Source organism: Flavisolibacter ginsengiterrae DSM 18136 (assembly GCF_059568575.1).
The window spans coordinates 57672-115342 of sequence record NZ_JCANTR010000010.1; the positions used below are offsets into that span (position 1 = coordinate 57672).

Annotated in this window: 46 protein-coding genes (2 of these 46 cut by a window edge); 18 read left to right on the forward strand and 28 right to left on the reverse strand. The window is 43.8% G+C overall.

Annotated elements, in window-relative coordinates; translation table 11 throughout:
* Positions 1–1552 carry the 3' portion of a PAS domain-containing sensor histidine kinase gene (locus tag BP74_RS11815; RefSeq protein ID WP_496374332.1) on the forward strand. The gene continues 833 nt to the left of window position 1, outside the view, so only the last 1552 of its 2385 coding nucleotides appear in the window; the start codon falls outside the window, past its left edge; the stop codon is at positions 1550–1552.
* On the opposite strand, the gene BP74_RS11820 is transcribed toward BP74_RS11815, so the two are convergent.
* Positions 1539–2126 carry a GNAT family N-acetyltransferase gene (locus BP74_RS11820; RefSeq protein WP_496374334.1) on the reverse strand — a complete coding sequence of 196 codons (588 nt, stop codon included), beginning with the start codon at positions 2124–2126 and terminating at the stop codon, positions 1539–1541. The genes BP74_RS11815 and BP74_RS11820 overlap by 14 nt on opposite strands.
* Before the next feature lie 248 nt (positions 2127–2374).
* Here BP74_RS11820 and BP74_RS11825 point away from each other — a divergent pair, with 248 nt between their 5' ends.
* On the forward strand, positions 2375–3298 hold the full coding sequence (locus BP74_RS11825) for a DUF4339 domain-containing protein (protein WP_496374336.1): 924 nt from the start codon (positions 2375–2377) through the stop codon (positions 3296–3298).
* Between the two features lie 84 nt (positions 3299–3382).
* Here the strand turns inward: BP74_RS11825 and BP74_RS11830 are convergent, their stop codons facing one another.
* The 4 genes from BP74_RS11830 to BP74_RS11845 all read right to left on the reverse strand — a co-directional run bounded on the left by BP74_RS11830 (position 3383) and on the right by BP74_RS11845 (position 6400).
* Complete coding sequence (locus BP74_RS11830; RefSeq protein WP_496374338.1) at positions 3383–4102, reverse strand: hypothetical protein; 720 nt, start codon at positions 4100–4102, stop codon at positions 3383–3385.
* A gap of 328 nt (positions 4103–4430) precedes the next feature.
* Entirely contained in the window at positions 4431–4937 is a 507-nt protein-coding gene (locus BP74_RS11835; RefSeq protein WP_496374340.1) for a glycine zipper domain-containing protein, read from the reverse strand.
* A gap of 172 nt (positions 4938–5109) precedes the next feature.
* Complete coding sequence (locus tag BP74_RS11840) at positions 5110–5793, reverse strand: DUF4197 domain-containing protein (RefSeq protein ID WP_496374342.1); 684 nt, start codon at positions 5791–5793, stop codon at positions 5110–5112.
* Between the two features lie 121 nt (positions 5794–5914).
* Complete coding sequence (locus BP74_RS11845; protein WP_496374344.1) at positions 5915–6400, reverse strand: ankyrin repeat domain-containing protein; 486 nt, start codon at positions 6398–6400, stop codon at positions 5915–5917.
* Positions 6401–6538: 138 nt separating this feature from the next.
* Between BP74_RS11845 and BP74_RS11850 the strand changes: the two genes are divergently transcribed.
* Positions 6539–7129, forward strand: a complete 591-nt coding sequence (locus BP74_RS11850; RefSeq protein ID WP_496374346.1) for a hypothetical protein — start codon at positions 6539–6541, stop codon at positions 7127–7129.
* 218 nt (positions 7130–7347) lie between these two features.
* On the opposite strand, the gene BP74_RS11855 is transcribed toward BP74_RS11850, so the two are convergent.
* The gene (locus tag BP74_RS11855) at positions 7348–8592 is read right to left on the reverse strand and encodes a zinc dependent phospholipase C family protein (RefSeq protein ID WP_496374348.1); all 1245 of its coding nucleotides are present in this window, start codon (positions 8590–8592) and stop codon (positions 7348–7350) included.
* 83 nt (positions 8593–8675) lie between these two features.
* Positions 8676–9086, reverse strand: coding sequence for a DsrE family protein (locus BP74_RS11860; protein WP_496374350.1), 411 nt, complete (start codon positions 9084–9086; stop codon positions 8676–8678).
* 300 nt (positions 9087–9386) lie between these two features.
* Between BP74_RS11860 and rplM the strand changes: the two genes are divergently transcribed.
* The 4 genes from rplM to tsf all read left to right on the forward strand — a co-directional run bounded on the left by rplM (position 9387) and on the right by tsf (position 12209).
* Positions 9387–9830 carry a 50S ribosomal protein L13 gene (rplM, locus tag BP74_RS11865; RefSeq protein WP_072835310.1) on the forward strand — a complete coding sequence of 148 codons (444 nt, stop codon included), beginning with the start codon at positions 9387–9389 and terminating at the stop codon, positions 9828–9830.
* A gap of 31 nt (positions 9831–9861) precedes the next feature.
* Entirely contained in the window at positions 9862–10251 is a 390-nt protein-coding gene (rpsI, locus tag BP74_RS11870) for a 30S ribosomal protein S9 (RefSeq protein WP_496374352.1), read from the forward strand.
* 30 nt (positions 10252–10281) lie between these two features.
* On the forward strand, positions 10282–11238 hold the full coding sequence (gene rpsB / locus BP74_RS11875; RefSeq protein WP_496374354.1) for a 30S ribosomal protein S2: 957 nt from the start codon (positions 10282–10284) through the stop codon (positions 11236–11238).
* A 131-nt stretch (positions 11239–11369) separates the two neighbouring features.
* The gene (tsf, locus tag BP74_RS11880; RefSeq protein ID WP_496374356.1) at positions 11370–12209 is read left to right on the forward strand and encodes a translation elongation factor Ts; all 840 of its coding nucleotides are present in this window, start codon (positions 11370–11372) and stop codon (positions 12207–12209) included.
* A gap of 313 nt (positions 12210–12522) precedes the next feature.
* Here the strand turns inward: tsf and BP74_RS11885 are convergent, their stop codons facing one another.
* A complete protein-coding gene (locus BP74_RS11885) occupies positions 12523–13425 on the reverse strand; it encodes a prohibitin family protein (RefSeq protein WP_496374358.1) in 903 nt (300 codons plus the stop codon).
* A gap of 121 nt (positions 13426–13546) precedes the next feature.
* Complete coding sequence (locus BP74_RS11890) at positions 13547–14503, reverse strand: 1-acyl-sn-glycerol-3-phosphate acyltransferase (RefSeq protein WP_496374360.1); 957 nt, start codon at positions 14501–14503, stop codon at positions 13547–13549.
* A gap of 205 nt (positions 14504–14708) precedes the next feature.
* On the opposite strand from BP74_RS11890, the gene BP74_RS11895 reads away from it, so the two are divergent.
* Positions 14709–15965 carry a pyridoxal phosphate-dependent aminotransferase gene (locus BP74_RS11895; protein WP_496374362.1) on the forward strand — a complete coding sequence of 419 codons (1257 nt, stop codon included), beginning with the start codon at positions 14709–14711 and terminating at the stop codon, positions 15963–15965.
* An 80-nt stretch (positions 15966–16045) separates the two neighbouring features.
* Here the strand turns inward: BP74_RS11895 and BP74_RS11900 are convergent, their stop codons facing one another.
* Positions 16046–16288 (reverse strand): hypothetical protein, encoded by a 243-nt coding sequence (locus tag BP74_RS11900; RefSeq protein ID WP_496374364.1) that lies wholly within the window; start codon positions 16286–16288, stop codon positions 16046–16048.
* Between the two features lie 221 nt (positions 16289–16509).
* On the opposite strand from BP74_RS11900, the gene BP74_RS11905 reads away from it, so the two are divergent.
* The 3 genes from BP74_RS11905 to BP74_RS11915 all read left to right on the forward strand — a co-directional run bounded on the left by BP74_RS11905 (position 16510) and on the right by BP74_RS11915 (position 22848).
* A complete protein-coding gene (locus BP74_RS11905) occupies positions 16510–17658 on the forward strand; it encodes a glycosyltransferase (RefSeq protein WP_496374366.1) in 1149 nt (382 codons plus the stop codon).
* Positions 17655–18584, forward strand: a complete 930-nt coding sequence (locus tag BP74_RS11910) for a DMT family transporter (RefSeq protein ID WP_496374368.1) — start codon at positions 17655–17657, stop codon at positions 18582–18584. The genes BP74_RS11905 and BP74_RS11910 overlap by 4 nt, the downstream gene beginning before the upstream one ends.
* A 235-nt stretch (positions 18585–18819) precedes the next feature.
* Positions 18820–22848, forward strand: a complete 4029-nt coding sequence (locus tag BP74_RS11915; protein WP_496374370.1) for a T9SS type B sorting domain-containing protein — start codon at positions 18820–18822, stop codon at positions 22846–22848.
* A gap of 72 nt (positions 22849–22920) precedes the next feature.
* Here the strand turns inward: BP74_RS11915 and BP74_RS11920 are convergent, their stop codons facing one another.
* The 12 genes from BP74_RS11920 to BP74_RS11975 all read right to left on the reverse strand — a co-directional run bounded on the left by BP74_RS11920 (position 22921) and on the right by BP74_RS11975 (position 39482).
* Positions 22921–23418: a SixA phosphatase family protein gene (locus BP74_RS11920; protein WP_496374372.1), complete on the reverse strand. Its 498-nt coding sequence runs from the start codon at positions 23416–23418 to the stop codon at positions 22921–22923.
* Between the two features lie 292 nt (positions 23419–23710).
* Complete coding sequence (locus tag BP74_RS11925) at positions 23711–25558, reverse strand: amidophosphoribosyltransferase (protein ID WP_496374374.1); 1848 nt, start codon at positions 25556–25558, stop codon at positions 23711–23713.
* 111 nt (positions 25559–25669) lie between these two features.
* Positions 25670–29074 (reverse strand): PAS domain-containing sensor histidine kinase, encoded by a 3405-nt coding sequence (locus BP74_RS11930; RefSeq protein WP_496374376.1) that lies wholly within the window; start codon positions 29072–29074, stop codon positions 25670–25672.
* Positions 29075–29270: 196 nt separating this feature from the next.
* Positions 29271–30641 carry a peptidylprolyl isomerase gene (locus tag BP74_RS11935; protein WP_496374378.1) on the reverse strand — a complete coding sequence of 457 codons (1371 nt, stop codon included), beginning with the start codon at positions 30639–30641 and terminating at the stop codon, positions 29271–29273.
* A gap of 297 nt (positions 30642–30938) precedes the next feature.
* Complete coding sequence (locus BP74_RS11940; protein ID WP_496374380.1) at positions 30939–31157, reverse strand: hypothetical protein; 219 nt, start codon at positions 31155–31157, stop codon at positions 30939–30941.
* Between the two features lie 418 nt (positions 31158–31575).
* A complete protein-coding gene (locus BP74_RS11945; RefSeq protein WP_496374382.1) occupies positions 31576–32247 on the reverse strand; it encodes an AcvB/VirJ family lysyl-phosphatidylglycerol hydrolase in 672 nt (223 codons plus the stop codon).
* A complete protein-coding gene (locus BP74_RS11950) occupies positions 32244–34829 on the reverse strand; it encodes a phosphatidylglycerol lysyltransferase domain-containing protein (protein ID WP_496374384.1) in 2586 nt (861 codons plus the stop codon). The genes BP74_RS11945 and BP74_RS11950 overlap by 4 nt, the downstream gene beginning before the upstream one ends.
* A gap of 85 nt (positions 34830–34914) precedes the next feature.
* Positions 34915–35316 carry a hypothetical protein gene (locus BP74_RS11955; protein ID WP_496374386.1) on the reverse strand — a complete coding sequence of 134 codons (402 nt, stop codon included), beginning with the start codon at positions 35314–35316 and terminating at the stop codon, positions 34915–34917.
* Between the two features lie 28 nt (positions 35317–35344).
* The gene (locus BP74_RS11960) at positions 35345–35848 is read right to left on the reverse strand and encodes a hypothetical protein (RefSeq protein WP_496374388.1); all 504 of its coding nucleotides are present in this window, start codon (positions 35846–35848) and stop codon (positions 35345–35347) included.
* 281 nt (positions 35849–36129) lie between these two features.
* Positions 36130–38325: an ATP-binding protein gene (locus BP74_RS11965; protein ID WP_496374390.1), complete on the reverse strand. Its 2196-nt coding sequence runs from the start codon at positions 38323–38325 to the stop codon at positions 36130–36132.
* A 32-nt stretch (positions 38326–38357) separates the two neighbouring features.
* Positions 38358–38558, reverse strand: coding sequence for a hypothetical protein (locus tag BP74_RS11970; protein WP_496374392.1), 201 nt, complete (start codon positions 38556–38558; stop codon positions 38358–38360).
* Between the two features lie 228 nt (positions 38559–38786).
* Positions 38787–39482, reverse strand: coding sequence for a LytR/AlgR family response regulator transcription factor (locus BP74_RS11975; protein ID WP_496374394.1), 696 nt, complete (start codon positions 39480–39482; stop codon positions 38787–38789).
* 222 nt (positions 39483–39704) lie between these two features.
* Here BP74_RS11975 and BP74_RS11980 point away from each other — a divergent pair, with 222 nt between their 5' ends.
* From BP74_RS11980 to BP74_RS12010, 7 genes are all read left to right on the forward strand, one after another.
* The gene (locus tag BP74_RS11980; protein WP_496374396.1) at positions 39705–40124 is read left to right on the forward strand and encodes a hypothetical protein; all 420 of its coding nucleotides are present in this window, start codon (positions 39705–39707) and stop codon (positions 40122–40124) included.
* Between the two features lie 365 nt (positions 40125–40489).
* Positions 40490–41023, forward strand: a complete 534-nt coding sequence (locus BP74_RS11985) for a dioxygenase family protein (RefSeq protein WP_496374398.1) — start codon at positions 40490–40492, stop codon at positions 41021–41023.
* Positions 41024–41228: 205 nt separating this feature from the next.
* Positions 41229–41942 (forward strand): hypothetical protein, encoded by a 714-nt coding sequence (locus tag BP74_RS11990; protein WP_496374400.1) that lies wholly within the window; start codon positions 41229–41231, stop codon positions 41940–41942.
* Positions 41943–42035: 93 nt separating this feature from the next.
* Positions 42036–43706 (forward strand): amidase, encoded by a 1671-nt coding sequence (locus tag BP74_RS11995; protein ID WP_496374402.1) that lies wholly within the window; start codon positions 42036–42038, stop codon positions 43704–43706.
* Positions 43707–43797: 91 nt separating this feature from the next.
* The gene (locus tag BP74_RS12000; RefSeq protein WP_496374404.1) at positions 43798–44019 is read left to right on the forward strand and encodes a nuclear transport factor 2 family protein; all 222 of its coding nucleotides are present in this window, start codon (positions 43798–43800) and stop codon (positions 44017–44019) included.
* A 229-nt stretch (positions 44020–44248) separates the two neighbouring features.
* Entirely contained in the window at positions 44249–44851 is a 603-nt protein-coding gene (locus BP74_RS12005; RefSeq protein ID WP_496374406.1) for an HD domain-containing protein, read from the forward strand.
* A gap of 213 nt (positions 44852–45064) precedes the next feature.
* Positions 45065–46768 carry a PKD domain-containing protein gene (locus BP74_RS12010; protein ID WP_496374408.1) on the forward strand — a complete coding sequence of 568 codons (1704 nt, stop codon included), beginning with the start codon at positions 45065–45067 and terminating at the stop codon, positions 46766–46768.
* A 278-nt stretch (positions 46769–47046) separates the two neighbouring features.
* Here the strand turns inward: BP74_RS12010 and galA are convergent, their stop codons facing one another.
* The 6 genes from galA to BP74_RS12040 all read right to left on the reverse strand — a co-directional run.
* Positions 47047–50430, reverse strand: coding sequence for a beta-galactosidase GalA (gene galA, locus BP74_RS12015; protein ID WP_496374410.1), 3384 nt, complete (start codon positions 50428–50430; stop codon positions 47047–47049).
* A 22-nt stretch (positions 50431–50452) separates the two neighbouring features.
* Complete coding sequence (locus BP74_RS12020) at positions 50453–52987, reverse strand: glycoside hydrolase 5 family protein (protein WP_496374412.1); 2535 nt, start codon at positions 52985–52987, stop codon at positions 50453–50455.
* Between the two features lie 122 nt (positions 52988–53109).
* Entirely contained in the window at positions 53110–54477 is a 1368-nt protein-coding gene (locus tag BP74_RS12025; RefSeq protein WP_496374414.1) for a SusE domain-containing protein, read from the reverse strand.
* A 20-nt stretch (positions 54478–54497) separates the two neighbouring features.
* The gene (locus BP74_RS12030) at positions 54498–55328 is read right to left on the reverse strand and encodes a SusE domain-containing protein (protein WP_496374416.1); all 831 of its coding nucleotides are present in this window, start codon (positions 55326–55328) and stop codon (positions 54498–54500) included.
* Between the two features lie 20 nt (positions 55329–55348).
* Complete coding sequence (locus BP74_RS12035; protein ID WP_496374418.1) at positions 55349–56977, reverse strand: RagB/SusD family nutrient uptake outer membrane protein; 1629 nt, start codon at positions 56975–56977, stop codon at positions 55349–55351.
* A gap of 19 nt (positions 56978–56996) precedes the next feature.
* A protein-coding gene (locus BP74_RS12040; RefSeq protein ID WP_496374420.1) for a SusC/RagA family TonB-linked outer membrane protein crosses the window boundary here: on the reverse strand, positions 56997–57671 show its 3' end. Its footprint extends 2331 nt past the window's final position; the window shows 675 of its 3006 coding nt (coding positions 2332–3006); its start codon lies beyond the right edge, outside the window; the stop codon is at positions 56997–56999.

The following is a 57671-nucleotide window of genomic DNA, read 5'->3' on the forward strand; positions in this document are numbered from 1 at the left end:
CACTCTTACACAGAATATTGCAGATGCCGTTATAGGCACTGACCTGCACCACATGATCACTAACTGGAATAAAGGTGCTGAAGAACTCTATGGCTGGAAAAGGGAAGAGATCATTGGGAAAAATGCAGAAGAAATCCTTCAGACTGAATTTATAATTGAAACTGACAGGATTGCCTGGGAGTATGAATTCAATACGGCAGGACATTGGGATGGTGAGGTGCATCAGAAACACAAGGATGGTCATGTATTGACCATCATGGTTTCAGTGGCACGCATGATGGATGCCAGGGGTGTACATATTGGTGCAGTAGCTGTGAACAAGGATGTAACAGCCCAACGCAAGGCAGCGCAATTATTGAAAGAAAGCGAAACCCGATTCAGGGTATTGACCAACACCATTCCGCAGATCGTTTGGGTGAGTTCGGCTGAGGGTCACATGGAGTATCTAAATGAACAATGGTATAAGATCACAGGGCAATCCGTTAGCGAAGCTTTAGAGAACCGCATAGAAATGATGCACCCGGGGGATGTGCAGGTGATGTCGGAAAAATGGCAAAAAGCATTAAGGGATGGAAAGTCCTTTTATGCCGAATACAGGCTAAAAAATAAGATCACCGGGAACTACCGTTGGTTTTTCTGCAATATCCAACCCCTGAAGAATGATGAGGGCAAGGTCCTGAAATGGATCGGGGCATCTACGGATATCCAGCATTTTAAAGATATTTCAGTGGTACTGGAGCAGCAGGTACAGGAACGAACCATTGAACTGGAAAAACTAAACAAGACCTTGCAGGACAAGGCAGAAGAATTAAGGCGATCCAATGAAGACCTGCAGCAGTTTGCCCACGTGGCCAGCCATGATCTTAAAGAACCCCTGCGCAAGATCAAAACTTACGGCAGCCGTCTTGTTGATGAATACGGCGACATTTTACCAGCTAAAGCAAAGTCTTACCTGGACAAAATGGAATCAGCCGCTACCCGTATGAACAGCATGATAGATGGTGTTTTGGGTTATTCCATGTTAAACGCTACAGAGCAGGTAATCGAAAAAGTTGACTTAAATGAACTGTTGGAAAATATCCAAAGTGACCTGGAAATACTGATTCAACAAAAGCAGGCTATCATTGAATATGCGGCACTTCCCGAAATAGAAGGTTCACCCATATTGTTATACCAGCTGTTCTATAATCTCATCAATAACTCATTGAAGTTTTCCCTTGCCGGTGTGCAGCCGCGGATACGCATTTCGTGCAATGATTATGAGCTGGCACAAGGGATGGCCAACTCTCTTCTAAAACCAGGAATTCCATATAAACGTATTACTGTTGCAGACAATGGTATTGGGTTTGAACCTGAGTATTCAGAAAAGATCTTCAAAACCTTTACGCGTTTAAATGCCCGGGATAAGTATGAAGGAACAGGCTTGGGCCTTTCTCTTTGTAAAAAAATAGTGCAGCGTCACAGTGGCACTATTGAAGCAGATGGCCAACTCAATGAAGGGTCAGTTTTTACCATTATTTTGCCCCAACAGCAATCGGTTAAAAACGCTTAGGGGCGCTGATGCCGGCAAATCCCTGGTTCGATTCAGAGAGGTGTTTTTTCGCCATTTGCCTGAAATCTGAATGCAACTGCCACTTCATGAAACCATTCTCAGTGCCCTTGAAGACGAAGCCATTCTTTTGCAGCACACGCTGGGAAGCTATATTTTCAACAGCCGTTTCTGCTCTCACTGACCGGACATATTTCTGATTCAAGGCCCATAGGCAAAGCACTTCCACAGCCTCGGTGATGTAACCTTTTCTTTCGAATACCGGGTAGATCCCATAGCCTATTTCAACACTGCCATTTTCACATGGCTCTCCTTTAAAGCAAAGATCTCCAATCATGCAGTTGTACTCTTTGCTGATCATGGTCCAGAGCGTGAAAAAATGGTAATTTTCATTCCCTTCCATGCTTGGTAAAAGAGTATTCTGCAAGGCATCCCTTAACTCAGGGTGAATTTCTCTTTGATGCCATTCAATCTCTAATTCCTTCTCCAGGGATCCATCATTTTTCAAATACGATTTCAATTGTTCATACGTTAATGGATGGAGGTACAACCTGTTCGTTTCAATGCTATACTTCATCTTAAGCCTGTGTTATAATCTAAAAATGGTATAAATATTCGGAAGATGCGGGCAGTAATGAAACGATTTGAGAATTAATGTGGATGAACTGAAGAATAATGTCATAATTTATTTCAAAACTTTTACAGTAAAATCTATATCAGGCATGCTATTAGCTTTGTTTTTTATGTATAAACCTCCGGTTTTCTCCTTTTCCACTACCTATGATCTATTCTGAGATCTTCCTGTGAACGACAAATAGGTGAGTTATGAAAAAAGTATACCTGTTGCTTCGCAATAACCACGAAAGAGGTCCCTTCACAGTTGAAGAATTATTGCAACAACATTTACGGCCAACAGACCTCATTTGGGTGGAAGGATGGAGCCAGGCATGGTCCTATCCATCTGAGATCCCTGAACTAAGACCTTTTTTTGGTGGCGCTCCGTATACCCTGCCATCCGTGCATTACCAGATAACCGGAAGCTCAAATAATGATGATATAGAATTAAGGGCTGAGGAGATCAGGCAAAAGATATTATCGTTCACACCAAAATATTACAGCAGTCAAACCCGCCAGCAAAAACCTTCAGGAAATTACAGCATACCAGCACTTAAGGAAGATGAGATCGAATTCATAGATCACAGGAAGAAAGAAACACATGCCTTTGAATGGCTTTCAGCAGCTATGGTCACCCTGGTAGTGGCAGCAGGTTTTTTTGGCGGACAGCGATTTATTTTAGGTAAAAAACATACAGGTAATTCCATTGTTACAAGGTCGGTCAATGCGGATACGCATGCAGCCAAGTCATTCCCGGTAAAACCTGTTATGAAACCACAGGTAACAGCGCTGCCTCCAATTGATTCAACCACTATGGCTCAGGATAGCCTGTTAGCTACAGCCAAACACGCTGTAGCTATTACGACGAAACCACTTAAGCCTAAAGACACTGCTAAGAAAATGCCTGTAAAAGATACTGTAACCAATACGGTGGCAATTACAGAAGTGTCGCCACCAGTGCTGGCAGAACCCGAACCCAATCCTGCGGAACAGGCAAAAAAAGATACAGTGGTGCAGGCTCCTGAAGAAAAAAAGAAAACATTTGGACAAGTGCTAAAGGGTCTTTTCAAAAAAAAGAAAAAGAACCAGGAACAACCTGCCAATCCAACTCCTGATTCTTCATCCAATCAATAAATCGAATTAAATATTCGCAATAAAAAAAGTGATTGACACTTTTGATGTCAATCACCTTAAAAATATATGCAAGCCGAAGTGGCATTATTTAGAACTCAGGGCTGGTTTTAGGAACAATAATTCTGACCAGGAATGATCGATTGAATTACGTAAAAACTGGGTGTAGGTTTCCCATGACCCGGCACCATTGCTGGTCTCGTAGCGGTCTTTCATTGGAGCCCTGAAATTGCGCTCTCTTTCTTTCAAACCCTGCTTATACCTTGTCACCAATGCCATTTGTGGTTCACCCGAAGAACTGCTCTCGTACACTGCAATAGTTTGTCCACTGGCATCCCATACTTTTTTAAGTTTCTTAATGGTTTCTTCCAGGTCCCCGGAGTAGCCTGGTTTTGGATATACATGCGTAATAGCAATCTTATCACTGTATGCTGTCAGTTCCACAGAGCTGAGCTCAGGACGGTAAACAGAATAACTGATAGAACCCCGCTCTGTTAACAGGGGCGCAATATTCCTATCCCAGTCGGCAGTGTGTTCTGCACCCAGGTCCCCTCTTTTGTCAATAGCATCCCAGGAACTGGGTCCTTCGGTGATATGATAGCCTCCCGCATCGGGGCCTGATTCAATGGAATAGACACGCCAGGCAAAATCACCCTTATGGTATTTTTGGGCATGTGCTCCTAATGCTTTTTCGAACAATTGAACTTTATCCTGTTTTGGAAATACCCGGTTGACAGAAACGACTGATTTTTCCTGGGCGAATGCAATGAATGGAAGGGCTAATAAGCCTGTTAGAAACTTTCTCATGAGCGTAGCTTTTATGGTTAAATGTTAATGAAATGACCCGGAAAAGAGACGGACTGAGAAGTTTAGAAGGGATGCGTTTAAAACTTAGTGCATTCTAAGTTAGTTTGATTTTATGTTCCCGCAAAAATAGTTTACAAAAAAAAGCATGAAGAATAATGATAACCCTATAGCACATATCGTATGGAAAAACTATACCCAAATTGTATTGCTTTTCCACATCTTCATGCAATTATTATTTGTTCTGATCATGTCAGCAATATATTTCAATCACTAAAAGCCATAAAAAAAGCGGCTTGTGCAAGCCGCTTTTTACGATTATATGTTTTGCCTAATAACGACCGTCTTTTTTATCCATACCACGACCGATACCATAACCAACACCTGCACCTAAAATACCGCCAACTACACCACCTACTACACGGTTACGCTTGTTGATAATTGCACCAGCAGCACCCCCGGCAACGCCACCAATAACGGCACCTTTAGCAGCCTTACTCCATCCTTTTTTAGCCCTTGCGGTATTGGATGAAGAAGAACTCATAGAACCACCACTATAGGAACGACTCCTTGAAGTTGATCTTGATGTTCTTGTTGATGCAGCGGCAGGTACAGCAGCATATTGTTGGGCCTGTCCTTCCTGTTGCACATTAGGTAACTCATTTTGAGCTTTCCATGCCTGGAACTGTGACAAACCTGCTGTATCAGCAGCAAATCTTAAAGAGTCCGCCACTTTACGAGCTACATCTTCATTGTTCACCTTTGGGTTGCTGTTACAAGCTACCAAAAGGGTGGACGTTATGGATAAGGCTAAGATTGCAAATAATATTTTTTTCATAATTGTCATTTTTGATGGTAAATGTTTATTCATATGCTACTCTTTTTGCCAACACCGTGCCATTCATGATGAGCAAATGTTAATAGGATAATTGTCCTTTTAAACATTGGCAAAGTTTTGTTTTGATAAAAGAGATAATATATTAACTTGTTAATAATCAATGTATTTCATCTTATTGCCAGTTCCTGGAAAAGACCTTTTGCAATAAAGTGGTTGTCCTGGCAGAAGCTGTACTTCTCACTTCTTTTTCTTTTAATTCCAGTTGCTGGAACATTTTTTCACTTACCATTCCAGCCATAAGGTTGGCCAGGTCAAGATTTAGCTTGTTGCCTACCAGTACCTGGGCAGGTTTAATGATCTTTTCCCACTGTTCATTGAGCTTATATTCATTCAATGCAGTTTTCATAGCTGGCGTTATGGCTCTTCTTAAGCTATCACCTACCGAAGACCGTAAGTAATCTGTTGCTGATGTTCCACCATTTTTAATGATCCTCATGGCGTCTGTGAACTTCATGTTATTGATTCCACCAATAAAAATAGGGACAGAAGCTGTGGCTGTTTTTTCAGCGGCTGTACCGAGGGTGGTAGTGAACCGGTCAATTTCACCCGTTAAACCTAATTGATTTAATGTATTCAGGGTTTTGCGCATGGACTCTGGAAATAAAGTAGCCATAACTGCTTCTTTACTAAAGGCCCCTGAAAGATTACTTTGATTGGCACCTAAAGAAAGCATTTGACGAATAGCGGCTGCAGCATCTGCTTCCGTAAGGTTATAACCTCCAAAGCGCGTGCTGCTGCACGAAAAAGAAACGGGTAGCAGAAAAGCGAACAAAAACGGAATAAATAACTTTTTCATAGTTAAGTTTTAAATGTCCTGTAAAATTTGGCTTTATCAGAGACTACCAAACCATGCATAAGTTTTGCCGCAATTTGTTAAAATAGTGCAGGAGGACTAAAAAGACAGTGAAGGGAGGCAATTAATGCCTGTTGGCATATTGATCTATGAGTTCCATCATTTCTTCATTTTCCTGTATACGGGCATGATCATACGGTGTTTTACCCCGGCTATCCGGCAGGTTGATATCAGCACCATTTGCCAGTAATAAAGATGCAATACCAGTATGACCAAAGGTGGCAGCAAAGGTCAAAGCCGGAGCTCCATTACCGTTACGAATGTTCACGTCAGCTCCGGATTGTATCAGTATTTCCGCAAGTTCTGTATAGCCCTTGAAAGCCACCCCCATGAGGGCAGTGTTTCCCGCAGCATCCATGGCATTTGGATCAGCACCATTTTCCAAAAGAAATTCCACAACATCCTTGTTTTGATTATAAACCGCCAGGATCAGCGGGGTGTAACCTTTAAAATCCTGGGCATGCACTACATTTTTATCTGCATCATATAATCTCTGAACTTCTTGCAGGTCTCCTTTCCGGCAGGCTTCGAAAATGGCTGAATCATTCATGGTAATAAATGTACTGAATGTTTGTACAGGGTAGTCCGCAGCTTATTTGGGGCATGATCAAAAGCATGGTTTTTTATACCAGGATCATAACTTTTTGTGTTGAGTAGTACTACCTTAAACTGTCTATACCATATAATAATGCTTGTGTATTTTTTTGTTTTTCTCTTTTCCCTGCTGGTAGACCTGATACCTTTCATAGGCCCCCCGGCGTGGACAGTAATGGTCTTTTTTTATTTAAAGTATGATCTGAATATATGGCTGGTGTTGGTTTTGGGAGTTATTGGATCTGCCATTGGCCGGTACCTGTTTGCGCTATATATTCCTTACCTGAGTTCGAAGGTTTTAAATGCCCAGAAAGAAATGGATCTTCAATATCTAGGAGGTAAGCTATCTGGAAATAAATGGAGAACACAGGCCTTTGTTCTTTTTTATACTTTAATTCCTGTGCCTTCTTCACCCTTGTTTACGGTGGCAGGCCTGGCAAAAATCCATCCCATCCGGATCATCCCCGCATTCCTGGCCGGTAAATTTATCAGCGATTCCATTATGGTCTTTGCGGGCAAGTATGCAGCAGTAAATATTGATAACATTCTAAAAGGTTTTTATTCCACAAAGGCTTTAATCGGTAGTATCGGGGGAATTGCCTTCCTGTTTGTTATATTATTTATTGACTGGAGAATATTGATTCAGAAGAAAAAATTCAAGCTCAGTTTTAGTATCTGGAAGTAAGGAATGGCAGGGTGTAAAAAAAAGAAAAGCACCAAGTTGGCATATTATATATACCGAAGTATATACTACTTACTAACCCGATGCTTTCGAACTGATCATGACAGGAATCTTTTTGAAGGAAATCTGCCGTTCTCGATTCTGTATCTAAATTACTATTTGAACACAGCTGTTTCCAAATTTGGTTTCGCACTCTTTGGACACATAATTATGCACAATGATTAACGGTAAGCTGTAAGGTTTTTGAGTGCTTTCAGAGCATTTAACAGGTCATCTCTTTTGGCAGGGTCCATTTTATTGATTTCGCTGTCATTTTCATAGAATTGAAGAATATTCTTTCTGAGAGAAGAAGAGATATTCCTGAAATCATGATCCTTTAATTTCATTACCAGTTCCATGTAGGCTTGATCACATAATGGATATTCACCGGCAACTGTTTTTTTACCGGTATCAAAATCCTTATTGGCCCAATGAATATGATCCGGATCACCAGAGGCCACATTTTGCTGGTAGTGATAAACCACGGAATCAAAGCTTAGGATAAATAGCTTTTCAGCTTCAGGTCCCGGGGTTTTAAATTTCAGGGCTTTTAATGGGCCAACCTTGGGAAGAATCTTCATAACAAATGACAGTACAGAGGAGAAGAAACCGGGTTTTTGCCTTTTCTCTCCGAACTCCTTGTTAAAATCCCTGCTCTTCATTTTGTAAATAAAATCCCGGCTACGGGCCTTGGGCTGGGTTTTACGGATCTCATTCTTTTTCATATTCCAGGCAGCTTTGGTAATACCGGGAAAGAGATTTTTCACTGCCCACCTGAATGTATTGGATGCAAGACTGAAGCTCGTAAACAGGTTCTTCATATCCAATCCATAGGTCTTAAAAAAAGCATTCTCCATCAAAGTATCAGCGAGCGCAAAGCCAATAAAATCATGGTATTGCTTGGTGGCATAACTTCCACGGGCTGTTTGCAATACATCAAAGCCAAACTCCATCCTTAAATGAGAAGTTTTATCTTCTGCATAGGTCACAACATTGCCGAATTTTTGACCCACCTTAGGATACACGATAGGTACGGTGCGGTTGGTACCCAGCGGATGTCCATAGGTATCCGCCGTATAATGGCAAAGCACGCCCAGGGCAAAGGCATAGTCATTCAGGCTTTTTTGTTCATCAAGCAATGCCTGGACAAAATCTCCGCTTCTTACATAATGCACCAGGTTGGTAAACAAACTGCTGCCAAAAGGATAGTAACCCATATCTGGTGCTACAGCTCCTCCATAGGCATAGGCTTTTGCGTCTAAAAGTTGTTTTGGGGTAGCATGTGGATATTTTTCTTTTAAAAGTGGAGTAATGGTCTTATCCCATAATGCATCAACAATGGCCTCATGGGTAAGCACAGAGTAAGCATTTCCATGAAAGGGCAGGATCAGGAAAGCTAAAAAAAAGTATCTCTTGAACAACTTCATTCCATTTATTAGTTGCAAAGGAGATACCAGACCCTTCGATGTTTTATCAGGAGGGTTTTTGTACCATTAAAGATCCTGGCATTTTAATGACTGGCCTTTATATAACCCCAACCCTGCTTCTGTTTACCAATGATCTCGTAGATGCCATCAGGCACCACCTGTACGCCCTGTATCAACTGGCTTTTATCTACATTATTGTTCTTCATGGCGATGGCACAAACCTTAAAAGCCACATTAGGCTTAGCGGCTAATTGCTGTACAGCATTGGAAACCACGGACTTATCCTTGGTGACCATGTCCAGTGACTTTCCATACAGCACCACTTCCAGGTTGGCATTGGGTTCAGAAGTGGTGATTTCGTTAAGCCACCTGATGATATTTTTATGATCTACAGAATCGCGGCTGGTGAGATCAAATACCACATTATAGTCTTTCTGAGCCTGTAAAAGAGCAGAAAAGCATAACAGGCTGATAAGAAGCATGATCCTTTTCATAACCTGTGAGATTTAATAGAAAAGTTACGATTTCTGCCCCGAAACATTCCCGCTCAGCTACCTGAAGCTGGAAAAAGCAGGGCCGGTATTAAGATTTTATAGGGCTAAATGATGGATTTTAAGGTGCAAATTGTTAATGACTTTCAAAACGAGTCAAAATATTTATTGTTTATCAATGAGTTACAAAGGTGTCTTTAAAAATACACGCTGAATTCCTTGGATGGTATCAGCTTTCAGTGCTACTTTTGCGCCTCAATTTTTAAAAGCGCCCGGGGGATGGCCCGGCACAAAAAACAAATCATGAGCAAATTACATTTTACAACCAAACATGCGAATGCGGCTACCGTACAACGTAACTGGTATGTTGTGGACGGTACCAATCAAACCGTGGGGCGTATGTGCTCTCGTATTGCTGCAATATTACGTGGCAAGAACAAGGCATATTACACCCCTCACGTTGACTGTGGCGATTTTATTATCGTTACCAATGTTGACAAAGTGAAACTTACAGGAAACAAGATGGACGAAAAGGTGTATGACCGCTATACAGGTTACCCAGGTGGCCGTAGAGAAGAGATCGCCAAGGATCTTTTAAAGCGCAGGCCTGAAGTGATCATCGAAAGAGCTGTAAAAGGCATGTTACCTAAGAACCGCTTAGGTCGCCAGATGTATAAGAAATTATTTGTGTATGCCGGAGATCAACATCCTCACACTGCACAACAACCTAAAGAACTGAAGTTCTAACTCCCAATTACTAATTCCTAATTACTAATAAATGGAAAAGCAAAAAAATAGTGTTGGTCGCCGTAAAGAAGCTGTTACCAGAGTATTCGTCTCTCGTGGCACGGGTACTATCACTGTAAACGATAAGGATTTTAAACAATATTTTAAACTGGTATACCTGCAAAACCAGGTTATCAGGCCTCTTCAGACTGTTGAAGCTGCAGACAAATTTGATATTAAGATCAATGCTGCAGGTGGTGGTGTGAAAGGACAGGCGGAAGCTGCCATGCTGGGTATCGCCCGTGTGCTGGTAGAATTGAACCCTGAGTTTCGCCCTGCATTAAAGGCAGCCGGCTTGCTGAAACGTGACCCACGTTCTGTTGAACGTAAGAAGTTCGGTAAGAAGAAAGCCCGTAGAAGCTACCAGTTCTCTAAACGTTAATCTTATTATTCAAATTCTTATTCAAATAAAATGGAACAAAACACTTCGTTACAGCAACAACTCCTTGAAGCAGGTGTACATTTCGGTCACCTGAAGAAGAAGTGGAATCCTAAGATGTTGCCTTACATCTTCGCTGAGAAGAAAGGTATTCATATCATTGATCTTAATAAAACAGTGGAAGGCCTGCAGGAAACTGCTGCTGCCCTGAAGCAAATTGCCCGCAGCGGAAAGAAGGTTCTTTTCGTTGGTACCAAAAAGCAGGCAAAGGATATCGTTACAGAATGCGCTCAGCGTGTGAACATGCCATATGTTACCGAGCGTTGGCTGGGTGGTATGCTTACCAACTTCAACACCGTTCGTAAGAGCGTGAAGAAGATGCAAAGCATCGAAAAAATGCTGGGTGATGGTTCATTTGACTCTATCACTAAGAAAGAGCGTTTAACATTAAGCCGCGATAAGGACAAAATGGAGAAAGTTTTAGGTGGTATCGCCCAATTGGGTCGCGTACCAGCAGCTCTATTCATTGTTGATATTGGCCATGAGCACATCGCCCTGGCTGAAGCAAAACGCCTTGGCATCACTACATTTGGTGTGGTGGATACCAACTGCGATCCGAACAAGGTAGATTTCTCTATCCCTGCCAATGATGATGCAACAAAATCTATAGCTATCATTACCAACTACATCACTGCAGCTATTGCAGAAGGTCTTGCCGAGCGCCAGGCCGCTAAAGATGATGAAGGTGATGATTCAGCAACAGATGCTGAAAATGAAAAAAGAGCAGCACGTTTAGAAGCTGAAGCGCAAGCTGAAGGCGGTCGTGGACGTGGCAGCCGTGGCGGACAAGGTGCTGGTGCCGGACGTGGTCCTGGTGCTGGTGGCCGTGGTCCTGGCGGTGGAGCCGGAGGAGCTGGTGGTGGTCAACGCCGTCGTACTCCAGGTGGCCCTGGTGGCGGTAGCCGCGGACCAGGTGGTGGAAGAAGATAATAGTTCTTTAAAGTAGTTGATGATGGGTAAACCTACCCCCTTTAACTCAAGGATATAAATGAACAAAGGCAAAGTGCCGGTATAACGAATATTGGCACTTTGCTCATTTCCCAATTTCAAATTGATTTTCTATGTCTACTGTAACAATTACAGCCCAGGATATAAACAAGCTTCGCCAGGCTACTGGTGCAGGCATGATGGATTGCCGCAAAGCATTAACAGAAACTAATGGTGACTTCGAAGCAGCTATCGACTGGTTGCGTAAGCAAGGTCAGAAGGTTGCCGCCAAACGCAGTGACCGTGAAGCAAAAGAAGGTGTTGTTATTGCCAGGACTACTGCTGATAACAAAACTGGTTTCATTGTTACCATCTCCTGCGAAACGGATTTCGTTTCCAAGAACGCTGATTTCGTTGCATTTGCTCAGAGCATTGCTGATGCTGCTGTTGCCAACAATGTAAAAAGCGCTGAAGAATTGAATGAAGTGACCGTTAATGGTTCAAAGGTTTCAGACCTTATCAACGATAAACTGGCTTCTATTGGTGAAAAGATCGGCATCGCCCGATTTGAAAGAGTAGAAGCTCCTTATGTAGCATCTTATATCCACGGCGCTTACCGCATGGGTGTATTGGTTGGCTTCAATAAGGAAGTAGGTGAAGCCGGAAAGGATATAGCTATGCAGATCGCTGCTATGAACCCTGTTGCTGTTGATGCTGATTCAGTTCCTGCCGATGTGGTTGAGCGTGAAAGAAGCATTGTTGTTGAACAAATGAAACAGGATCCTAAAATGGCCGGAAAGCCTGATGAAATGATCTCTAAGATCGCTGAAGGCAAGCTCAATGCATTCTTTAAAGAAAGTACATTGACCGCCCAGGCATTTGTAAAAGATAATTCTAAATCAGTAGGTGATTATTTGAAGAGTGTTGGACCAGATGTAAAAGTTACTGAGTTCAAACGTGTTGCTGTTGGGTAATTACTGAACAAGATCATATCAATATAAAAAAGAGCCTTAACGGCTCTTTTTTTGTTCTGCTTATGTGAGAGTATTCCCGGCTACCGGGCAATATGGTAAGTTTTAATGCTGCACCTGTGGGTAACCACAACGGGAGTTAAAATAAACGGACAGGAAAAATGTAGTAATTACAGGTGTACAGCAATAAACGAATAGGTCTTGTCGAATAAGTATTATCAGATTTTTCGAATGTTCACGGGGAAACAGATGCAAGTGTAGATTTATTCAGAGGAATAATAAATCTACCAAATAAAATGTAATAATTAAAATGAATTTATTGTTTTGCATCCAGTATTACAGGTGCGGTTTTCCCACCCATCATGATGATCTTGGCGTTTTGTGATTTGGCCAGTTCCATAGTCGCTTTTATTTGTTCGTATTGCAACTGCTTATCAGTAAGGCTTTCACTGATGATGCGCTGGTAATCAGCTATACCCTGTGCCTCCACCCTTTTCCTGTCAGCCTCCTGCCTTTCCTTTTGTAATACAAACTGCATTTTCTGGGCCTCCTGTTCTGCCTGTATCTTTTGTTCTATGGTGCCTTTCACGGCTGTAGGTAGTGTAATGTTCCGAACAAGTAAATTTTCCAGTAACAAGCCCCTCAACTTGAAATCATTTTCTATCTGCTTGAAGATGCGATTTTGAAATTCATCCCTTTTGGTAGAGAATAAGGCTATGGCTTCATAATAAACAGCGTTATCCCTGATGCGGGTACGTGCAATGGGGCGTACAATTTTATCTTCATAATCCACCCCGGTTTCACGTACCAGTTTAGGTGCATCCGTAGGAACAACCCTGTACAAAACAGTAAGGTCAATGGTTACCTCCAATCCATCTGCTGTCAACACCTTAATAGCATCGTCACCTGATTTATGTCCTTCATCATTGATACCGCTCATGGTATAATTCTGCGTACGGATATCCATTTTTTCAATTTCATATAATGGATTGACCATGTTTAATCCACTATTCAATACGGTTGGCTGCACTTTCCCAAATAATTTTTTCACACCAACCTGGCCTGCATCGATCTGCACAAAACTGCTAAACACCACTCCCAGGCCAATCAATAGCAGGGCGATGAGAATACCAGTCCTTGAATAAGCTGAAACATTAGGTACGGTACGGATGGAAAAAGCAAGAATCAAAACAATGACTCCAAGTACGATCAATATCATGGCAGGTTAGTTTGCATAAATGTAACAAACTCTGACTCTTTATTAGCTGATTATACTTTTTGGATATGATTTATTACATACCGGATGTATTTATTTTTGAAGGAGATCTTCAAACGAACCGTCACTCCATGTAATCTTTAAGCTGCACCAGAGCCCAAGCCGTAACAGGGAGAAGCAAAATAGCCAACCATCCATAGACAGGTTGCCATATGAAAAACAGACACGCTACAATCAAAAAATAAATAGGATAAAAAAGCAGTAATAAAGAAGTAAGAACTGAATCATAATGCCCGCTTTTTTTAAAATACAATTGCGTGTAGCCTTTGCATAAGTAAAACAAAGGGGCATGCAGTATCCAACCTGCTATGGCAGGTAACACCAATAAGTATTTGAAAACACCTACCCTGCCCGGGAAAACATCATATAGTTTTTCTTTATCGTTTTCATTTAGTTCATAAACCAGTTGTTGCAACTGGTTTTGAAGCAGCGCATTGAAGTCTACCAACTTTTTACCAATGGCAGCAGCAGGATCAATATCCTCCCGGGTAATGGGCTCACCAAAATATATATGCACCTCTTTGCCAAATCTTTTAAAGGAGCTATAGTTCAGGCCAACTGGCAGCACCTGCAATGGAATGCTATTTTCCCAGGCAGTTGTAGCCAGCCTTGCTGTCCCTTTTTTCAAAGGCCTCAAATGCCATTCATTTTCACACCTGCCTTCACTAAAAATAAGTACGATACCTTTTTCCTTGAACGTTTCCTGGCAGGCAGCAAAGGTGGTATAATTATGAGACAGGTTCTCCGTTCCTTCACTGGTACGGTATACAGGCAATAATTGTATGCTACGTAAAAAACGGTTGATCCATTTATTTTTAAAGGCATCCCCCCGCGCCAGCGAATGCACTGGTTGATCAAATAATGTTGTAAGGATGATTCCGTCAAGGAAAGAATTGGGATGGTTCGCTGCCAATAATATAGGACCCCTGCTTTTCAGGAGTTCCGGTTTGTTGATGATCACCTTCCTGCAGTAAACCTTTAAAGCCAGTCTTGCATATATTTTAGTCAGCTGGTAAAACACGGATGGAAAATAGGTTAAAAAATGAAACGGTCAGGTATTACTGTATGGGTTAGCGACAAAGCTTACAAGTAATTATAATTTGAAGACAGCAAAGAACCTGTTTGTACAAATGGAACTTTGATAATTCCTATAGGAATGCTATCCCTTTTTATTATCTGCACCTATCTACTGCAATCGCTTTACTTTTGCGAAAATTGAAAGGCTAATGAAACTGTCTCATCTCTCGGAAACTCTGATCGGTTCTGAAATAGTAAAATTGGGTGGAGAAATACGTGACCGCATACGCAAGGGCGAACATATTTACAATTTCACCGTTGGTGATTTCAACCCCCAGATCTTTCCCATTCCTAAAGAACTGGAAGATGAGATCGTGGAAGCCTACCGCCAAAGATTTACGAATTATCCTCCCGGCGAAGGAAGCCTGGAATTGAGGGAAGCTGTAAGCCGGTTTGCCAAAGATTACCAGGGCCTGGAATACAACACAGATGAAATACTGATCGCATCGGGCGGACGACCATTGATCTATGCTCTATTCCGGGCAATTTGTGATAAGGGAGACAAAGTGATCTATGCAGTGCCGTCGTGGAATAATAACCATTATGTTCATTTTGTAGAAGGCAAACATGTGGTGGTGGAAGCAAAGGCAGAGAACAATTTTATGCCAACAGCTGATGATCTGAGACCTCATATCAGTGATGCTGTTTTCATTGCATTGTGCTCCCCTCAAAACCCTACCGGTACCACATTCCGGAAAGAGGAACTGGAACGTATTTGTGCCATGGTGGTAGAAGAAAATAACAGGAGGACTGATACAGAGAAAAAGCTCTATGTGATGTTTGACCAGATGTACTGGCAGCTTACCTACAACGGCATCCAGCATTATGACCCGGTAACATTGAATCCTGCAATGCGTCCCTACACCATTTATATAGATGCCATCAGCAAAGCATTTGCTTCTACAGGTGTACGTGTAGGATGGAGCCTCGGACCTGCTGCCATACTCAATAAGATGAAGGCCATTCTTTCCCATGTAGGTGCATGGGCGCCTATGGCCGAGCAAAAAGCATTGACACGCTTTTTAGCTAATAAGCCAGCGATTGATGCTTACCTGGTACACTTCAAAAGTGAACTGGAAGAAAGATTACGCCGCATCTATGAAGGTTTTGTACAGTTGAAAGAGCAAGGCTATAGCGTGGAGGCAGTAGCCCCTGAGGCAGCTATTTATCTTACCATCAAAATAGATCTTGTAGGTAAGAAAACTGCAAATGGAGAAGAATTAAAAACCCAGGCTGATGTCACTTCCTACCTGTTGCAGGAAGCCAGTTTAGCCGTGGTTCCCTTCTATGCTTTTGGAGCAGCCAAAACATCTCCCTGGTACAGGCTGAGTGTGGGTACCTGCAAAAAAGAAGAGATAGACGAAATGTTACAAAAGCTTGGGGCTGCGCTTAAGCAATTACGTTAGACAGCGCTGAATGAATGCAATAATAAAAAAAGCGGCTCCCAGTGGAACCGCTTTTCTTATTATTAATTAGGTATCTATTCTTAGTTTTTATTGACAAGAAAATAAAAAGGCTTCAGTGTGGTCTGGCTGATCGCCTTCACGATCAATTTAGCCTTATCCGTGATCTTTGACCTTGTGACCAGCTCATGTGCTTTACAAAACACATCATTACACTCTACACCAACAAGAATCCTGTGCAGGCATTCCACCTCATGCTGTAAAAGGTCTTCGTTATAGACCTCGGTTTTGTATAGTAAAAGCAAATCGCGGTTGTAATTTTTCATTAATCAGCTTTTAAAAACCCTTTGATCCAGGACAGCCACATCCTTTAGTGCTTTTACTGCCATTCCCGGAATAATAATTTTTGCTACAGCCAGCTATGGAAATTGCGGTCAAGAACAATGCCATATAAATAAGTCTTTTCATAAGAGGTAGATTCGTTTCTAAATTAAACTATTTTACACGCCTTTTAGTATAGGATTAGATCAAAAGTAGAAAAAATAACATGAGCGGGGGAATAACAGCTTCGAAACCCAGGATACTGGTGGCACCATTGGATTGGGGCCTCGGGCATGCTACAAGGGTTATTCCCATCATACGGCTACTACGCCATCGTAATTGTACTGTTATCATTGCCGCGAAAGACAGGACCAGGGAACTTTTGCAGCAGGAATTCCCGGAGCTGCAATTCCTGGAACTTGAAGGCTATGGTATTCAATATTCTAAGAAAGGCTGGCTTTTACCCCTGAAGATTGCAACACAGGTACCACACATCTTAACTGCGATCAAAAAAGAACATGAATGGCTAAGTAAGGCAGTTTCAGAGCACTCCATTGATGCGGTTATATCAGACAATCGATATGGGCTTTACCATTCTTCTGTTCCTTCTATATTTATAACCCACCAGTTAAGGATAAAAACAGGAATGGGTTTTATCATAGATCGTTTGATTCAACAGCTTAATTACCAACAGATCAACCATTTCGGAGCTTGCTGGGTGCCTGACCATGAAAGTGATTTTACTTTGGCGGGAGATCTTTCCCATCCTACCATTTTCCCCTCGGTGCCGGTGAAATATATGGGCCCACTATCGAGATTTACAGCTTTAGTTAAGTCAGAAGAAAAACAACTGCTGGTGATCCTATCCGGCCCTGAGCCCCAACGAACTCTTTGGGAAGAAAGTATCCTGCCGCAATTAAAAGCTTATAAAAAACCAGTGGTGCTGGTTAGAGGACTGCCCGGAACTGTCGATCTCCCGGTAGTTCCTTCATTTGTACAGGCATTTAATCATCTTACGGCCCGTGAACTGGAGCACTATATCCAGTCATCTTCCTTTGTGATCAGCCGTTGTGGATACAGCACTATTATGGACCTGGTGTCCATGCAAAAGAAAAGCATCCTTGTGCCCACGCCGGGACAGGCGGAACAGGAATACCTGGCTGAACACCTTATGCAACATAACCTGGCGCTTTGCATTCCACAGCATAGGTTTCGCTTAGCTGCCGCACTGGACCTGGCCAACAGCTTTCCTTATGTGAAGTCACCACAAAACAGCAAATTAAACGAGGTAGTAATTGATTTCCTAAGTAGACTGAGTCAACACAAAACACAAATAGAAAAAACACCTAAACCCGGTTCCCCTTCAGCAATATGAAAACTGTTACCAAAGCCCATATAGGAGTGTTGCTTACCAATCTATTCTTTGCAGCCAATTACAGCCTGGTGAAGATGGTTTCGCCATCGTTGGTTGGGCCCTTTGCGGTCAACCTGTTCAGGGTTGGGATCAGCCTTTTGTTGTTCTGGGGCGTGTGGATGGTAGGCAGTTCATCGGCACGGATAAGACGTAAAGACTGGATGCGTTTCTTCTGGTGCGCCCTGGCCGGTGTGGCCATCAACCAGATGCTGTTTATCAAAGGACTTACACTAACCTCCACTATTCATGCCTCCCTGTTAACACTGGTCACTCCCTTACTGGTGACCGTATTTGCTTTATGGGTACTTAAAGAGCGCTTTACGTTTTTTAAAGCACTTGGATTGGCCTTAGGCATCGGCGGCTCTGTATTGATCATTATGCAAAAGGAAGCAGGACAGCAGGGTTCTGACTATCTTTTAGGCGACCTGCTGATTGTACTCAATGCCATTGCCTATGCCATCTATTTTATCCTTGTAAAGCCATTGATGGAAACCTACAGTCCCTTGCATGTGATCCGCTGGATCTTCACGCTTGGATTTTTCATGATGTTACCTTTTGGATGGAACCAGGTGGCGCAGATCGACTGGCAGGTGATGCACTGGCAGCATTACCTGGCTATATTGGTCATTGCCATCCCCGGAACTTTCTTCGCGTATTATTTCAATGCCTATGGCATACAACATATTGGTGCTGGTATCACTGGCACATATATCTATACTCAACCTGTATTCACTGTATTGATAGCTGTGTTGTTTTTGGATGAATCATTTACCTGGCAAAAAGCAGTGGCTGCCCTATTGATCTTCAGCGGTGTATACCTGGTGAGCTTTAGGAAATCTTACCAACTTCAAAAGGATGTATCCTTACAAGCCAAAAATTTCTCATAATAGCTTTCACAACAAGCGGAGTGTCAAAGTTTAAAACTTTTTCCTTGCTACTTTACCGGGTTATATTGTACTCTCTTTTTTCATTTCCGATATTCCTCGCTTTCTATAGTAAATTTCTTTTTTTAGCAGTATTTTCCACCCTGATTGGAATCATTGCCTGAATGCAAGGCTCCATCCCTTAACCCTTCCCCATGAATACTGCTAACACTGCGACTACAGCACTATGCTAACCGCTATGGCCACCAACCGCCTCTATGCCTCTATGCGCATCCTGGTAGCGATGCTCCTGGCCATGTTATGGACCACTTCCCATGCACAGAATGATAATTGTTCCGGTGCCCTTCCCATTCTCCTGCCCAATGCAGGCTATGGATACGGTACAATCAGTTCCGCCACCACAAACTTTTCTGGCTTAAGCATGCAGCCCGGAGAAAGCTTAGCGCCTGCAAACAATGCGGCCGGGCAAAACCAGCAATCGGCCTGGTACCGTTTCACGCTGCCCACACCCCGGTATATAACACTATCATTGCTCCAGCCCGGATCGGCCATTAACCAGGGAGATGTAGGCCTGGCTGTATATAAAACATCCAACTGCCTTCCCGTTCCGGTTGATCTCAGCACCCAACTTTTTCCTTTAACTGGTTTTGGCAGCGTATCAGCCGGCTGCGTAGGACCCGGCACCTACCTCGTGCAAGTGGTGGGCAAAAGCAGCGCCAATGGGCCGGTATTCCTCCGGTTGCAGGCTGCTGCTACAGGTGCTGCCTACGATGCAGCCCCCGATGCTGCCGACCTGGGACTGGCAAGCCCTATTGCTTCTTCTGTATTGTATCCTGTTGACTGCCAGTCGCTGGAAAGTCCTTTCGAGGTATGCGGATCTCTTTCTAACGCTGCCCAATATGCCAAAAGTTCCTGGCAGGTGTTCACTACGCCCGATGTCTTTTCTTCCCTGCTCTTTACGGTCAATGTGCCCTCACTGCCTGCGGGACAGAAGATGGGCCTTCGCCTTTTTGACGGAGACCTGCGCTATGCTGCTGGCAATATCGTAGTGTTGTGCGATTCGCTGGTAACGGATGCCAACGGCGCAGCCGAAAGGGTTTTTGCCTGCAACAGCCTGCGTCCTAACAGGGTGTATTCCGCTGAACTATTTTTTTACCAGGATTTTTATGCTCCCGTGCAGGTAATAGTAAGCACGGATGCAGTGATTGTTCAAAACAGTTTACAGGCAGTATGCACAGGCAACAGCCTTACACTTCCATGGGGTGGACTGGCTACAGCTGATGGCCTGTATGCAGATACCTTGCGCACAGTGGGGGGATGCGATAGTTTGATCAGGAATGTAACCGTTCGGTTTGATACTGCCCGCACCATAATTGATACCACCATTATTCAATGCCCCATTCAAAATTACAGCCTGCCCTGGGGGCAGGTGGTAAATGCACCAGGGGTGTATTCCAAAACCTTGTATTATACCTCGGGCTGCGACAGTTTGTACCATACGGTGCGCCTGCAGTGGCCCACTGTAACGGTGATCAGCAATGCAGTAACGGCCTGTCCCGGGACAGCCTACACCCTTCCCTGGGGTCAAACAGTTACGCTGCCAGGTCGCTACAGCGATACCGTGAAAAAGACAACTGGTTGTGACAGCCTGGTGCAGGTCATTGACCTTTCTTTTACCAACAATAGTGAGATCAGGTTCATCCAGGACAGTGCCTGCGGCAGCGTTTATAATCTTCCCTGGGGAGGGATGGTCACCAGTTCCGGCCTTTATAACGATACCATCCGCCGCGTAAATGGGTGCGACAGTATTGTCACCATACTAAATCTGAAACTGAAACCTGTAATGATACTTAAAGATACCGTCAGCCTTTGTGGAGGCAACCCCTACACCCTTCCCTGGGGTGTGCCGGCCGGTACCAGCGGCATCTACAGTGATACTATTCGTTATGCAGGCCTGATTCCCTGTGATAGCCTGGTGCGGGTGGTCACCTTATTAGTCAACCAACCCATAATTTCTCCAATACAAATCGCCTATATCTGTTCTGGTGGCAACTACACGCTTCCATGGGGAACAGTGGTGAGCAGCCCTGGACAATATAAAGACACCATCAAAGCCGCCAATGGATGCGATAGTTTGATCAGGCAGGTGGACCTGCTATTGCAATTTCCCTCAATCAGTGATACTTCCATCATTCTTTGCGAGGGAGGAAGCTATACACTACCATGGGGTGACCTGGCCGATAGAGATAGTGTGTACACACATACGATTACGGGAGCTTCAGGTTGTGACAGCCTGCAACAAACCATCAGGGTTCGTGTATTGCGCAGCAGTGCAGATACACTGAATCTGAATTTCTGCCAGGGACAGGTATATACATTACCATGGGGACAGGTCACAGACAGCGCTGGAACCTATAGAGATACGCTACGTTATCTTTCCGGCTGTGATAGCCTGTTAAGAACAGTATTTCTCTCATCCAGCAATTACCAGGTAAAAGACAGCATGGTATCCTTATGCCCGGGCAGTGCTTTTACATTGCCATGGGGACAAGCGGTCAATACACCTGGAATGTATTTAGATACATTACGGTCTGTTAATGGCTGCGACAGCCTGTTGAGGCGTTTCACCATTACTGTAAAAACGCTTGTTATCGATCAGAAAAATTATAGCAGCTGTTCGGGTAGTTATACCCTGCCATGGGGCCAGGTAGCCACCAGCCCGGGCATATACAGGGATACGCTTCAGTCGTTAGCAGGCTGCGACAGCCTGGTAAGGGAGATCAACCTTTCCCTTGTTGCACCCAACTTTCAATATACCGATACCTCTATATGCCAGGGGCAAATGTTCTTATTACCAAATGGATCCACAACAGGGGTAGCGGGAATATACAGGGATACCATACGTGCTTCCGGGGGCTGTGACAGCATTATACATGTTACGAATCTTACCGTGCTTATTACTAAAAAGGATACTATCCCTGCATTCATTTGTGCCGGCAATTCCTACACGCTGCCCTGGGGCGTAACCGTAATAGCTCCGGGTAATTACAGTGATACCATCAAGGGAGCCCGGGGATGCGATAGCCTGGTGAGGACAGTGATGCTGCAACTTTCAGCTACAAAATATAAGTATGATACAGTGAGCATATGCAATGGCGCTGGATATATACTGCCATGGGGTGTGCTGGTACAGGCAGCAGGCAGCTATGCTGATACACTCCATTATGGCAATGGGTGCGACAGTAGTATCCATTCGGTGCAGGTTAATGTACTTACTAAGGTGGTTACAAGCAGGACTGCCAGTTTTTGTGCAGGCGCTTCCTATTCCTTGCCATGGGGGCTCACGGTAACCACACCAGGGATTTACAGGGATACGCTACATTATATTACAGGCTGCGATAGCCTGGTGCAGGAAGTAACACTGAACCAGAAACAGCCGCTGGTAATCCAAACCGATACCAGTATTTGCAACGGGCAGGCCTACCTGTTACCTAATGGACAAATAACAACAGTTACTGGATTCTACCGCGATACGGTTCGTTCCAAATCCGGCTGCGACAGCCTTATTCACCTTACCAACATCTCTGTCGCTTCTGTTCAAACAAATACATTTAATCTTGTTGCCTGTTCCGGCTTTCCTTACCAGCTTCCCTGGGGGGCTCAGGTAGTTAACCCAGGTACCTATAGTGACACTATCCGTTCTGCTAAGGGCTGTGATAGCCTGGTGCGCATTATTAATTTGTCCCGGGATAACCAGTCTACTTCTGTTCAGAAGTCTAATGATATCAGTTGCCTGCAACCTACTGCCCAATTAAGGGCCTCGGGCGGCACTGGTTATCTATGGTCACCCCCGGATGGTTTAAATGATCTACAGGTACACAACCCCGTTGCCAGCCCTACAGCCACTACCACATACCAGGTGCAGATCACCAAGGCTAATGGTTGCATTGGGACAGATTCTATTACCGTATTTGTTGGAACGGGAAATCCTGATAATGCCTTCCTGGTACCCAATGCCTTTACGCCTGACGGAGATGGAAAAAATGATTGCTTTGGCATAAGGCATTGGGGTGCTGTCAGCCAGCTACAGTTTACCATTTATAACAGGTGGGGCCAGCTGGTATTCCAAACCAATGATCCTTTAGTATGTTGGGATGGAAAGTATAAGGGATCTCCCCTGCCCACGGCCACATTTGTTTATTTGATCAATGCGGTCACTCCTTGTGGGCCGGTAACAAGAAAGGGTACTGTCACATTGGTGAGATAAGTATGCTATATTCTTTTTGTTAAGATACCACCTGCAGTATCGAACTGGTAATCCTTTCAAAATTGTAATGTTCTACGCTGGCTGGTTACCAGGATAATCAAAGAACAGGAACTTTTTTTCTGCATTCATAAACTCTTTCCAGTCAGCCACATTTGCCTGCACGGCAAATACACTGCAGGTGGGCATATCATCAATACGTGTATCGGTCAAAGCGTTGGCAAACTCCGTGATACCAGGGTTATGAGAAAAAAGGGCTATAACATCGTGCTTGTTCCTGGTATCCTCAATGGTTTTTATGAAGCCGGGTGTAGTAGCCATATACAGGTCTTCCATTTCCTTTATGTTGTCTTTCTTTACATCGAATTCCTCTGCAAAGTATTTCGCAGTTTTACGGGCGCGTTTAGCCGTACTGGAAATAAACTGATCGATCGACAAGCCTCTTTTCTTTAGTCTCTTTGCCATTTCAGGTGCATCCTTTTTGCCCCTGTCATTCAATGGGCGGTCTGCGTCACTAAGGCCGGGAGCATCCCAGCTGCTTTTGGCATGGCGTATAAGGAGAAGGGTTTTCATATAATGAAATTAAAATATTATGGGCAAACGAATTAGAAGGTCGCTATTTTAAAATTTACCCCGTGATAAATAACGGGAATGAGTGCTTTACGTTGTCAATATTTGCAGTCTTTTTATCACGGAAACAACAATAGCATCATTGTTTATTTGACCTTCCTTTTTACAGGCTGACAATGAATCAACCTTTATCAATAAAAAGGAAGCATAACTGAAATATAGCCTCGTCAAGAAATATGCATAATACAAAGTCCTGGTTCTATTGCAAACACAAGCCACTGAGAGGTACATCTACTTAGTATCCTCTTGCATTCTTTCCTTCCATATAATTAATGAAAGCAGTATTCACCACCCTGTTTCCTCCTGGTGTAGGATAGTTGCCTGTAAAGTACCAGTCACCTAAATTATTAGGACAGGCTTCGTGCAACGATTCAATGGTTTGATAGATAACATCCACAGGGATCTGGAGACCTTGCGGTGTGATCAGCTCAGCGATCTTTTTTGTGATCTCCTCGTTGGTGAAGGATTTATAGATCTGTTTGACCACGTTTACAGTGTGCAATTGATTGTTGCGTACCATTTCCTTGCACTGGTCGTAAAGTTCTTTTAAGATATCTTCCTTCCCTCTTTCCTTCAGCAAATGAATAGCGGCATTAAAAGCTATAAAATCTCCGAGCTTGCTCATGTCAATGCCATAACAATCGGGATAACGTATCTGCGGGGAAGATGAAACAACAATAATACGTTTGGGCTCGAGGCGGGCCAGCATACGGATGATACTTTCCCGAAGGGTTGTACCCCTGACAATAGAATCATCAATTACCACCAATGTGTCAACACCTTTTCTTACAGTGCCGTAGGTAATATCATATACGTGCTGCACCATTTCGTTGCGGTTCACATCTTCGGTGATAAAGGTTCGCATCTTCACATCCTTGATGGCTATCTTCTCCATGCGCACCTTACGGTTGATCATTTCATGCAGCTTCTCGGGATCTACATTATTGCCCCAGGATGAGATACGCTCCACCTTGATCTTATTGAGATAGTCTTCGCAACCCTTACTCAATCCATAAAAGGCCACTTCGGCTGTATTGGGAATAAAAGAAAATATCGTGTTCTTCAGGTCAAACTCCACTGATTCCAGCACCTGCTTGCTCAGGTTATAACCCAGGCGCTGACGCTCCCTGTATATTTTTTCATCACTGCCGCGGGAAAAATAAATGCGCTCAAAGCTGCAGGCTTTTCTTTCTTTAGGTTCAATGATCTGCTCGATCTTCACTTCACCATTCTCCAATACGATCAGCGCTTTTCCAGGTAACAATTCCTGTACTTCATTCTCACCCACATTAAATGCAGTGCGTATAGCTGCTCTTTCAGAAGCCGCCACTACCACTTCATCATTGATATAATAATACGATGGTCGTATACCATGCGCATCCCTGAAAACAAAGCCTATTCCATTGCCTGTAGCGCCTCCTACATGAAAACCGCCATCAAACAAAGGCACGGCCTTCTTTAACACGCTTACAATATCCAGTTCCTGCTGGTTGGCTTCATCTGCCTTCACTATGAAATGATAGATCACTTCCATCATGGCCGCCAGGTCGCTTTGCTTTTGAAACTCACCTGGATCCATGTTCACCAGCTCAAACAATTCGTCTGTATTCACCAGGTTGAAATTGCCTGCCAATGCAAGGTTACGTGCCGGAATAGTATGTCTTTTGATAAAAGGATGGCAGAACTGCACATTATTCCTGCCCTGTGTACCATAGCGCAGGTGACCCAACAAAAGCTCACCCAAAAAGGACAGGTGCCCTTTCATTAACCCCGGGTAATTTCCAATCTCCGGGTTAAACTTCTGGAGCTCATTGAATTCTTCACCTATCTGCTTGAATATATCTGCTATGGAACCTGTTTCAGCACTCCTGATCCGGGAAAGGAATGGATAGCCAGGTTCTACATTCAATTTCACAGCCGCCACACCCGCGCCATCCTGGCCCCGGTTGTGCTGCTTTTCCATTAAAAGGTAGAGTTTATTCAGACCCCACAATACGGAGCCATAGGATTGCTGGTAATAGGAGAAGGGCTTGCGTAAACGAATAAAGGCAAGACCGCATTCGTGTTTTATTGCGTCGCTCATTGGAAGAAGCGCAAATGTAGTCTGTTTTTCTGTTAAGCACAGGTTAGACTTACAGTAAAGGGGACCAGATTATTAAGAACCTTAATATCATCTGGAAAAACCAACTAGGGTCTAATTAAATGAGTTGTGCAATGTTGAGGCAGGGGCGAAAAGAACAGGCATGGAAACTTTTAAATAACAACCTTCTCCTGGCTTTGATACAATCTCCTTCTTGCCTCCGAAAAGCTCTGCACGGTTCCTGATGTTGGTGAAGCCAAGGCCTTTCCGTACAGTTTTTTTATCAAATCCCTTCCCGTCATCCTTGATTTCAAGCACCACGCTTTGGATGGTACTTTTCAGTGTAACTGAAATATTGTTTGCTTCCGCATGCTTGGCGATATTGTTCAACTGCTCCTGCACTATACGGAACAATGTCAGCTTTTGATTGTCGGGAATATTGATCTCATCAAAATCCTCATAGTTGAAATCAATACTGATAGATTGTGCCCTTCCCAGTGATTCTGTTAATTCAGAAATAGACTCTACCAGCCCCAGGTCTTTTAAAGTATGTGGCAATAAAGACCTTGACATAGCCCTGATCTCGTTAATGGCATCACCAACACCTTTTAATGCCATATTCACCATCTCTATTGTAGGCTCATTAGCCGTGCTCTTAGCCAGGTCCAGGAATAGCTTGATGGTGGTAAGCTGCTGCCCTATATTATCGTGCAATTCTTTACCTATCTCGCGTCTTTCTTTTTCCTGCCCGTCCAATGTAGCCTGTGTTAGCTGTTTTTGATGCCGCATTCCATCGGCAAGCAATTTCTTTTCCTGTTTTTTCCTTTCGGTGATATCAGCCACTGAACATAGGATATGTTGTACCTCGCCATTCTCATTCAGCAATGGTTCTGCACTGATCAAAAGCCATTTCCGTTCTTTTTTATTGGGCTGCCACACACCCATCACGACATCTTTTACCTGTTTACCAGTCTGCAATACTTTAAAGGTGGGCCTGTTGGTAACAGGTATGTTCTTACCGTCCTCACATACCACATCGGAATATACTTTCCATATTTCCTTTCCAATAAGTTCTTCCTCTTTCACTTCAAAAATATCTGTTAACGCATTATTACAGAGGATGATTTTTCCATCTGCATCCTGCATCATCACCCCTATCTGCAGATCTTTTATCAATGCCCGGAAGCGCTTCTCACTTTCCTTTAATGCATCTGCTGCCTGCTTACGCAAACTATCATCATGGAAGTAAATAACGATACTATTGATATAAGGGTTTCTTAATAGGTTATGCCCGCGAACCATGCACCAAACCCAATCACCTGACTTTTTGCGTAGCCTGATAACAATGTATTTGATCTCCGGGTTTTCCGAGACTTCTCTTTGAAATGATTCCATGGCCCAGGCAATATCATCCGGGTGAACAAATTCAAAACCATTGAGGCCAATTACTTCTTCAGAATCAAATCCAAGCACATTCTTCACCGAAGGAGAACTGAAGCTGATGTTGCCATTCCCATCCAGTAAGATGATGCCATCAAGAGAATCTGATATCAGGGTGCGGTAAAACTTTTCGCTTTTCTGCAACTTGTTTTCGATCTCCTTCCTGTCTGTTATATCGCGGCCAACATATACATAGCCTAGTTTATTCTGATCGTGGAAGATCTTTTTAACGGTAAAATGAAAATACCTCGTATTACCATTGGGATGTTCTATCGATATTTCGCCATTCCAGCTGCCAAACTTTACCAATGTTTCATTGAATAATTCAAAGCTGTCGTGTTGAAACAGGGCAGGAATCGTTGTATTGATCCGTGCACCCATGGCAGCAGTTTCAGGTATGCCATAATGATCTTCCGCAGCCTTGTTCCAGGCCTTTATGATAAAATTATTATCGGTGGTAATGATGATATCTGAAACATTTTCCATCACTGTGGCCTGGTAGCGGAGTTTATCTTCTGTCTGTTTTTGTTCTTCTATATCTACTACAGAGCCAATAAAACCAACGAAGTTGTGTTCATTCAAAAAACGTGGGATACCGGTATCCTGGATCCATCGATATTCGCCTTTATGGTTCAGGAGCCTGTACACCATGACTACTGGAGTCCTGCTTTCAAATGCAGCAAGGTATTTATTCAGTGCAGGCACCAGGTCGTCCGGATGTACCAATGATCGCCAGCCTTCCGAGTTATAGGCAGTAACATCTTTTCCGGTAAAATGCTGCCATTTTTCATTCAGGTAAGTGATCTTATTCTGTTCATCCGTCATCCAGATCATTACCGGGGCCGAATCAGCCATTTCATTAAACCTCGTTTCACTTTCCCTGATCCTCGATTCTGCCTTTATTCTTTCAGTGATATCGGTTGCGGTTACCAACAACCCTAACGCTTTATTGTTACACTCTAATAGTTTATAGGTAACAATTAAGAAAATTTCCTTTTTGTCACAGGGCCTGGTGAAAGAGGCCTCTCCTGTCCATTCCCCCGTGCTTTCGATAATTTCCCTTACCTCTTTAAGTGTATGGGTCTTGTATTGCAGGTCAATAAAATCTCTTAGTTGTCTCCCTATCATCTGTTCAGCAGGAATTCCCGATATCTTTTCCGCTGCCTTATTCCAGGTAAGCGGCCTGTATTCAAGGTCTGCTGCCACAAGGATGTCAGATGTTTCTTCCACCAAATGCGCCAGTAAGGAATTATTCTCTTCAATCTGCCTTCTCACTGTTACATCTCTTTGCGAGCCCCAGATCCTAACCAGGAACCCGTTTTGGACGACCCCTATCAGGTTGGTCAGAAAGTAACGCGTATTACCCTGGGGGTCTTTATCCTGTAATTCGGCATTAAGTAGTTTAAAATCATTATCAATAAATCGCTGGATAAAATTCTCTGTTCCTGCTTCATCCATCTTCAACAGGTCGCGCAGCGAGAACGTTTTATCATTTGTGCCAAGGTCACGTAGCCACATTGCTTCCATGGCCGCATTGCACTCGGATATATAGCTATGCTGGTCAAGATGGATTACCATATCATATGCAGAAGCGGTAACTCCTACCGGGACCTTTAATTCCTTGCAGAAAATCCCGGCCACACTCTGTTCAATGAAGGTCTTGTACCGGTTATTTTCTTCCTTCATTAATTCCCTGAACTGGATCTTATCGGTTTGGTCAATGGCGGTGACCTGGTAATATTTTTTATTGTTGAAATGAAGGGTAGAAAGATGCAGGTCCACGGTTATTTCCTCTCCCACGTTATTGTGGTGGCAAAAGCTTTCCGAAAGGGTACCGGATTCATTCAGCAGATCGGACAGTTTATGAATGAATTCAAACCGGTGATACTCTGAAAAAATGTCCAGGAAATTGCTTCGTTCCATTAAGGGCACGGAATAACCGTACAAACGCGAAGCAGCAGGATTGGCAAAAGCAATCGCAAAACTCTCAGCGTCAACTATCCATAAGGGAAGCGGATGCGATTCCAGCAGCAATCTTTCGGATGCAGAAAAGAGTGAGGTTTTCAGGGATGAGGACATGGACTATTGGATGGATTTACACGAAGCCTGCAATATTTTTTAAAAATACATCCTGCAAAGAAGATTTTAAAGGCCGGGAGAATATAATTGAAGCCACTAAAGGTTTACCATTAGTCAGCTCTGCAATAAACTATTGGACAAGGTTTTACAGCTGTAATTGAACAGCCCATAAAATTATTGACCTGGATTTCCAGAATTATTTAGATGCGTAGGTCTTCTGGGCGTCTGTAAACTTCTTCAGTTGAGGACAATCACCAGTTTGAGCATCGATCATGATGTAGTAAGAAGGGATATTTCCTTTCAGCCATTTATCAAGGGCCTGGTATTTCTTTTCTTCCAGCGCCGATTGAGCTATACGATTATAATCATCCCTTAAGTTCAGGCGATGGGGCTCTGATTTGGATTTGAGGTATAATATGCGTACACCTTTTTTCCCGCGTTCATCTGCAAAAACGGTAGGCTGTGAATACTCTCCCACTTTAATTTTATCCAACATGGCCACGATATCTTTATCCAGCTCGTCAATACGGTTATAGGCATCGCCATCACCACTTACTATATAGGGTCCGGCATACTTTGCCTGCTCGTCTTCACTATACTTTCCTGCTGCATTGTTAAAATCAATAGTACCGGCAATAAGCTTGGCACGCACAGAATCAAGCTTGGATATGCTGGCATTCAATTCTACGTCAGTAATAGGCGGGATGCGTAAAATATGGCGTATCACGGCATCATCACCATTCTTTTGAACCATCTGGATAATGTGGTAGCCAAATTTTGTTTTGATCACATTGGAGATCTCTCCTTCCTTCAGGCGAAAAGCCGCAGACATAAAAGTAGGATCCCATTGCTTTTCATTACGGTTGATCTGGTATTGGCCTCCGCGGTCTTTGGAACCCGGGTCTTCAGAATATTTCTTTGCAGCCTGCTCAAAAGAGATAAGGCCAACCTGGATTTGTTTTTTATAATTGGCCAGTTCGTCCATCACGTATTTCTCCAGGTCGTGCGATGCTTTTGGATAAACAACGATCTGCCCAAGCTCTACTTCCGATTCAAAAAAGGGTAAACTGTCTTTAGGATAACGGTCAAAATACGTCTTTACTTCTGTTGGAGTGATCTTGATATTGTCAACGATCTTACGTTGCATGGACTGGGCCAGTTTGCTTTCTTTGACAGATTCGCGGGCGTCGTCCTTTATCTGGTAGATGGTCTTGCCGGCTACGGATTCCAGGGCTTCCTGGGTACCGTACTGGCTAATGAAATAACGAACCCGTTGGTCCAGTTCTGCTTCCACTTCTTCATCCGTTATGGGTAAAGAATCCTTCTGCGCCTGCAACATCAGCACCTTTGATACAAGTGCCTGCTCCATTACCGAGCATTCTGCATTATCCGGAACTGTTGCGCCCTGTCTTGACATATCGGCTATGGCATTGTGTATGTCTGATTGCAAAATGATTTTATCACCCACAATACCCACAATTTTATCAGCCACAATTTTCTTTTGTTGTCCAAAAGAAGCGATCGTCATTGTACCAAGGCCAAGGAAAAGCAGAACGAACTTTTTCATATTCATCAAATGTTGCCAAAAATAACTTTTACAAACAAGAATAAGGGGACGAAAAAACACGGATTAACAAAGTCTTTGAATATACCTTGACAGGAAAAATCATTGTGAGAAGCATCATTTTGAACACAAATGGTAAACATTACCCAGACTCCTGACTACCGACGCCCGACTTTCGTGTAGTGTTTGGATAACTGTGAAAGGGATAGGGAGGCACAGCAGTTGGATGATGAGGATTTCCTCTATTGCTGTTAGCATACGATATTGCTCCCGATTTTAGACTGCCGACTCCCGACTAAACTACACACTCCCGACCTTCTCATCCCCGGGCAATTGTAAAAGATTTAAATGCGGTTCTTTTTTATGGATCAGTGAGGCCAGTTTGGTTACTATTTTACGCTGGTCAGCCAGTGCATCCCAGGATTCGCCGGCAAGCAACCTGCTGTTCAGGCTTTCTACCTCCGTATTGTATAGATCCAATAAGGACACAAGGTCCAGCTTGTGAAAGTCCTTTTCCATTATGATAGCGGCATTCGGTTAAGGCCCAAAACTCAGCAAAAACTATTCCGGATTGGCCGCTGTTAAGGGTTACAGGACAACCATCCAATGAAAAAAGCCCTTTCAGGGGCTCTTTTCGTTTTTTAGGTTCTCATAGAGAAGATACGGTTTGTTCCGGCTGGCAAGAACCGGTTCAATATGTTTGATCGTTCTTAGAATTTATCCTACCTAAGCGTACTCTTCTTTATGAGGCAAGTTTAGGATAAAACCGTAAAGTGAAAGGCAAATATTTTAATCCGTTACATGAAAACCCTTAATAAAATGCTCATATTTTACCAGAGCAGTAAGAATGCACCCATTTGGCATAAACGCTGGTAGTCAGCATTTTACCTGTTGCAGCATGGAATAGGTGTAATTATTAGGAGAAGCGCATACTCAATTAGTGCAGGTAGCGGAGCATGGTCCTGGCCACAAGGTCAGGACGGCCGTCAAAATGGTGCCCGCCCGGAATGACCTCATTGGTATAATTTTTCAGCCGGATGGCCGTCACAGGAAACTGATGTTCCTCGCTTCCCAATATGGTGACCGTTTTTACCTCACCCATATGGTTCACCGCCTGTGCCACATCCAGGCTTCTTTTACGGCCTTCCAGAAACATATCTGAAATATGGATCTCCAGGTCGGTGGAAGCGGAAGGCGATAATAATAAAACGGAGATCAGTTTTTGCCTGAGCTCAAAAGGCATCGCATTGACAATAAAGGGCACCGCATCGGCACCAAAAGAATAACCCGCCAATACCAGCCTTACATTGGGCCTTTGTGCTAACTGGCCCTGCAGGTAACCCGCTATCAGCCCCGCCGCCTGCTGCGGTGATTTGCGGTTCCAGAAAAAACCATGGGCATCAAGGGCAGCCACCGTATAACCAGCCTGGTGAATATCCTGGCAGAGATCAGCAAAGAAATGGCGCACGCCCCCATCACCGCTGATGAAAAAAACAAAGGGCTTTTGATCTGATGCTGTCCATTGCTTTACGGGCAACGACTCCTGCTGTGCGGCAATTTTTAAAATGCACAGGCCCCAACTGATAGCAAGTGAAATCATTTTTTTCATGGCTTCATAACCATATTTAATGCAAGGGGAAGTTGAACCAGGTCTATTTCATTGTCAAACACCAGGTATTTGTTCTCCCAAATGGTGGCATATTTTTCCTTGAACTCCCGCAATCCTTTATAATGCTGGAAGCGCCTGATACGGTTGGCGGCCAGTTGAAGAAGCTGCTCTCCCATATTACCAGGCTGGCTGATGCCCGCCATGGGCACCAATCCCAGGTTCAGCCATGATTTACCCTGTTCCCTGGCATAGTCAATGAGCCTGACAATTATGGCGTCCATAGCTGCCCCGGGTGCATCGGCCGTCTTTCGGATCAGGTCATAGGTACATTCATCTTCCGCATAATCAGGGATAATATTCAGGAAGGCTTTCACCTGTCCATCCGCATCCACCAGGCAGATGATATCCTGCCGTTGCAATTCCCTTTCATCGAATATGCCCTGGGCAAACAGCATTTCCACCTTATGGTAGTGTTCCAGCCATTCATTGGAAACTGATTGCAGTTGCTTCAAAAAGGAGGCCTCATGGGGTGGATGATGAAGGGAAACCCTGAACCCTTTTTTCTCCAGGCTGTTCAACCCATTGCGGAGGGATTTTTTATCCCTGCCTTCCAGGGTAAACTGCCTTACCTCAAGTATGGCCTCCTGGCCAATTCTCAGTTTATTCTTTTTCAATTCATCAAACCAGGGCATGCTGTTCTCATCCACCCTGTAAAATGCCGTTTTCAAGCCCATCTTCCGGCAGTGCTGGTCAAACTCCTTTAATACAGGGATCTTGTTTTCTTCTGCACAAACAGGTTCTTCCAGCACAATGGCAAATCCCCGGGCAATGCGGTAGGCAATGAAGGCTTCACAGAGATCGGAAAAAAAATAAAGCTTGTCCTGGTAGATCTTGAAATAATCTGTGGCAGAATGCCCAAACTGGCTTAATAAATAAGCTGCCCGGTCCTTGTAGGATGGGGAATGACTGGCGGCATGCATGGCGGGTTTCAACAGGGTGAAAACCAGGAAACCCCAGGTAAGAAAACCAAGGCTTCGGATCAGCCATATAAATTCACGCCCGAATCTTGTTACGGGGTGAAGAGTGGTATCTTCTACCAACAGGAAACTTTTTAAACTATGGATGATGGCCTGTTGCCAGCTGAAGTCCAGGGCAAAATGTCTTTTATCGATAAAATAAAAACTGGTAAAGGCAAATACCAGTACGCTGACAAAACTGATGGCTGCAGCCTTGATACCCACCCGCGACCAATAGTTACCCGTATGTAGCTGGTAGGAAGTTGATGTGGCTATCAATACCACTAAAGTAATAGCCGCCAGCATGGCTTCTTCATAGTCAAGGGCCTTTGTCACATGTCCTATTATGGATAAAATAGCCAGGCTGAGAGCTATGATCCATGCAGCCCTGAACCCCCTTAAAAGGTAGGCAGCCGTAACCAGTAGCGAAAGACCCACTAACAATACCAGGAGGCGGGAAGCATGTATTGCGGTTAAGGGAAGATACTCCCTCAATACAAGCAAACGCGAGGTCAATGGTGATGTAACCACCGAGATTATATTGACAATGCCCAAAAAGAAGGATAACAGTGCCGGAGCCAGTCGCAGGAATAATTTCCTTCCCTTCCATGCAAAGGCCAGCAGGCCAGCCAGAAGGGGCAGCCAGAATTCAAAAACCCTGAACAGTATAGCAATTGAAAGGGCCTGGACGGCATTGTACCCAAATACCTGCAGTACATATACCATGGATAATTCCACAGCACCCAGCCCCCTGAGAAAGGGCGAAATGATCATCAGCAGCACCGCTACGATATAGCCGGTGGCAGCTGCCAGCAAAGAGGGAGGTAAACCAAGGGCAACCATGGCTACATAGACATTGAGCATGCACAGTATTTCGACGGCAAGTGAATAAAGCACCGCTCCGGCCAGTTGTGGCCGGTCTATAGCGCCTCCTATAAGTTCCCGGACCAATGGAGCCTGGGATGGGAATGTAGTTATGACCCAATGGTATAGCCTCCCCTTTGTCTTCAAAGAATAGATGGCCAGTCCCAAACAAAGTAAAACAACCAGGAGGGTTACCAACCCTATGGCAGCATGGTGAAAGAGGTGCGCATGTAAAAGGGTAAGCAGAACAACAGGTAGACCGGCAATAAATACGGTCACCAACCCTGTCAGTCCAAACAAAGCGCTGGCCTGAAGCACAAGTGCCTTGCTAAACCCGGGCCTGCGAACCTGCGAAGGCGAATAGGCCAGCGAGCTGACACCCCCGGCAGGCAAAAAAACACTGACCAGGTTCCTTTTTAAAAACAGGATGATGGCATTGACCCAAGGCAGATCTAAACCAACGGCCGCAAAACTTTTCCTGTAAATGCCGGCTTGCGCAGCAATATAAAGCAGGGTAACAAAAATCCCCGCAAGCTCCCAGCCATGGTTGGCCAGTTGCAGGCGGGGAATGATGGAATGTAATTCCTTGCGCTCGCTGCGAAAAAAAACAATAGCTAACAGCAGAACCAGTATGGCTAACAGTTCCCTGCGGTAATTCTTCAGTGAATTAAGGGTTGGTATATTTCCCGGCCCCTTCTTCATCTTTTGGTGATTTAATAGCGGGCAATGATACCTGCGCTGCCCTGTACAAGTTCTACAGGGCTATTGAAGCGGCAGGTGTCAATAACTAACGGTGTTTTTTGTTCTCTTTATAACGCATATCGGCAGTGCCATCCTTTTTAACATGGACTGTGGTCTTTGCCTTTTTGTTAGCTGCATAACGCATATCTGGCGTACCATCTTTTTTGACCACTGTTGTACTTGTGGTTGCCGGGGCAGCAGTTGTTGTTGCCTTCGTTTTCACCTTTGTAGTAGCGGTCGTTGCGGGTGCAGGCTGCGTTTTTGTGGTAACCGTAGTGGTTGATTTACCAGTGGCAGGCATGGTCACAACAGGTGCTGTCTGCTTCGCGGTAGATTTTTTCACCACCTGCATTTTAGAGGTTTCCTTCTTAGGAGCAGGACTTGCCTGGGCATAGCTGGCGGCGCTAAAACCGATGATTGCAAGCGCTGAGAAGAGTAGTTTTTTCATTGTTTGTTTTTTTAGTGTTAGAAAAATATCAATTATCGTTATCATTGAAAGCATGTAAAAATAGTGGCAGTTTGAATTGAAGTTCACAATTATCAAACTGTATATCGTACAGGAAAAATTTAATATTCCATTGCTCCTGGTAAAGACCCACTTTCTCTCCAAGCGTATCTATTACCAGCAATCCCGAACATAAACTTTTGCCATGCTCATCGCTGATGATACCTTTCAGTGTACAAACAGTTCCATTACTTAAAGGATCATGGAAGTCAATGGTACAGGCAGGGTCAAGAGAAACGTTGATCTTTAACCGCTCAGTCTTTGGCCTGCGCCTGTGCCATGGATCCTGTTGACTAAAAGCCATGACAAATGCATAACATCCATCCAGGGTCAAATCACCTTTTTCAAAATCAATCACCACATTCAGCAATGGCAGGTGGTCAGCACGTTGCTCCAGGTAGTTTTCATCCGAAACAGCCATGGCTGAAGATGAAACTGAATAATGAAAACGCCGGAGCCTGTTTGAATCTGCCATCACCTTTATTTAACCTACGTAAGCTACACCAGGTATTACCGGTTGCAAACAGCCAGTCGATGGTTGGGCAAAACCTGTCGGTAACCAGGGAAAAAATCAAAACCTTATACAAGTAAAAAATAAGGTTACTGGTATAAAGCTCAAAAGCCCCGGATGCAGTAAACCACTGCGTTGATAGGTTACAGTTATAGACCTGTTAAAAGCTAAACAAAGCAGTATGTAAAATGTAATAATTAAATAGACTTTTAAATATTAAATCTTACATATTACATATTACATAATCAAAGGTTTGCTAAAAAATGCCGCGCCTCTACAACGGCCATGCGGCAAACAGAAATAACCGTATCAATTTTATCGCCCGATAAATGTTGATCATTATCCTGGTCCTCGATGCTATCCAGTTCTTCTTCCAGAAGATGGTTTAATCCCATGACGCTGATCGTGGTTTTCATATTGTGCGCCACCTGCTTCAATGTTACGCTGTCCTTTTGTTGCCAGGCCTGTTCCAGTGCCTGCAATTCACCGGGTATCGCTTCCAGGAACTGCCCGGTCACCGCCTTTTCATATTCCGTATTTCCGGCGCTTACCTCTTTCATATAATCAAGGTTGATATATTGATAAATCCCGTTCTCATATTTATGTTCAACGGGTTTATTTACAATGGGCTTTGATACAGGCACAAATCTTTGGATCAAACGGAACAGGTTTTCTTCCCTAACCGGCTTGGAGATGTATTCATTCATTCCATAGCCCAGGCATTTTTCACGCTCACCACTCAACGCATGTGCCGTCATGGCAATAATAGGCGTATCAAGTTGCAGCACTTTCCTGATCTCTGTGGTAGCTGTATAACCATCCATAACCGGCATCTGGATATCCATCAATATGAGATCGTATTTCCTTGCACGCAATAAGGCAATAGCTTCCTCGCCGTTTTGCGCCAGGTCAAACGCCAGTTGCCATTGCTCAAAAAGCTGTTGCAGCAGTGATTGATTCACTTCGTTGTCTTCAACCACCAGTATGTGAACCTGGTGGAATGAACCATAGGGTGTCCCATTCAACTTTGGAACCCCGGAAATGGAAGTTGCTGATTCTTTTGCTGGTTTAAAGGGTATGGCCAGGTGAAAACGTGTTCCTTTTCCCGGTTCGCTTTCCACTTCTACCTGTCCATGAAGAAGCGTCACAAGGTCTTTTACAATAGCCAGTCCCAACCCACTGCCACCATAGCTGCGTGTGACTGAATCTTCCGCCTGCTGAAAACGATCAAATATCACCGGCAGCTTACTCTTGTCGATACCGATGCCTGTATCACTTATTACTATACCCAACTGTAGCCGGTCATCTGTAACGCTCTCATTATTCACTTCTATCCTAACAGATCCCTGGTCTGTGAACTTAATGGCATTACCCACCAGGTTCACCAGTATTTGGGTAAGGTGTGTGGCATCGCCTTCAAGTATTGCAGGAACGTTTTCTTTTATGTCCAGTGTTAGCAACACTTTTTTATCTGCCGCCTTTTCACTGAACAGGGATTGCACAGATTGAAACAACTCCCTTGTATGGAACACCACGTTCTCTATCCGCATCATGCCAGCTTCGATCTTGGAAAGATCAAGAATATCATTGATCACAGAAAGCAGGTTCTCCCCTGAACGCTGAATGGTCTCCACGTATTTTTTTGACGATGCGTCAAGAGGCCTTTTTTCCAGCAAATGGGTAAAGCCAATGATGGCATTCATGGGTGTCCGTATCTCATGGCTCATATTGGCCAGGAAATTCTCCTTCACCTTTGCTGCTTCCTTCACTTTTCTTTCCGAAATATGCAACTGGTCGATGAGCTGGTATTGATTGCGAATGATGTTGATGATGTACCAGAACAAGGCTGCACCGGTCACTAACACCAATACAATGAGTATAGTTCCAAATCGCTGGGCATCTTTACCACTCTTGTCCAGCGAACCGGTAATGTTCGCCAGCAGGCTTTGCCTGATGGTGATGATCTTTTGAATGGTCTGCAGGATGGATTCGGTCAGCCTTTTCCCACGCTGGGTAGCTATTATTTTTTCTGCTGTGGCCTTGCCAGCTACGTTAAAGGAATCAACGATCTGGTTATTGAACTGCAGTTTTTGCCGCACCAGGTAGTCCAGCTGGTCAATGTATTCTATGGAGCTGTCATCATCACTGATCTTTTGCAGTTTGTCCAGGTCAGATTCCACCCTGGCAATCTGGGTTTCCAATCCTTCGATATAGGATGTATCACTGGTAGTGACTGTGCCCTTGATCTTGTTTTCAACAGACAGTATATCGTCTTCCAGTTCCTGCAGCTCGCTTTTAACCGTCAGCTCGTTTAACAATTTTTCATTGCCTCCCACCAGCTGCCTGATATTTTTGGCTGAATTGTATTGAATAAAGATGACTAGAAGATTGCCGGCAATGAAAGCAGCCAATATATAAAAGATTATGCGCTTGCCTGTCATTACTGCATGTGTTAGTGCTAATTTAGAGCATTTTACCGAGCTGATTTAGAGGGGAGTTTCAGGTAATGAATGAGTACCAGTACCAGTATCAGGATGCACATAAGCAAGGCTATGCTTAACAGCATAAATATTTCTACACTCATGCCTCCGTCAGACAGGTGCAGGAACAGGTAAGCTACAACAATGAGCATCAATGTATCTGCAAAGAATAATATGGTATAAAAAACTTTCATTTTAAAAAAAGCCCTGGTTAAGACCAGGGCTGTAACCAAACCAAAACATAAAACCGATACATATGATAGCGGAAAGAACTACGTGTTAATGAACAGCGGTCATTCAACATTGTTGCCTGTTTGCTGACTGATGAACAATTAAAATTAAAATGCAGGATGAATGGTGCAAAAGCCCAAAAGACAGTAAAGGAAAACCTGTCGCTAAATAAGAAAAAGGAGTCGGTAGCCTTACAGCACGTTCATCCTTTTATTGAGGGCTGCCCTGTAGGCATCTGCCACAGGCACTGGTTTACCGTTAATGATTAGAGCACCTTCCTGGATGGTATCGATCTTATCAATGGCAGCTATAAAAGAACGGTGCACCCTTAAGAATTTCGGGGAAGGCAGGCGTTGCTCCACTTCCTTCATGGTCGAATGAATGGCAAAGAATTTTTGTGCGGTATGCAGCTTTACATAATCTCCCATAGCTTCCGCATACAGGATCTCTGATAGCTTCAGCCTTCTAACAATATTGCTATCCCTGATAAAGATAAACTCATCCTCGTTGAGCTTTACCTGCTCAGTATTACTTTGCAAGATCTCCCTGGCTTTATCTATAGCCTGGATAAAGCGGGCTGGAGTTATTGGCTTCACAATATAATCGGCCACGTTCAGGTCAAAGGCTTCTGCGGCATACTCTTTTTTGGAAGTGGTGAAAATGATAACGGGCCTGTTCGATTGTAAATTCCTGGTCAGCTCAATACCCGTCATGCCCGGCATTTCAATATCCAATAATAAAAGGTCAACTGGCTGTTCCCTGAGCAGGTTATAGGCCTCCATGGCATTAACGCATTCACCGGCCAGTTGCAGATCACTTACCTGGCTTACGAGTTGCTTCAATGTGGTGCGGGCAATTTTATTATCATCAACGATCAGGCAGTTCATGCAATAAAATTAAGAAACATGGATGGAAGCCACTGACAGTTTACTTTATATCCTGCCCCATTGCGATTGCTTGAAATTTCAGATTGCTGTTACCAAACTGTTTTTCACCTGGAACCAATAAGTATTTCCAACACCATTTATCCATTTTAATAAACAATGCACCCAATCTTTGAAATGCCTTATGGAATAAAATGCTCCCTGCATCTCATTACAAAACCAATTATGAAGAAAACGATCTTGTCTCTCACAGCAGTTCTGTTTACCACTGGAATGGTGATGGCCCAGCAAACAGAAAAAAAGGCGCCTCCGCCACCACCAACCGTAGATCAGGTTGAGTTGGTTGCGCCTCCACCACCACCGCCTCCGCCACCCCCAACTGCCAGAATGAAAAAGGAAATTTCTGGTGAACAGCATGCTTTTATGAAGCGCAATCCACAGGTGCAGGGACTAAACTGGTCAGAGGAAGGAAAAACGCTTCGGATTGAGCTTCGTGATGGAAAGGAGGAGAGCTATGATTTGAACAATGCAGAAGAAGTGCAAAAAGCAGAGCGCCTTTATGGAAAGCTACCTGCACCTCCACCACCACCACCAGCACCACCGGAAGTTCCGGCACTACCCGAAAAACCAGTCGTCAGATCGTAGACCCTGACAAACTATTCAAACAATTAAAGCCTGCCCTACCGTAAGATCGGGACAGGCTTTAATTGTTGAGTTGAATAATATTTTTGATTTACCTGTTTGCTTAACATACCTGTCAAAGATCATTTTAGCATACTTTAAACATGGATACTAACAAAAGAAATGACCTTATAAAAATGGGTGCTTCATGAAATGGATAAGTATGAAGATGTTTATTGATTGATGTAAACCTTATAATTAGTTCTTTACTGGCAATTCCTTTATAAGCTCATATGTAAAAGCAACAAATGAAAAATATGTACATCCTAATTTCATTTCTGAGTTGTTGGTTTTGTAGTTGTCAACAGGCTACCCCCTCAAAGACTGTAATGGCAATAAACAATGACACATTGTACATTCCGTCAAAGATTACATTGGTTACAGACACTGAGCCCGGCGAACCAATGCTCATATGGGGGACAATTTATTTACCTGATGGAAAAACGCCCGCTAAAGGGGCGATACTTTCCGTTTGGCATACAGATACCAAGGGATTTTATATTGCAGGCGGAGGAGATGCGGGTGAATTGCATCCCCGTATACATGGAAGAATGAAAACAGGCGCTGACGGCAGGTATGAATTTCGTACCATACAGCTTGCTCAATATCCTGGCCATACAACACCTGCACATGTACACGGCCATATCAGCGCACCTGGTTTCCCGGAGTATCCCATAATCTATTATTTTGAAGGCGATGATTTGATCACTGAACAAAATCATTCTGAATTCAATAATCATTACGGGGGAACTCCTTCTATCATTTCATTAAAGAAGAACAGTAAGGGCATATTAACCGGGCACCGGGATATCATTCTTCAATATGTGAAACCCTCTGCCGAAACCATGAAGCTGCAGTGGTAGGAAATCAAGAAAATTCAGTTATTCCTAGTGGTTGAAAAATATCAACCTGTATAAATGATGCCTTTGGGTTTTGACTGGCCATGAGATCCGCCGTGTTAATTGGTTATCTTCATGTCAATATTCTTGAATTAGAATTTTTAAAAGGCCTTTGTTTTAACCTGGTATAATAACATACGTGCAGACTGAAAATTTAATGTAATTGACAATGATTGCATCTCCCCGAAGAAGATGTATTGTTTATTTAGATGCAACCCTCCTGGTGATTTTTGTTTTACTTCTCTCACCAAGAATGACTGGCCTGGCACTACATGAAATATTGGGCCTTATTTTCTTCATTCCAATTATTATTCACCTTCTTATAGCCTGGCCATGGATTCAAAATACCACCAGGAAGTTTTTTAAAACTGCTAACAGGCGAACCAGGCTTAATTTCGTTCTTAATACTATTTTATTCATACTTGTAATTAACGAATTGGTTTCTGGTTGTATTATTTCCCAGGTGGTCCTGCCAAAACTTGGCATTCATACTATCAATGACTGGTCCTGGCGCTCTGCTCATAATTTGCCTTTAAATTTTGTTCTGCTGTTTACCGGGCTTCATATAGCCATAAACTGGGGATGGATTCTTGCAGCAGTCAAAAAAAGATCAACAGGTCCAACACAAAGTAATGAATTCATTACATACAGGTTCATGTCCATACTTATTCGTACCATTATCTTATGTATAGCTTCATGCCTTGTCTACCTACTATTATTTTGTTTCATTGGTGCTCCATCAGTTGCAAGATTGTACCATCAAAATGAGATGGCCAGGTTTAATCCCAATTTGGGTCATGGTTTAACACAATTGTTTGGAGAAATATTGCTCCTGGCTATGGTTGTTTTCATTGCAAGAAAATGGCTGCGTGTGAGGCTTTGAATATTCTTCCTTACTATTTAATCAATCAATGTAATAAAGGGAAGGTTGACAATGACGGTATTGGGTGATACTGAAAATCATTAATTTGTATGCATGCAAAATCTATCCAGGCTGATTCAAACTATAATTGGCTTTAGTTCATTTTTGGTGCTGACATCAACTATTGCTGCACAGGAAGTTTCGGTGAACGAAATTATACATACCGAGAAAATGTATGATCTGCATTTTACGGATGCCAAGAGAGATTCCTTGGTAAACCAATTGAACGCCAACCTGAAACTTTATCAATACCTCCATGGCTTCAATTTACCCAATAGTGTTCCCCTACCCAACTGGTTTGATCCTGTATTGCCAGGAATGACATTTAATACCAAACAACAACCCGTTACCTGGAATATTCCTGAACGTGTTGCAATGCCTGCTGATACCAACCAGTTAGCCTTTTACACTATCCCCCAGTTGGCATCGTTGCTCAGGCATCATAAAATGACTTCGGTTCAGTTAAGCCGGTTTTTTATAAACCGTTTGAAAAAATATGGCGACACCTTGCATTGTGTGATCAGTCTTACGGAAGCAATAGCCATGGAGCAGGCTAAACGTGCCGATGCAGCCTTTGCACAAGGAATTGATAAAAGTGCGCTGCAGGGTATACCTTATGGATTAAAAGACCTGTTTGCCGTAAAGGGCACCCGAACCACCTATGGCACACCACCTTTTAAAAACCAGGTAATAGATGAAGATGCTTTTGTGTACCAGCAACTGGAAAAGGCCGGCGCGGTATTGATTGCCAAACTATCCATGGGAGAGCTTGCGATGGATGATATTTGGTTTGGCGGGCAAACAAAAAATCCCTGGAACTTACAACAAGGTTCTAACGGCTCCTCTGCGGGCTCGGCTTCGGCAACTGTTGCGGGCCTGGTGCCATTCGCCATTGGTACAGAAACCTACGGCTCTATAGTAGCTCCTTCTGCTGTATGTGGCGCAACCGGGCTGCGGCCTACATTTGGAAGTGTATCCCGAACCGGGGGCATGACCCTCGCCTGGACCTCGGACCGTATCGGGCCGATCTGCCGCAATGCCGAAGATGCTGCCATAGTATTTGCCTATATACATGGTAGTGATGCATATGACCATGCATCCAGAACAATGCCGTTTAATTATACAGGTTCAGTGGATCTGAAAAAGATCAAAGTAGCATATGCCAAAAACTACATTGATACACTGCCCGTCAACAGCGCAGAAAAAGCGGTGATAAAAACATTGAAAAATGCAGGAGTGCAGGTTACGGCTATCGACTTCCCATCCAACTTACATACCAATGACCTGCTTACAACCATATGGGCGGCTGAATCAGCTGCAGCTTTCGATCCGCTCACAAGATCAGGGAAGGATAGCGAAATGGTACAGCAATGGCAAAGCCGCTACCCGAATATGTTGAGGAGTGCAAGGTTTATTCCGGCGGTTGAATACCTTACCGTTTCCCGGTTGCGGTACATGGTTATGCAGCAGTCGTTTCCCCTATTGAGCAGGTATGATATTATCATTGTGCCGAGCATGGCAGATGAGCCCATGGCGCTAACCTGTCTTACAGGCAATCCCTGCATCACACTACCGGCTGGTAACGGTGCTGCCGGAACAGCACCTCCCAGCATCACTTTTATAGGTGGTAAATTATACAGTGAGGCCATAATTGCTGCATTCGCCAAAAAATTTCAGCAGATAACCCATTATGAACAGCAGCATCCGCTCTTATTTACAAACTAATTCAATAGAAGCTCAGGCATGCCATTAGGAAAGATCTATGCGAGCAGCTGAGAACTTACTTAAATGTTAGGCCAGCAGTCAACAACTAACTTTGAAAAAAATCTTTATGGCTTCTCATAATGAAGACTTAATTAAGAAAGCCTATGCTGCCTTCAATGCACGGGATATAAATAAGGCGCTTTCAACCATACACCCGGAAGTTGAATGGCCAAAAGCGTTTGAAGGAGGATATGTGAGGGGACACGATGAAATAAGGGCATATTGGACAAGACAATGGACAGAAATAAATCCGGATGTACAACCTATCCATTAATGAAAGGCAAAACGGTACTTTAGAAGTTATTGTTCATCAAAAAGTTAAGGACTTACATGGCAATATAATTTTTGAAGGTACAGTTAAACATATTTATGCTTTACAAGAAGGCTTATTAAAGAGAATGGATATCGAAACTCAATAGACATTCCAATGATATACTTTATGCTTGGCAGGTAGGCGGGCTAATCACAGGTATTTTTCTTTTTCTACTCTCTATCTTTAATTCATGGAAGCAATTCAACCTCTGGGCAGGGCAAGTTTTGGTAATGCAGCCAATAAGGGAAACGTATTATCTAAAGAAGAAGCCCTGGACCTGTTATATAGTTGGGTGGAGAATGAACGTTTGCGGCTGCACATGAAACAAGTGGCTGCGGTGATGCAGGCCTGGGCCCTGGAAAAAGAAGGCTTGCCGGAAACAGAAGCCTATAAATGGTGGCTGGCAGGGTTGCTGCATGATGCGGATTGGGAGAAATTTCCCAATGATCATTGCCGTGTCATCATTGAAGAACTGGAAAGAAGAAATATTGATCCTTCCATTATTCAATGTATTGCTTCTCATGGTCCGCGTCATTTTGGAGTGGAACCAGAAAGCACTATGGATAAAATGATCTATGCCATTGACGAGCTATCGGGTTTTATACATGCCGCCGCACTGATACGACCCAACCGTTATGAAGGCATGGATGTAAAAAGCATTCAAAAGAAATTAAAGACACCATCATTTGCCGCCCAGGTGAGTAGGGAAGATATCAATGATGCTGCAAGCAGGGCGGATATTCAATTGGAGGATCTGATAACTTTCGTTATTGAAAAACAGAAGGATATTTGATATGTAAAATGTAAGTTTTACTTTAATACTTACTTTTTTAAGATGGGCTTTCTTCCCTTGTCAACATGTCAACCTATAAACTTTTAAACTATATTTAAAACTCATCAAAAGGGAATTGAACAAATAGTAGAAACTTTGTTAAACCATTGCACCGGTATCCTGTCTTAACCTTCGCTGGATTTTGTGGGAACAGTATCTCCTTAAAAACTATTTATGAGACCTTTTTACCTGCTACTGGCTGTATTAAACAGTTTCCTGTTTACCAAAGCACAGGACATTGCCAGCTTCAGCATTGCTATGGGCTCCAACCGCACCATCACCATTACAAATACGTCCCAGTTCAGCAGCACAGCAACCAGGAAGGCCTTTTGGAATTTTGGAGATGGCACAGGAACTGTCACTGCAGGTTCTGCAGGTACACAACACAGTTACACCGCCAATGGGGTGTATAAAATATGCCTGCTGATTTATGCCTATACCGGGGATCATGATTCTATAGCAACAGCCGATCATTGCCAGGAGGTGCGCATTTCTGAAACAACTACCGATTGCAAAGCAGGGTTTGAAGTGGGCAAAACCAATGATTCACTTACCAAACTGTTTGTTGCCCAAATCAACACATCAGGTGACCACAGGCCTGAACTGATCTGCTGGAACTTTGGAGATCATACCGATACCTGTATTCAATACAACCCGGCGGAATCACATAATTACGCGGTTTACCATCACTATAAAGAAAAAGGAGCCTATACAGTTTGTGTAAAGGTTCAATACCAGGGAGGCTGCAAGGCAGATAATTGCCACGAGATAAAGGTTACCAGGGAAGACAGCTGTCGTATTGAATACAAAACTGAAAAGATTGCATCCAACAGGTTAGGGCTCCAATTCATAGCCCATCCCGTGATCAGTAATGATAAAAAGCCTGTACGCCTTTGCTGGAAGTTCGGCGACGGAAAGGATACCTGTATTGAATATCCCCAGGGAACCGATAAGCCATTTACTGTCTCACATGTTTACGCACATGCTGGTAATTACGATGCCTGTGTTGCCGTATTATTTGACGGCGGCTGTGAGGCAAGATATTGCCACCAGGTAACCCTGGCTGAATTACCAGCGCCTCCGCCTGATGCCTGTTCTGTTGGCATAAAAGGTGCTTCGTCAAATGGCAGGGAGCAGAAGTTTTACGCGGAAACAGATAACAACAAAGTGCCGCTAAAGATCTGCTGGAACTTTGGTGATGGTAATGATACCTGCATTTATCTTGATCACCCGACCAGGGAAGGACAATTGGCCATGGTTCATGAATACCCGGGTCCGGGGCGTTACGAGCTTTGTGTAAAGGTGTGGTATGATGGAGGGTGCATGGCGCAAAAATGTCGTATTGTTGAAATAACAGGACAACAATCAGATATATGTGGTGGCTATATGTCTGTATCAACTGTTGGAGCAAAAAAGGTCCTGTTCAAAGGTTTTAGTGTTACCAATCCTACAGATCATGTCATCAGCTGGCGATGGAATTTTGGTGATGGGCATTCCGGTGATGGCCAGGTGACCACACATGAATATGATGCTGCGGGAAATTACCGTATATGTCTTACCATTCTTACAGACCAGGGATGCGAGACAAGAGTTTGCAAAACGATCACAGTGAATGCCGAAATCGCAACACCTATAGTGCAACTATCACCCAACCCGGTGGAAACCATATTACACGTGCTATACCAATCCACCAAAGAGCAGGAAGTAAGGGTGCTGATTTTCAACTCCAATGGGGTGCTGGTCAAGTCCTGGATCAAAAATGTGATTCCCGGTGCCAACACCTGGAGCCTTGATCTGAGTGGACTTCCAGCAGGAATTTATTCATTGGTGGTACAGGTTGGGACAAAGGTGGTGAGTGCAGCGTTTACCAAAAAATAGCCGTTTATGGTTTCTGGTTTATTGTTTATGGTTCATTAGGTCAAACAGACATTATTATAGCACTTTTCATGTGTTATTGTCAAACGACTTAACGACGAAGAGCATGTTGCTATGCTGACTATTATTAGATTGATTAGCAATAACCAGCTCAATACCCTGGATAATTCTCTCTGTGCTTCTCCGTGCCTCCCTGCCACTGTGGTTCACTGGCTACCGACTACAGACTATTGACTCAGGACTCTTCCCCCTTATAAACCCATCAACTTTTCAACCTTTCATTACTTTCCCAGGTACTGCCTGCTTAATTCATCAAACACGGAAAGAAAAGGAGTTGCTTTTCCCTGTTTGTCGAATATGGCTTCCCAGGTATTGAGCGGCTCCCAGATACAGGTGCCTTTTCCACGGCCTCCGGCAACATTGAATGCAATATCAGCCACTTCTTTTTTGAGCGCTGAATATTCCACTATGACCACATCTTTTTTATAGTGGTTTGCCAGGTCATTGATATTATATTCCAGGTCGGCCAGGGTATTGTGCCATTTTGGATAGTAAGAAAGCCCGATCACATCGAATGGAATGCCGCGGGCTATCATATTGTCATAAAAGAAACGGCTTTCATCATTTTGTCCACCCAGCGCCACATGCAGCATGATGCAGGTGGAAGGTGCCACTGCCTTTACCCCATTGATGCCGGCATGGATCAATTGGGCCAGGCTATCCAGGTTAGCGATGCTTCCTTCGGGCCAGATCATACCATGGTTGATCTCGTTGCCCACCTGCACCATGTCAGGCGTTGTGCCCTGCTTCTTTAATGATTGTATGACCATTTTGGTATAGTCATACACAGATTTTTGTAACTGCTGGAAGGATTGACCTCTCCAGGAAGCGGGTTTGAATTGCTTTTGCGGATCGGCCCAGTAATCGCTGTAATGAAAATCAAGCAGGAGCTTCATGCCGGCAGCCTTAATACGTTTGGACATGGCCATGGTATGTTGCAGGTCGCAAAAACCTTTTTTAGGCGAGTAGCCACTATCCCTTGCCGGATCATTGAATATTCTCAGCCGGATATAGTTGAAGCCATGATCCTTAAGGATTTTCACAGCATCTTTTTGCTGCCCGTCAGTATCATAGAACTTCATTCCCCTGTCTTCCAGCTGGGGCAGGAAAGAAATATCTGCACCAAGCATCTTGTCAACTTGCCTGCCCGTGAATGGTTGTACAGGAAATAAATTCCCTGATGTAGAAACAGGGTGAGGCGTGCCGGGATGAATAGTCATGATATCAGTAGCACCAGTGTACAGGCCATCCGCCCTGGCTTCAAAATGAATCGTGCTTTCTTCTTTGCCGGATTGCAGGATCACCTGGCAATGTCCATTGAATAAATGTCTTTGCGCAGCAGTGTCTTCATATTTATCCCGCTCATGACTACTCGGATCTCCATTGCCAACGCCAATGATCCTGGCATCCCCTTTAACAGAAAAATGAATCAGGTGATTGGCATCCGGAACTTCACGGCCTTGCTTGTCTACCACGCTGATATTGATGACCGTGGCATCCTTCCCATCAGCCAGCATAGTGGTTTTATAGGGACTTACCACAACTTCCACTGGCTCACTGGTAGTTTCAACCTTAGTCGTAAGTTTCTTTCCCTTTTTGTAAGCAATGGCTTCAAGAGTGCCGGGTTCATAAGGTACGGTCCACTGCAAATGGCTGTTGCGGGGCATGTTCTTCTTTCCAAGCGTTTTACCATTCAGGAACAGTTCCACATTATCGGCATTGCTATTCACCCATACATCAATAGGTTGGCCTTCCCTGCCCTTCCAGTTCCAATGTGGTGAGATATGAAGTACATCCTTATCAGTCCACCAGGATTGGTAATAATAATAGATATTTTTAGGGAAGCCACATACGTCCATGATACCAAAATGTGAGCTGATATTGGGCCATTGGTAGGGCGTAGGTTCTCCGCGGTAATCAAAGCCTGTCCAAACAAAGCCTCCCAGCCAGAAATCATTGGGACCTGCAAGCGACCACCAGGCCTCTGCTGTACTGGCCCACCAGGGAGCCGTAATATCCTGGTCTGGCACATAGGCATTGATGGTATCTCTAGTATAAATGCCACGCGTAGTTACTGTGCTACCCATCTCGGTGCCGATAATGGGCTGCGTGGGATGATCTTTATGGTAATCAGCCACACCTTTGTGGCGGTAATTAAAACCTCTTACCGGGATCACTTCGTTGATGCCATGGAATACATTGGCCACATCCGCAGCATAGGTGCTTTTGCGTTTTGGGTCCATTGCTGTTTGAAGCGCAAGCAGGGATTGAGCAATGCGCCTTCCTACATCCTGCGTCTGCACCCAACCTTCTTCATTTCCTATAGACCATAAGAATACACAGGTACGGCTTCTGTCACGGCGCAAGAGGCGCTCAAACTGGCCCAGGTATTCCGGGCTGCTATTCAGCAAACGATTCTCGTCCAGTACCAGCATGCCCAGGCTATCACAGGCATCCAATAGCTCGGGCGTTGGCGGGTTATGACTGGTGCGGATGGCATTGGAACCCATTTGTTTTAGTAAGCGCACCCGGTAGTATTGCAGATAGTCGGGCAGGGCACTGCCTACACCAGCATGGTCCTGGTGATTGTTGGTACCATAGATCTTGATATGTTTCCCGTTAAGGAATACACCATTTGGTTTGATGTCAACAGTGCGCATTCCAAAGCGTTGCACGACACTATCTACAATCTTTCCTTTTTGCTTTACCAAAGAAACCACCCGGTAGAGGTAGGGATCTTCAAGGGACCAAATATGCGGAGCACTAAGGCTTATATTTTGATGAATGGTCTTATCACTATTGACACCCAGGGAAAGGGGTTGTTCATTTGACCAGGTTAATCTTTTGCCAGAGCGATCAGTGATATACGTTAGTACAGAGGCATCTGCTACAGAAAGGTTTTGATTTTGTACAGTAGTTTCAATAGTAACTGCCGCTTTTGCAGTTGATACTACTGCATGTGTATATACCCCGTCAGTGGCTATATGCATATTATTATATTGGTTTAGCCATACATGTCGATACATGCCCGCCCCTTCATAGAACCATCCTTCATATTGCGTGGCATCAACCCTTACCACTAAAACATTTTCTTTTGTGTAATGGAGGTAATCAGTAATATCAAAGGAGAAACCCATGTAGCCGCTTTTGTTATTCCCGAGGTAAAACCCATTGATCCATACTTCCGCATTGCGGTAAATGCCATCGAACTGCAATTGAAAACGATGACCAGAATCTGCCTTTGAAACCTGGAATATTTTGCGATACCATCCAATGCTCATCTCGGGAAATAAGCCCCCAACAGGTTTGTAGCCGTGGGCCATCACATCGAAACTGGAGGAATTGGTAAATGGCAGTTCAACGGCCCAGTCGTGCGGCAGTTGAAGTTGACGCCAGCCCGAGTCGTTGAACTTCGGATCTATAGCAGTCCCTGAGGCCGCTCCTGTTTTGGAAAAAATAGTGGATATGCTATAGTTAAAATCTTTGGCAGGATCTGACGCCGATCCCAAATGGAATTTCCAGTTATCATCAAAATTGATATGCCTGCGTTGGGCATCAGCAGACATGCAGAGAATTGATAACACAAGAGCAAAAACGATCTTCATAGTAACTTATTTAATTCTTTACCTATTGTAACCAAACAGATGCTATTTCCAGCGTGACATCGCCATCGGGCTGGCCTTCCCTGCTAAAGCGAACTTGCAGTTTTTCAATATCCTTACTATCAAATGGCTTGCGGGAAGCAGCACGGAACCAAAGGGGCTGAAAACCCGGGTAAGGCCTTGGTAAGAGCAGCATGGAATCTTGTTGCAACAGGTTGAGTGGGATCTCGATCTCTGTAAATTCTTTACCTGCTTTCGCAGTAGCAGAAAAAGCCTGCGCATCCGCGGTAATAAGGCTTAGTGTAAATGGTAATTCACGGGATGATCTTGCTTTTACAACTAATTTGGTGAACAGGGGAAGGTCATCTCTTCTGCCGTTGATTTTGTCTCCATAATAATACTGCCATCCTATCAATTGATTGGTGCCACCCAATGTGGTTTGCAAAGCCAGTTGCCGGGGTTCAGCACCAGGCACCAATGCTACCTTGTTATTCCTCCAGTCGTTATTATACACATTGGTGCGCTGCCTGCCGGTCGTTGCATCAAAAAGCAACAGTGGCGCATTGGCTGCAGTCACAAAGGTCTGCCAGCTTTCACTAGCCACATTATCCCAGGCATAGGGGTCTCCCTTATAAGCACCAGGAAAGGTATAAACGGTTCCATTCTCACGAACCATAATGCGGTAGTTCAATAAGCCTGGTGTCGCCATTTCGGAAGGAACTACAGCACTGTAGGTATAACCCCCTCCACTTTGCAGGCCGATCGTTTTCCATTGATTGGAAGTATTTCTTAACTCGAGGGAAACTTTTCCGGATTCGATGCCTGCAATGATGGCACTGATAGTAAAACTCTTACCGGCCGTTACTTCTTCCAGTGGCTGGTGGATGAGTATGGGTGTTGTAACAGATGCAGCAGGTGCATAGAATTCTTTGGATATGCCCTGAAATGATGAATCTTTATCTTTGTTGGTAAGCACGTAAACACCTGGACTAACATAATAGCTATCATCATTTTTTACCAATTCCTTGCCTGTATTGACATCAATTAAATGATAAGCATCCATTTTGCCTGGCAAAAAAAATTGCATCTTCTGCGCCTTCCAGTTGATCTTCACCACCTCTTTTTTTGGAGAAGCTTTTTCAAAGGGATCATTTACAGTTAATGCATCAGGCATAACTTCCAATCTCCAGTTACCATTATTCATCCTGTCCAAAAAATAAGCACCTGTTCCTTCATAATGAACAACTGGCGAAGAGCCTGCGCCAGCGATGTGTTGTAATTTTTCCGGGCTCACTGGCTGGGTGGTGGTAGTGTTGGAATAATAAAACTCACTGGTCGAATTCATTTCGCTCAACTCGTTGCGATAACTGACCCTGAAAGAGCCAAACATTGTATCTGCAGGATAACCGCCATAGCTTTTTAACCTGGGGAGCGAGTGAAATGCTTTGGAAGCAATGAGCAAGCTTATGGCCTTGGAAGGTGTATAGGCAAGATTGAGGTAATGCGTCTGGTATTCCGTATTGGCATAGGCAGTGGCCATTGGATCATAGGCAAACTGTGTGGCCCATTGAAAGCCTACTGTCCTGAAGCTTCGGGCCATGGCAGGATACATATTACCCTGCAGGATGTCGGCGGCATCAAATTCATACACCATCTTTGCACGGCTTTTAAAAGCTGGCAATGAATCAGCAAAGGGTATAAAGTATTGGTCCACATTGGGCAGGTAGTTTCCTTTTTGTTCATGTCCTGCCACCAGGCCAGTGGGATACCATTGAAAGCTATGTCCATCAACATTTGCCTTGGTCACGGCACCGGCATAGGCAGGTGACTCACTGATATTATAAAAAACAGGCTTAGTCCAACCTGTACTTTTTAAGGCCTTGGTTAACCGGTTAATATATTCTGTAGCTCTTTCCCTGGAGCCTGAGTGATGTGGTTCATTATTGATTTCTGCTGCAATAATATTGGGATCGTCCTTATAGCTTTTTTTCGTGTAGGGATTAACGTGTGTAAAGAGTTGCTGCAAATAATTTTCCTGCGCCCTGATGGCAGCTTCCACCACTACTGCATTTTGTTTTCCATACAGGGAAGAAAACCCATTTGTCTTTTCATCTTTCTCTGGATAGCCATTGCCCCAGAAGGCAATGGGCGTCAATAGTATTTTGATATTCCTGTCTTCCAGTTTTTGTAAGAGGTAATCAAACAAGCGCAGGTGTTCATTGTTTTGAAGGTTGCCTGATGAATCAGACAATTCCACATCCCAGATATGCACACGGAATGCATCAAGCCCTAATCGCGACATATGGTAAACATCCGCATCGATCGCCTTTTCCAGGTCTTTGCCCAGGGTCTTGTGCGACCTGTAGCCATAAGCAAAAGGAACGGTGTAGTTCACACCAAAAAAAGCAGCTTCCTTCTTTGTATTTGTCCACCTGATGACACCTCCTTTATCAACATATACCATGTTTCTTTTCGTTTGCGCCATCCCGTTCTGGCCAACCAGGATATCTATTAGCAATAACACTGCACTGATCCAGGTTTGCAATCTTTTTCTTTTCATCCCTGTTTTATAGTCTTTGAATATTAGTTGAAAGTAATGCATAAAAACAGCTCACATGAGGTAGGGATATAAAAAAACGCTTCCTGTAAGGGAAGCGTTTTATAAAAGGTAACCAATTTGGTTTATTGAATTTTATACGTAAAGTAACCTGCGTTATTCAGGTAAAGCGTTATGGTATGTGAACCTGCTTTTATGGCAATATTATCACCTCCTGGTTCCAGGCTACCATCAGCACCGTTATCACCCAGGTTCAGGTCCCAACTGTGGTTAGCCCTGAATTTAAATGCTCCGTCAGCGGCAACATTGATGGTACCAGACCATGTTTTGCTACCTGCATCATAGGTCATGTCAGCATCACTGCCCCATCCGTTGAAATCACCAATCATGCTCCAGCTTGTCTTTGTAGCTGACCAGGTGTTGTCATTGGTATTGGCCAGGATACGGTAATAACCTTCAGAAGGAACTTTCAAATTTCCACCACTTGGGCTAAGCGTACCACTGCCAGCATCTCCCAATGCACTGCTCCAGTCAGGAGTGTTTGTCAGCTTGAATTCAAACGAACCCCCTGCAGGGAAATATACATATCCTTCAAATTTGCCATCAGCACCCGGAGAACCTAATTGGGATGCAGTAGCTGGTGTCCATCCCTGGTAATCGCCAGGTACATACATTACAGCCCAGGGCTTAGCCGGTGTCACAGTAAATAACCCGCTTTGAAAGTCAAGACGAATTTTATAAAAACCCGTTGCTGCAGGTGCAGGAAAGTTATCACTCAACTCAGCACCAAAGGCACCACCCGCACTTAATCCCGGGACAGAATTGTTGGCAACTGAATATTTAGCCCACTCACCATTCTTGGTAACAACCAGGTATTGCTTACCTCCATTCAGGTAGAAAGTACCCTCGTAGGTGGTTTCATCAATCTTGGTAAATTGCTGTGCAGGCAAAGGAACCGGGTTGCCCCAGCCGCCCGCTGTTGCATCACCAACAATAAACAGGGTATTGGTTGTAGGAGGAACAACTTTTGGTGGCACCTTGTAAGGTGTCATTTTGATCTTAAGCGTGTTAGAAGTTAACCGCTCATTATTATTGGCATAAGATGATATAATTCTCACATCCATGTCAACTGGTGCATTAAATGCATACCCTTTTGCCAGCAAAATATCGTTCAGTTCTTTTGCCAGTACTGCGCGGCTAAGACTGCTATCAACAACGATAACACCTGGCTTTGAAAAATTCTTGCCTGTAGAATCTATCTGAATGGTGTACTTCATGTTTTTAGCAGAAGTACCATAATTGGGAGATGTCCAGGATAGTGTTAATACTTGTTTCAGCGAATCTGCTGGTGCCGGGGCCACCGTAGTAACCGAAGCTGAAAGCGTGGGGGCGGTACCGTTGCCGTAATAAGGCAGGTCACCCACCTTATTGCAGGCTGTCAACAACATGCCTGCGCCCGTCATTAATAGAATAAGGTTGAATATTGATCTCATAAAATTTCTCTAGTTTGAGGTTATAACTTGGTTACAGTATATTTTCCTTTTTGAAAATCTACCTTGATCTTATACTTTCCCGCCGTAGGAGGGCCAGGGAAGCCGGGATCAGAATCCTTTTTCTCAAAATCACCAGACTGCCATGTTCCACCCGTGATCATATGGTATTGAGAACCCCATTGGCCATTTTCCTGGATCAGTTTATAATTACCACCACCCGGAAGGTCAAGGGTAATTTCGTATTCTGTAGGTGATACCATAGTAAACTGTTGCGAGGTTAAATAGGGGTCAGCTAAAGGATTCGCCCAACCTGCCGGTGTTGCATCCCCGGTCAACCACAATGTTCCTGCAGTTGGAGGAGCTACCTTGGGAGGAATGGAAAACGGAGTAACCTTATAAGTCAATACATTAGAAGCTAAAGCGGCAGAATTATTACCCAACGTGGATTTTACCCTGATCTCAATATTATGTGGTTTGTCCACCTTCAGGTCCATTTGGTTCAACAGGAAATCATTGATCTGGTTTTGAGTAAAGGTTTTAGTTAAATCGTTACTCACAACTACCGTTTGCTTTTGAGGGCTGGTAAAATTGGCACCTACAGTGTCAAACTCGATCATATAACTCACATCCTGTGAACTCACTCCCGTGGTAAACATGTAATTGGGATTGGTCCAGGAAAGCGTAAGCGCTTCATTATCTTTTGCGGTATAGGAAAGAGGAATGGTGTTGCTAACATTAGCTGTTAGCTTCGGCGCCGTTCCTCCCTCGTAATAATCTTTTTTCTCGTCCTTCTTGCACGACACAAGGATCAATAAGGAAAGCGAGAATAGTATAAGCAATCTATTTTTCATATTAATAGACAATTTTAAAATTAATAACCAGTGTTTTGAGTCAGATTCGGATTAGCAGTACGAACGGTGGCAGGAATCGGAAAGATGTTATACTTTGGATCAACTGCTGTTCCGGAAGAAACGCCTCCTTTCCATGGCCATACATAAGCACTTGTAGTTAACAGGTTGTACCGTACAAGGTCCGTACGACGGTGACCTTCCCAATACAACTCGCGTCCTCTTTCGTCTAATATCAATTTAAGATTCAGGTCAGCAGCTTTCAACTGGCCTACATTCGCAGGACCATAGCTGTCACCATAAGCCCTGAAACGTAACTTATTCAAATAAGTAAGGGCAGTAGCTTCATCTCCGCCAGTGCCATGACGCAACACTGCTTCCGCATAGATCAGGTACATCTCAGCCACGCGGAACACCGGGAAATCAATGTCGGCAAAATTGCCCTGGGCATCTGATACGGCACCACCATCTGAACGGATATTCCTGAACTTTTTAATATGGATGCCCTGCATATAATCACCAACGTTATTGATAGTTCTGCTGGAAAGGTTGGTGAACATGGCTCTTTGATCTGTACCTCCGGTCTGGTCAGCAAACAAATCAGCAAAAGCTGAAGTAGTCCTGTAACCATACCATCCACCTGCTACACCATAATCATTATGATCATCACCAGATGGGGCATGTACTAAAAATGAAGTGTTTCCATAAGATTGAGTACGTAACCCATCACAATTGATGGCATAAATGATCTCTTTCTTTTGCTTGTCATTATCCGCCATAAACAGCTTAGGATAACCGGAAACAAGATCATATCCCGCACCAATCACTTTTTTAGAATAGGTGATCGCCTTGGTATAATAAGGAATGGCCTGCGCATCTTCGGTTGAAAATCCCAGGTAAACCGGGGCATTCAGGTACATCCTGGCTCTTAAAGCCCATGCTGCAGCCTGGTCAACACGGCCATACTCTATAGTTTTGGCCGGAGCAAGCTCCCCGTCTATGGCTTCCAGTTCTTTGTCTATATAGGTAAAAAGATCTTTACGGCTGATCTCCCTTGGGAGTGTAGTGCCTACAGCATTGGAATCCGTAACAAAGGTTGACTTTCCAAACAGGTCTACCATTGCCCAATAATTGAACGCTCTCAGGAAGCGTACTTCAGCTCTTGACTTTTTAATGTCTGCTGCATCAGTGCCACTGATATTACGGGAAGCCAGCTTGTCATCTGTTGCTTCTCTTAAATATTCATTGGAGATCGTTACATTATACACCAGCCTTGAATATAATCCCAGCAGGAATGGATCTGAGCTGGTCCATTTCAAACCGTGAAAATCTTTAATGGTTTGGTCGTCCCAGGAAACAATAGCCTCATCTGTAGGCAATTCCTGTGCATTAAAGAACCCACGAATGAACGGGGATTGAGAACCCTCATCGAGTCCCTGGATGTCAGAAGCTCCTGCAGGTCCTGCATTTCCTGTTGAGGCTAACCCTGCATAAACCTTAGCCAACACACTTTTATAACCTGCAGGGGTAGAATAAGTGGTAGCGGGTGTAAGATCGTTCTTTGGATATACATCCAGCTTTTTGGCACAGGAAGTAATTCCCGCAGCTACCAAACAGCCGATGATAAAATGATTTATTGTTCTGAATTTCATATACCAATTAATTTTTGAGTTAGAAATCTAAATTGATACCCAGTGAATAAATTCGGGGACGTGGATAGATGTTGCCATCAATTCCAAAATCGCTCGAGTTTTCCGGATCCAATCCTTTATACTTGGTGATCACACCTACATTCTGAATGCTTGCCTGTATGCGAAGGCTTGCCTGGTCGTTGAGCACCTTACCTACATTATAGCCAAGGTTGATGTTATCAATCCTCAGGAAGGAAGCATTTTCGATGAAATAATCTGAAAGGAACTGGTTGTTGGAATTATTATGAAATCCTGTCTCCAAATAGATATCTGACACATTTCCAATATAATTGATCGGGTTCTTGATAACTGATAAGATACCGGAACCAGCATTGTATTGGTTGTATAAATAATTACCGATCATTCCATGGGCAGAAAGACCTGCACTGAATTTCTTATAGCTCACCTGTGTGCTCAGTCCCAGTAAGAAATCGGGAGATGGTTTTTTAAACAGGTAACGGTCATCTGCATCTACTTTACCATCGCGGTTGATGTCTTCATACAAACCTTCAATCGGGTGGTTGTCCTTGTCATACACCTGTTTGAAAACAAAGAAACTGTTTGGAGCATAACCTACAAGGTTCTTTCCAATAAAGTTACCCGTAGCGATACCTATACCACCTACATCAATTCCCTTGAAATTAGGATCCTGGTA

Excerpts from the sequence above, each read along its gene's own strand:
- BP74_RS11820 (WP_496374334.1), bottom strand. The coding sequence starts at position 2,126 with ATGAAGTATAGCATTGAAACGAACAGGTTGTACCTCCATCCATTAACG.
- BP74_RS11825 (WP_496374336.1), top strand. The coding sequence starts at position 2,375 with ATGAAAAAAGTATACCTGTTGCTTCGCAATAACCACGAAAGAGGTCCC.
- BP74_RS11830 (WP_496374338.1), bottom strand. The coding sequence starts at position 4,102 with ATGAGAAAGTTTCTAACAGGCTTATTAGCCCTTCCATTCATTGCATTC.
- BP74_RS11835 (WP_496374340.1), bottom strand. The coding sequence starts at position 4,937 with ATGAAAAAAATATTATTTGCAATCTTAGCCTTATCCATAACGTCCACC.
- BP74_RS11840 (WP_496374342.1), bottom strand. The coding sequence starts at position 5,793 with ATGAAAAAGTTATTTATTCCGTTTTTGTTCGCTTTTCTGCTACCCGTT.
- BP74_RS11845 (WP_496374344.1), bottom strand. The coding sequence starts at position 6,400 with ATGAATGATTCAGCCATTTTCGAAGCCTGCCGGAAAGGAGACCTGCAA.
- BP74_RS11850 (WP_496374346.1), top strand. The coding sequence starts at position 6,539 with ATGCTTGTGTATTTTTTTGTTTTTCTCTTTTCCCTGCTGGTAGACCTG.
- BP74_RS11855 (WP_496374348.1), bottom strand. The coding sequence starts at position 8,592 with ATGAAGTTGTTCAAGAGATACTTTTTTTTAGCTTTCCTGATCCTGCCC.
- BP74_RS11860 (WP_496374350.1), bottom strand. The coding sequence starts at position 9,086 with ATGAAAAGGATCATGCTTCTTATCAGCCTGTTATGCTTTTCTGCTCTT.
- rplM (WP_072835310.1), top strand. The coding sequence starts at position 9,387 with ATGAGCAAATTACATTTTACAACCAAACATGCGAATGCGGCTACCGTA.
- rpsI (WP_496374352.1), top strand. The coding sequence starts at position 9,862 with ATGGAAAAGCAAAAAAATAGTGTTGGTCGCCGTAAAGAAGCTGTTACC.
- rpsB (WP_496374354.1), top strand. The coding sequence starts at position 10,282 with ATGGAACAAAACACTTCGTTACAGCAACAACTCCTTGAAGCAGGTGTA.
- tsf (WP_496374356.1), top strand. The coding sequence starts at position 11,370 with ATGTCTACTGTAACAATTACAGCCCAGGATATAAACAAGCTTCGCCAG.
- BP74_RS11885 (WP_496374358.1), bottom strand. The coding sequence starts at position 13,425 with ATGATATTGATCGTACTTGGAGTCATTGTTTTGATTCTTGCTTTTTCC.
- BP74_RS11895 (WP_496374362.1), top strand. The coding sequence starts at position 14,709 with ATGAAACTGTCTCATCTCTCGGAAACTCTGATCGGTTCTGAAATAGTA.
- BP74_RS11900 (WP_496374364.1), bottom strand. The coding sequence starts at position 16,288 with ATGAAAAATTACAACCGCGATTTGCTTTTACTATACAAAACCGAGGTC.
- BP74_RS11905 (WP_496374366.1), top strand. The coding sequence starts at position 16,510 with ATGAGCGGGGGAATAACAGCTTCGAAACCCAGGATACTGGTGGCACCA.
- BP74_RS11910 (WP_496374368.1), top strand. The coding sequence starts at position 17,655 with ATGAAAACTGTTACCAAAGCCCATATAGGAGTGTTGCTTACCAATCTA.
- BP74_RS11915 (WP_496374370.1), top strand. The coding sequence starts at position 18,820 with ATGGCCACCAACCGCCTCTATGCCTCTATGCGCATCCTGGTAGCGATG.
- BP74_RS11920 (WP_496374372.1), bottom strand. The coding sequence starts at position 23,418 with ATGAAAACCCTTCTCCTTATACGCCATGCCAAAAGCAGCTGGGATGCT.
- BP74_RS11925 (WP_496374374.1), bottom strand. The coding sequence starts at position 25,558 with ATGAGCGACGCAATAAAACACGAATGCGGTCTTGCCTTTATTCGTTTA.
- BP74_RS11930 (WP_496374376.1), bottom strand. The coding sequence starts at position 29,074 with ATGTCCTCATCCCTGAAAACCTCACTCTTTTCTGCATCCGAAAGATTG.
- BP74_RS11935 (WP_496374378.1), bottom strand. The coding sequence starts at position 30,641 with ATGAAAAAGTTCGTTCTGCTTTTCCTTGGCCTTGGTACAATGACGATC.
- BP74_RS11940 (WP_496374380.1), bottom strand. The coding sequence starts at position 31,157 with ATGGAAAAGGACTTTCACAAGCTGGACCTTGTGTCCTTATTGGATCTA.
- BP74_RS11945 (WP_496374382.1), bottom strand. The coding sequence starts at position 32,247 with ATGAAAAAAATGATTTCACTTGCTATCAGTTGGGGCCTGTGCATTTTA.
- BP74_RS11950 (WP_496374384.1), bottom strand. The coding sequence starts at position 34,829 with ATGAAGAAGGGGCCGGGAAATATACCAACCCTTAATTCACTGAAGAAT.
- BP74_RS11955 (WP_496374386.1), bottom strand. The coding sequence starts at position 35,316 with ATGAAAAAACTACTCTTCTCAGCGCTTGCAATCATCGGTTTTAGCGCC.
- BP74_RS11960 (WP_496374388.1), bottom strand. The coding sequence starts at position 35,848 with ATGGCAGATTCAAACAGGCTCCGGCGTTTTCATTATTCAGTTTCATCT.
- BP74_RS11965 (WP_496374390.1), bottom strand. The coding sequence starts at position 38,325 with ATGACAGGCAAGCGCATAATCTTTTATATATTGGCTGCTTTCATTGCC.
- BP74_RS11970 (WP_496374392.1), bottom strand. The coding sequence starts at position 38,558 with ATGAAAGTTTTTTATACCATATTATTCTTTGCAGATACATTGATGCTC.
- BP74_RS11975 (WP_496374394.1), bottom strand. The coding sequence starts at position 39,482 with ATGAACTGCCTGATCGTTGATGATAATAAAATTGCCCGCACCACATTG.
- BP74_RS11980 (WP_496374396.1), top strand. The coding sequence starts at position 39,705 with ATGAAGAAAACGATCTTGTCTCTCACAGCAGTTCTGTTTACCACTGGA.
- BP74_RS11985 (WP_496374398.1), top strand. The coding sequence starts at position 40,490 with ATGGCAATAAACAATGACACATTGTACATTCCGTCAAAGATTACATTG.
- BP74_RS11990 (WP_496374400.1), top strand. The coding sequence starts at position 41,229 with ATGATTGCATCTCCCCGAAGAAGATGTATTGTTTATTTAGATGCAACC.
- BP74_RS11995 (WP_496374402.1), top strand. The coding sequence starts at position 42,036 with ATGCAAAATCTATCCAGGCTGATTCAAACTATAATTGGCTTTAGTTCA.
- BP74_RS12005 (WP_496374406.1), top strand. The coding sequence starts at position 44,249 with ATGGAAGCAATTCAACCTCTGGGCAGGGCAAGTTTTGGTAATGCAGCC.
- BP74_RS12010 (WP_496374408.1), top strand. The coding sequence starts at position 45,065 with ATGAGACCTTTTTACCTGCTACTGGCTGTATTAAACAGTTTCCTGTTT.
- galA (WP_496374410.1), bottom strand. The coding sequence starts at position 50,430 with ATGAAGATCGTTTTTGCTCTTGTGTTATCAATTCTCTGCATGTCTGCT.
- BP74_RS12020 (WP_496374412.1), bottom strand. The coding sequence starts at position 52,987 with ATGAAAAGAAAAAGATTGCAAACCTGGATCAGTGCAGTGTTATTGCTA.
- BP74_RS12025 (WP_496374414.1), bottom strand. The coding sequence starts at position 54,477 with ATGAGATCAATATTCAACCTTATTCTATTAATGACGGGCGCAGGCATG.
- BP74_RS12030 (WP_496374416.1), bottom strand. The coding sequence starts at position 55,328 with ATGAAAAATAGATTGCTTATACTATTCTCGCTTTCCTTATTGATCCTT.
- BP74_RS12035 (WP_496374418.1), bottom strand. The coding sequence starts at position 56,977 with ATGAAATTCAGAACAATAAATCATTTTATCATCGGCTGTTTGGTAGCT.